Raw genomic sequence first — 56,722 nt, 5'->3', positions numbered from 1 at the left:
CTGCGCCGCAGAAGAACTCGAGCTGCGCGGGCCGGTCTGCGCGGTGCTCTCCGGTGGCAATATCGATCCCCTGCTGCTGACCCGGATCGTCAATCACGGCCTCAGCGCCGCGGGGCGTTATCTCGCTGTGCGCGTGACGATTTCGGATCGTCCCGGCGGGTTGTCCGCGTTGCTCACCGTGGTCGGCGGGACAGGGGCGAGCGTGGTGGACGTGGTGCACTCGCGGACCGGGACCTGGCTTGCCGTCGACGAAGTCGAAGTCGCGCTCACTCTGGAGACTCGCGGACCCGACCACCGGGACGACGTACTCACCGCGCTCACCGAGGCGGGTTACACAGTGCGCGTGCAGGATTGAACCAGTGGTTGTCCCGCGCGGGTGTGGGCAGCCATCGGGGAGAGTCCCACGCTGCGCAGAGGTTGTACCCGCTGCGGAGCGTGCCGAACCTCTGTGAGCGCGACCGGGATAGGAAGGTGACTTGTCGCCCGCGTTCGCTGATCGAGCGGGTGGAGTGGCTGGGCCAACTGTTGATCGCCGAATCCGCCGTCAGCGAGCGGAGTCCGTGCGGATGGGTCAGTGCGAACCGCCGAGTTCGAGGGCGAGGACGCCGAGGATGACCATGGCGATGCCGCCGACTTGGACCACGCTGAGCCGTTCGTTCAGGAAGAGGACACCGATGATGGCGATGGCGGCGACACCGACCGCGGACCAGATGCCGTAGGCGACACCGATGGGCATGCCGCGCTTCAGCGCCTGGGAGAGGAAGAAGAACGCCGCGCCGTAACCGATGACGACCACGATGGAGGGGACGAGCTTGGTGAACCCCTCGGAGAACTTCAGCGAAACGGTCGCGGTCACCTCGGAGGCGATCGCCAGCGCGAGCAGCAGCAAGGTCATGGCGGCAGCCTAGTGAGTCGGCGGACAATGGGGAGATCCGTCGACCGAGGGATGTGATGACCTGTGGTGGAAGCGTTCCGGATCGGTCTGATCGTGTTCGTGGCCGTGCTGTTGACGGCGGGTTTCGGGGTGTTGCTTCCGTTGCGTGTCCGCAGGAGGAGGGCCGCTGGTCAGACGTTCAGCGAGTGGGCTGCGCGCCACGGTTGGCAGTTCGACATGGCGCCGCTCGCGCCGTGGACCGCGCGGCTGCCCGGACGCAACCCCGCCGGGCTCGGTGCGACGCTGACCGGCGAGCTCGGTGGACACCAGGTCACCGTGGCGGATTACTGCTACCCGACCAGCACTTGGAACGGCGAGATCGTCCACACCACTACCCACCGGTGCGTTGTGGTGGTTGTGCTGTTGGAGCGGCCCTACCCGCCGGTGGCCGTGGTCGACGTCGCGGCGCTCTCCCAGCCCGGCAGCGGTATGTTCAGCGACTCCCCCGTCACCACCGGCCACCGCGATTTCGACCGCCGTTTCCGCGTCACCGCCGTGGACACGAACTACGCCCGCCTGCTCGTCGGCCCCCAACTGATCGCCGCCCATCTGGAGGGCGTTGTCCCCCGCTGGAGCCTCGCGGGCCACGAACTCCTCACGTACCAAACCGGCCGCCTCGGCGACCCCGACGCCATCCCCGACCTGGTCGCCCCCGTCCTCCACCTGGCCTCGTTGATCGAGCGCCGCGCGCACTGAGCCCGTAGGCCGCCGGGCACTGGGTGACGCTTGCCCATGGCAGCAGCACGCCCGCGTGCCGGGTAAGCAGGCAATCCACAGGGCCCGCACCGCGGCGATCGAACCGCGCGAAGCGCACCCACCGGCTTTCGCCCACCTCGGGCTCGGTCACCAGGTCATCCCCAGGGCCGCACCGAGCCTGGCCAGCCGCGAGAAGTGCCCGCTACCGGCTCTCGGCGATACGGGATTCAGTGGGGCGTCTGTTAGAAAAGTCCGGTGGTGGGAGAAGCCTGGTTCGAGCAGCGGTCCTTCGGCGTTCGCTTCGAGTGGGGTGTAGCGGGGGCGCTCGCGCTGGCGCCGGGCAGCGCGTGCGTGGTGGTCGTCGACGTGCTGTCCTTCACGACGTCTGTCAGCGTCGCGGTCGACTCCGGTACTCGCGTGTATCCGTTTCCCTGGCGCGACGACCGCGCGGCCGACTTCGCCGCGGACGAGGACGCGGTACTCGCGGTCGGCCGTCGCGCCGTCACGGAGCAGCGGCCCTGGTCGCTGTCGCCCGCGGCGTTGCGCCGCGCCCCGGCGGTACCGCGGCTCGTTCTTCCGTCCCCCAACGGTTCGGCCATTTCCGCTGCCGTCATGGGGATTCCGGTGCTCGCCGCGTCGCTGCGCAACGCGGCCGCGGTCGCCCGATGGATCCGCCGACAGGGATGGGGCACGGCGGATCGGCCGGTTGCCGTGATCGCTGCGGGCGAGCAGTGGCCCGGTCGCGAGGCTTTGCGTCCGAGCGTCGAAGATCTGCTGGGCGCCGGAGCGGTCATCTCCGCGTTGGCCGGTGCGGGTGCGGGACCGTTGTCGCCCGAATCTGTAATCGCCAGAACGGCTTTCGAATCGACCGGCGACATCGCGGCCACCTTGGCGGACTGCTCGTCCGGCCGCGAACTCCGCGATGGGGGCTTCGCCGAAGACGTCGCCATCGCAGGCGAGGTGGACGTCAGTAAGGCCGTCCCGCTCCGCGCCGATGGCGCCTTCGCTCCAGCCGACTGAACCGCTGGGACACGAACCGCCGAGCGGCAGACGGTGTGCCGCCCCGGATATACACGAGCGTCGTCGCCGGACCGCCCACGACGCCAAGGGACCTGACCACCCTGGGGCACTGTGCTGACGCGACCTCTTCGTGGGAACACGCCGAGCGGCGCGCAAGCGGCGGGAACCAACCGACGCCTCTCGCCGTCCGACTCAGGACGAGACCATCGCTATCGAGAGGAGCCCCCATGCCGATCATCGCCGGGCACGAGTCGCGCTCCGACCGCCCTCCACCCCATTACCCTGGGCGCATGGGTATCCAGGACGCCGACGTGAGCCTCGCGGAGTTCGAGGTGCTGGAGCGCGCATCGTCGGAGGAGGTATCGGTCGAACTGATCAACGGAAGGATCTACGTAGCACCCGTTCCCGACGGCGAGCACGACGAGTTCGCCGCGACGATTCGCAACCAGATCGTCGGTTCTACCGGACTCGAGTTCTTTCACGAGCGTGGCCTGCGTATTCCCGCATACCGCGAGGGCCGCGCGCGAGTCGACGGAGCGGTCGCACCACGGGGCTATTTCCGTACCGAGCCGTCCTGGGCGAATCCGTCCGGCGTCCTGCTGATCGTCGAGATCACGTCCGGCCGCGACCGCGACGCCGAGGTCGATCGCGTCGAGAAGCGCGACGCCTACGCACAGGCGGCAATTCCGATGTATCTCCTCGTCGACCGCCACCATGGCGAGATGACCGTCTTCTGGGCACCCGCTCGAGGCCAGTACACCCAGCAGGCCGCCGCCAAATTCGGTGCGCCACTGCACCTTCCGGCGCCGTTCGATTTCGAGCTCGATACGGCCGAATTCGTTTGAGCTGCGGCGGCGGAACGCTCGAGGCGCCCGCCGCCTTGTTCGGTGCCCGGAATCGGGGCCGGGCGGTCAGTGCAACCAGGTGCGGGCGGCGGCGGCTGAGGCGCGGACCTCGTCGAGTTGGCGGGCGACCTGGGTGCCCGCGGTGCCGCCGCGGGCGTTGCGGGAGGCGATGGAGCCCTGGACGGTGAGGACCTCGCGTACCTGGGGGGTGAGGGCGGGGTCGATGGCGGCGAATTCCTCGTCGGTGAGTTCGTCGAGGCCGACGCCGCGGTTCTCGGCGGCGCGGACACACGCGCCCGCGGCTTCGTGCGCGACACGGAACGGGACACCTTGGCGCACAAGCCATTCGGCGATGTCGGTGGCGAGAGTGAACCCGGCGGGGGCGAGTTCGGCCATCCGGTCGGTGTGGAAGGTGAGGGTGGAGACCAAGCCTGCGATGGCGGGCAGCAGCAGCTCGAGCTGGGCGACCGAATCGAACAGCGGTTCCTTGTCCTCTTGCAGGTCACGGTTGTATGCCAGCGGCTGCGCCTTGAGGGTGGCGAGCAGACCGGTGAGATTGCCGATCAGCCGACCCGCTTTACCCCTGGTGAGCTCGGAGACGTCCGGGTTCTTCTTCTGCGGCATGATCGAGGAACCGGTGGACCAGGCGTCGGCGAGGGTGATGTAGCCGAATTCCGGTGTGCTCCAAATGATCACCTCCTCGGCCATCCGGCTCAGGTCGACGCCGATCATGGCGAGCACGAACGCCGCCTCGGCGGCGAAATCGCGCGCGGAGGTGGCGTCGATCGAATTGGCCGCTGCCGCGGTGAAATCCAGCTCGGCGGCGATCGCCTCGGGATCCAAGCCGAGCGAGGAACCGGCCAGTGCGCCGGAACCGTACGGCGACACCGCGGCCCTGCGGTCGAAATCGCGGAGCCGGTCGATGTCGCGCAGCAGCGGGTGCGCGTGCGCGAGCAGGTGGTGGGCGAGCAGCACGGGCTGGGCGGCCTGCAAGTGGGTCTTGCCCGGCATCACGGCGTCGGGGTGGGCGGCGGCCTGGGCGACCAGCGCGTCGACCACGTCCAGCATGCCCGCCGCGATCCGGCGCACGCCGTCGCGCAGCCACATCCGGAACAGGGTCGCCACTTGGTCGTTGCGCGAGCGGCCCGCGCGCAGCCGTCCGCCGAGTTCGGCGCCGACGCGCTCGATGAGCCCGCGCTCCAGCGCACCGTGCACGTCCTCGTCCGATTCCGCGGGGCCGAAGGCGCCGGATGCGACGTCGGCGGCCAGCTGGTCCAGCCCGGTCAGCATCCCGGCGAGATCGGCCTCCGACAGCAGCCCCGCCTTGTGCAGCACGCGGGCGTGCGCCTTGGACGCGCGGATGTCGTAGGGAGCCAGCGCCCAGTCGAAGTGGGTCGACTTGCTCAGCGCCGCCATCGCCTCAGCGGGTCCGGACGCGAAACGTCCGCCCCAGAGGGCACCGGTGTTCGTGCTCCCGGCCTGTGTCATCGTGCTGTCTCCTCGGGTCGAACGTGCGTGGGTGTGCTCGAGCCGCGCAGCATGCGGAACGCGCGCGGCGGGATCCGGTCCGCCGATGACCACCGTAGCCAGGCCCAGCGGGGCGATCGGCACGGGCACACGCCGAATCCCGGGTCGGCGCACCGACCCGGGACCGGGCGTCGGATTCCTACTTCTGGTTCAGGTCGCGACGCGCGGCGACCTTCGAGGACAGGCCGTGGATCTGCACGAAGCCCTTGGCCAGCGACTGGTCGAAGGTGTCGCCCTCGTCGTAGGTGGCCAGGTTGAAGTCGTAGAGCGACTGCTCGGAGCGGCGGCCGTTGACCACCGCGTTGCCGCCGTGCAGGACCATCCGGATCTCGCCGGAGACGTGCTGCTGGGTGTCCTGGACGAAGGCGTCCAGCGCGCGCTTGAGCGGGGAGAACCACAGGCCGTCGTAGGCCAGCTCGCCCCAGCGCTGCTCGACCTGGCGCTTGTAGCGGCCCAGCTCGCGCTCGATGGTCACGTTCTCCAGAGCCTGGTGCGCGGTGATCAGCGCGAGGGCGCCGGGGGCCTCGTAGATCTCGCGGCTCTTGATGCCGACGAGACGGTCCTCGACCATGTCCAGGCGGCCGACACCCTGACGGCCCGCGCGGTGGTTCAGCTCGACGATCGCCTGGAGCACGCTGACCGGGCGGCCGTCGATCGCGACCGGCACACCCTTGTCGAAGGTGACGATCAGTTCGTCCGGCGCCTCGAAGTTGACGGTCGGGTCGGCGGTGTAGTCGTAGACGTCCTTGGTCGGCGCGTTCCACAGGTCCTCGAGGAAGCCGGTCTCGACGGCGCGGCCCCACACGTTCTGGTCGATGGAGAACGGCGACTTCTTGGTGACGTTGATCGGGAGGCTGTTCTCCTCGGCGAAGGCGATGGCCTTCTCGCGGGTCCACGCGTAGTCGCGGACCGGGGCGATCACGTTCAGGTCGGGCGCGAGGGCGCCGATGCCGACCTCGAAGCGCACCTGGTCGTTGCCCTTGCCGGTGCAGCCGTGCGCGACGGTGGTGGCGCCGTGGAACTTGGCGGCCTCCACCAGGTGCTTGACGATGAGCGGGCGGCTGATCGCGGAGACGAGCGGGTACTGGCCCATGTACAGGGCGTTGGCCTGGATGGTGGGCAGGCAGTACTCGTCGGCGAACTCGTCGCGGGCGTCGACCACGATCGCCTCGACGGCGCCGCAGTCCAGCGCGCGCTGGCGCACCACGTTCATGTCCTCGCCGCCCTGGCCCAGATCGATGGCGACGGCCACGACCTCGGCGCCGGTCTCCTTGCCGATCCAGCTGATCGCGACGGAGGTGTCAAGCCCACCGGAGTAGGCGAGTACGACGCGCTCGGACATGTCTGTGTGCTCCTCGGTTTCGTGCGGGTGTGTCTCGGGGCGCCGCGTTCGGCGGCCCCGGCCGGTCGCGCCGGCGCGCAGGTCAGGCGGCCCGCGCCCTTCTACAAATGATTATGCATGACGATGCAATCCCATTCAGAACCGGGGTGCCCGCGCCTTCGTCGCGCGCATTCCCCGCCGTCGCGGGCGCATTCCGTGTCACTCTGGAGGACGGTACCCAGCCGACCGGGCCGAAGGACAGACGACATGCTCCAGCTCATCGCGCAGGAATTCTCCACCCTCGGCAACGACGTGCTCGACATCGGTCGCGCCGTCGTCGACCTCGTCCAGGACATCATCGACATCACCACGCCGAACCAGAGTCCCGGCGGTGGCGGCGGGCAGTATCCCTTCGCCTGACGCGCTCAGCCGAGCTCGACCGGACGCAGGCGGTCGAGCAGGGCGTCCTTGATCGGTTCGCGGGTGGTGCAGACGAGGGCGAAGCTCGCCTGGCGCATCCGGCGCTCGGCCGTCGTATGACTCAATGTCGCTCGGCTGCCGGTCGCGACGATGCCCGCGGCCGCCGCACGCACCGCGGCTTCGGCGATGTCGGCGCGCAGCGCGTAGGTCGCCTCGGCATCGCCCATCGCCGCGGCGAATCGGGTCCGCAGCGCCGCGTACTGCGCGTCGTACGCGTCGATGCCCTGGCCCTTCAGCTCGCGCACGCAGCGCGATAGCACGCCGAGGGAGAGCGCGCCGTTGATCCAGTCGGTGAGGCTGCCGCGGCCGGATTGGAACTCGTCGAGGGGCTTCACTGCGATGACGTGCTCGTCGGACACGAACGTTCGGTCGAGGGTGAGCCGGACCGTGGCGCTGGCGTCGGCGGCGATCAGCGGGATCCGCTCGACCGTCACACCGCTCGCGTCCTGTGTCGGGACCAACAGTGTGGCAACGGATTCCGCCGCGCCGTCGGTGACACGCACCGACATCACCACGGCGTCGACATACTCCCACCCGGTGACGAAGGGCGCGGTGCCGCTGATCGCCATGCCGTCGTCGACGGCTTCGACGAACAAGGTCGGCGCCGAACGAGCGCCCGCGTAAGACACGCCGCACCGGTACGTCCCGGCCGTCATCCGGGCCAGATAGCGCTCACGCAGCGCGGCGTTGTCGGCGAATGCGACCGCCCGTAGCGCTCCGAGGTGCTGTGCCCAGACGAAACCCGTTGCCAAACAGCCACCGATGAGCGTGGAGGCGGTGTCGATCATCGTGTCGGGCGTCATTCCCTCCGAAAGCGGGAATCCGTAGAACCCGCGCTCGGCCAACGCGTCGAAATGCCCAGGGGGGACAACTCCACTGCGATCCACTTCCGCCGCCTCCCGATCGAGCACTTCCTCGACCAACAACTCTGCTTCGCGCACCCAGTCCTTGGCCATCCCGAGCCCTCCTGTCACGCCATCTAGCAAGGCGCTCAATGATTTTCGCGAACGGACCGATGCTACGTGCCGACTCCGGACGCAGCGCGGCGAGATCAGCGTGGTGGGTGGTCGCCCGCGCGGACTTCTTGGACTGTGCGGCCGATCATCTCCTGCACCGTCGCCGTCATGCGTTCGCGGGTGGTGGGTTTGGCGACGACCATGCGGGAGCCGAAGGTGACGTAGCGGCCGTCGCCGTCGAAGTCCGTGATCTGGAAGTCCTTGCGGCCCTTGATGTGCCGGTTGTCGGCGCTGCCCCACGGGTAGACGCCGACGTGCACGCTCGCGCGGACGGTCCGGTTGAAGAACTTCTCGAACTCATCACGCGGTGTCGGCCGCCACGCGTCGCGCACCACGGGAGGCGGACCCTCCAGTTCTTCGACGGGGATCGTCATCGGTTCGCGCTGTCCCGCAGGGTAATCCGGCAGCACGTCGACGACCGCGCGGGCGACCCGGGCGGCGGGCAGGAACGTCAGGGTGACGTCGCCGTGCCCGTCGTCGCTGTGTTCCTGCACCGCCACCGCGCCGTGCTCATCGTGCACGCCGGCGTGGGCTCGCAGCTCACGGTCCCGCCGGACGCCGAGATACCCCGCCAGCTCGATGCGCGCTTCGGGCGCGAACAGCACGTGCACCGCCCGCACCAGGTCGTCGTCGAGCTGCGGCCGCACCGCTAGCGCGGCCGCCTGCCGCAACCGCAGGCTGTCCGAGCGGTACTGGGTGGTGAACTGGTGGCGCAACGGATAAGGCAGCACGTCGCGGCCCGTGGATTCCCACAGTGTCCGGAATTCGAGCGCGGTGAACCGCCACTGGCGCACGGTGATCATGATCTCGCACCATTCGGCCGCGTCGTCCGTGACTGCGCGTCCTGTCGAAAAGCCTTCGGGCACAAGTCAATTACGAGTCCGTTCACTCCCCGATCACCGGCGGCACCACTTTCGGCAGGTCCTTCAGCCCGGTCAGTTCCTCACCGTGTTCCTGGCTGATCAGGTAGTCGGGTATGCCCTTGCTCGACTCGTCCTCGGATCGCCCGCCGCGCGCGCCGGGAGCTCCGAGACCGCCCAAGCCGCTCATCGCCGCGCGAGTCGCCGGACTCGCCGCCGAGGCCGGAGCGCCGGTGGTGGCCGTGACCGGCACGCCGCGGATGGAGCCGCCGGGCGAGGGCACACCGGGCGTCCCGCCTGGACCTGGCGGACCCGGGGTTCCCGGGCCCGGCCCAGGGCGATCGGGCAAGCCGGTCGGATTCGTCGTGGGCGTGGACGCCGGAGTGGTCGATGCCGGATTCGTTGACGCCGGATCGGTCGAGGTCGGATCGGTTTCGCTCGGGTTCGTCTGATTCGAGTCGTCCGGGTCCTCGGTGGGGGTGTCCGGTCCGGGTTCCGGTGATGTGCCGCCCGGGCCGGGACCACCGGGGCCTGGGCCAGGGCCGCCCGGTCCAGGGCCGGGACCGGTTACCGGCGGCTTATCACCGGACTGCACCGGGTTGTACGGCTGCGGAAGGACCGGCACATTCGTGTCCGATTCCCGGATGACCGGAGCGAACACAGTTCTCAGCACCCGAAGCGCCTCGGCTTTCGCGGTGTCCTGCGCTTCCGAGTTGCTGCGCCAGCCGCGACCCGCGATCCACGAACGCGCGTTGTCGGTAAAGGACCGATCCTCCGGTGCGTGCGGAACCAGCAGCTTCGTCGGCTCCAATCCTGTTTTGAGTTCGGCGAGTTTGTTGCTGGTGAGGACTGCCGCGTTGGGCAGCTGCGCACCGTGCGAGGTGTAATCGCGCACACCCGCGACGGCGGCGTCGCTCGACGCGCCTCGCCACACTCCGTCCTCGGTCAGCCGGGTGATAGCGGCGGTGAAGGTGTCGAGCGATGCGCGAGCGCGATCGCCGACTGCCTGCCAGGCGGTGATCAGGTTGCCGACGGCTGTCAGATCGATCGCGTCGACCTTGGTGCGCAGTGTGGCGACATCGTCTTTCTCGAACTCGTCCTGTTTCAGCACTTCCTGCGGATGGAACGCGCCCTCGAAGCCGGCATCATCGGCTTTGCCGCGGACATCCTCTCGCTGCCGGTTGAATTGCCCCTGAATATCTCCCGGCCTGATGCCCGGTTCCCGCTCTTCCCCGGCGATCCAATCGGTCAGGCTTTCCAGCATGGCGGAGCCCATATCCCCTGCGCTCCAACTGAACATGCCGCCGTTCACGCCCGTCACTGTGGTTCCCCCACGGAATCGATGATCGCGGTGATCGCCGCCGAATTCGTGTAGTCCTGGCCGCGGAGGCGTGCGATGGAGATGGCCATGATGTCGCGCATGTCCTTCACGACTTCGATGTCTTTGGCGATGATCGAGTCGATCGAGTTTTCGGTGCCAGTCGCCTGCTTGAGGAACTTGCCAGCCAGTACGTCAGCCATATTGAAATCGCCGAAGCCAGAGACATTCTGGGCGTTCTGTGCAAGGCGGGCCAGATCCTGCAACTCGCTGATTCGACGGTTGCAGGCTGCCACAACCTGATGAGCCGCCACCTCGTCGTCGAGGTAGAGCTCCCCCGCCCTTGCTTGCTCGGCGAAACGCTGCCACTGCGACAGATTATCCTGACTCATCGGTTCCCCCTCTCTCCTCGTCAGCGCGGAAGGATCGGGACGATCGACTCTCCCACCCGATACAGAACCGAACACGGTTCTTCAAGATTATCGAGTCCGATCCTGTTCGATATCCGCAGCTGAACGACGCCTTGCGTCGATACCGGGAAAAGAACGTCACACAAAACGTCCTTCGACGCACCTTCTACCTTGAACTGTCGCCCCTTGCGTCCGGCAACCGTGACATCCCGGAAATCAGTATTGCCCGGTTTCTTCTCGAACTCCGCCACCGTCCGTCCCGTGGAGAACACTGTCATCGAGAATTGCTTGTTGCTCCAGCTACAGATCTCCCACCCATGCTGATGCACCCCCGCGATCCCACTCTCTTCCGTCGCAGGATCAACCCCCGCCGAACGCAACACATCATCGGGAATCCCGGTGCACGGGTTGAACAACGGCGCCTCCGCCGCGCTGGTACTGGTCGACGGCGACCCCTCGGTCGTCCCACCACAACCAGCCACAACAGAGACGATCGCCGCCGCGACAACGACTCCCGCGATCCTGCGCGCCATGCCCTCCCCTTCGACCGCCGACTCCGACACCCGACTCTAGCAGCCGACCAGCCCAACCTTGACGGCCCGAACCTCGCCTCCGCGGATTCCGCGGCAAGGCGAGCGGCCCGAAACACGGGCTGGTCGCGACAGTTGTTCCAGTACGTCGAAAGGAATCCGACCTGGTCGGCGAACCGCTCGACGTAGGCGGCGATCTCGCCCCGCAATGCGGCTTCTCCCTCCCGGTCATCCGCCGGCTCTGATCATTTCTCCCGCGTATCGCCGATCGAGTAATGGCTGGTACCGGCTTGTTGCGTACCATCGTTGCGGGCCGTCCTGAGCTGGGCGCCTCGACGCACAGACCGAGGGAGAACTCACCGATGTCGTGGAGGAACACCACACCCCAGCCGATCCAAGACGACATGGATGATCTGCTCGACCATGCATTGAACCTTGCTGAAGAGCGGCTGGCCCAGCGAGGAGAGTTCTACCCGTTCGGCATGGCAATCGGCGCCTCCGGCGAGAGGAAACTGATCGGGGCAGGAACCGGGGACGCACAACAAGCCAAAGCGATGAATTTCGAAGCGCTCAGGTCGATGCGGACCGACATCCGAGCTGCTGCAGTCGTCGTCGACATGGTGTTGCCCGAGACCGGTTCGAATGGGATCGAGGTGCACATCGAACACTCCAGCGGACTCGCGATCGGCGTGCTCGAGCCCTACACCATCTCACGCGGCGAGGTACATCCCGAGCCGTTGGAGGGCTTCACCGCACAGCGCCTGATCTGGTGAACCGGCGGGTCGAGCAAGGTCAGCTTTGGTCGTAGCGGATGATCCGTTCCGCATTGCGTCGGTACCAGGGGTACTTCGAGTCCAGGAACGGCTCGACCTGCGCACGTAGCCCTTGGGCCCGCAGCTTCGACAGCGCGTCGAGCGCGTGACCTTGCACGGTCTCGTCGTCGAGTTGGGCGGCCGCGACCGCGGCGGCCTCGGGGTGACGGGATTTGCCGAGCCAGTTCACCACCATCTGACGGTCGGCACCGAATCCTCTGTCGGCGGCGATGGCGGCGAGTTGCTCGAAGTATTCTTTGCCGGCGGGAATGGTGTAGAGGGCATTGCCTGCCGCCCATCGCACGTGTGGCTTGATGGGCTTGGTGTGATCGAATTGGCTGATCAGGGCCGGGATCGCTGTGGTTTTGCGTGATTCCTTGCGGTTGAGCGCATTCGTCAAGCTCAGCCGCGCCATGTCGCGCCCCTCAGTTTCAGGACCGGGCCACCGATCTTCGAGCTCGGTGAGCCATTGGGCCAGCAACGCGATGACTTCTGGCGAGTTCTGTGCGCGGCTGCCGATGTCGGGGATCGTGTCGGCGTACCCGCCTGCTCGGCGGTACTCCTCGAGCAGATGGGTTGCTGCGGCGTCGTCGCTGGGAGTCAACTTCGGAAGTCCATCGTGACATGTTTGATCTTGCCTTGATTCACGAGATCTTGTAGCTCCTGAGTGAGGCGGGTGTTGTGGTCGGTGATCAGGACGAACTCGTACCCTCGGGCCTGGCAATACGCCATGTCATCTTTGAGCTGGTCAGTGTAGCCCTGGTACTGGACGTTCTTGACCTCGGTGAGGCGTTTGGTGGTGTGGTCGAGGTCGTCGGGGATGGAGTTGCGTCGGCCCGTGACCGACGGGATCGATTCCTTGGGCTTGTTGACGTCGATGCCGGCTCGTGCTTCGCCCTTTGCGCCCTCGAGCTTGTTTCGGCGTGTGGTCTTGGGATCTGTTGGGGGAGGAGGGTTCTTCAGCTGTTTGTCGAGGATCGGTGTGAACTTGGTATTGATCGCACTGACCGTTGTCGCTGACACCGCGGTGAACGTCGCTCCCGATACGCGCTGCGCATCGGCGAGGCCACTCAGCATTCCCTGGATCTTGTCGCGGGAGTGCTCGATCTGGCTATTGGCGACATCCAAGATCTCCTTCTTGATGGGTCGGCCGATCGTGGCAGCGTTGACGGTGTTGATGGCCTGGACCACGGTCTGCAGCTGCATCTCCCACTCAGCGCCTTCCTGAGCTGCACGCAGAACGACAGCGTAGCCATCGACTGCACCGGCCTGCTGACGCAGCGCATCTCCGAGGATCTCCAGCCCGTCCACCACGGATGTGTGAGCTTCATTGATGTCAGGGATCTCATCGCTGGTGGAGCCGGCGAGGTACTTCATTTTCGTGCGCAGCTCGGTATCGAGTGTGCTGAACACCGAGGCGACTGTCTGCCAGCTTGTGGCAACGGACTGCATCAGGTCCGCATTGCCGTCGATCCACTTGGTGGTGCCCATGACGATCTCCCACCCGACGGGTTTGGGCCTGGTGCCGCCGGATGGCGACTTCAGCGGTTTGAAGACATAAATTGTCGCGCCTGGATCGGATGCGGGCAGCTGTTTGCCGGTGTTGTAGTCGTCGACGTTCTCCGACTGATCGTGATTGATTCCGCTTTGGCGGATCAGCAACGCCATCTTCGCCAAGACGTCGGTGGCCTTGCCCGCGGTGACGACGGCCTCGATACCCGAGGTCCAGTAGCCCTGCGCCCACAGCACGCCGCTGTCGTCGTTGCCACTCATCTTGACCGCGCCACGCAGTTCTTGATCCATCTTCGTCAACGAGTTCGTGGCAGACCGGCTTGCGCGACTGTATGCCCCGGAGAGCTCGTAGAACGCCTCCGGATCGACATCGAGTTCTGTCACGACCGGTCAGCTCCGCCACATCGCCACGTTGGCCGCAATCGCCTGGGTGTAGTTGCTGTGTGCCGCCTGCGCGGCCAGCCTCATGTCCTCGATTCCGTCACGAATTTCCTTGGCAGCAGCCATCAGTCGGCTATGGGCCGCTTGCTGGGCCGAGGCGGCGTCGCCCTCCCACCCGGTCTGCAGCTTGCCGATCGCGGTATCGAAGGCTGCGATCTGCTCGTCGAAGAAACCCTCGAACCCCTTCATTCTTGCCACGATCGAGTCCAAGAGCGCGAGGTCGACTCTATGAGACATCGGGCAGATCCAAGGATGAGGCAACGGACTCGATCGCGGCCGCGTTGACGTTTTCCTGGCCGAGGTAGGCCTCTGAGCTGGCGTCCAACGCGACGGTGGTGTCGCGGATTGCATCGAGTAGTTCCGACAACCCCTCTCGGACTTCGGCGAACCCTGCAGCGAACTGCTCGCCCTGTCGACCCTTCCAAGTGTTGGTGAGCTGAGTGACGTCCCGGTCGAGAGATCCGAATCCGTCGGACAGACCGTTGAGCAAGCTTCGAATGGCCTTGGCAGCGGCGACAAGCTCGGCAGGCGTGGCCGTGAAAGTGTCTGGCGTGGTGATCGCCTACCCCCTTCGATGACGGTGCCAAGTCTAACTCATGGCGCGCATGCCCGTCTGATCCGCCCACGGCGCCAATCAGACATGTATTGTTGCCGCAGAAGGAGTTTGGTGTCGAGAGGCGTCGTCGGCGGCCCGGTTCCGCAGATCTACATGCTCTCGAGACGGCCCTGGATCTCGCCGCCTCCGCTCTACCGAAAATCCACGGGCACGGTCCGATCGAGCTGAGCAAACCGCGGCGCACGGAAGTGCGGCGGGGCGCTGCTACGTCATCGGCCGGTGCTAGATTCGGCGAATGTGCTTCAGGACAAGGCTAATCGAGGGTATCGGCCTTGTAGCCCGTCGCCGACACGATCACGGTTACGGACGATCCGCAGGGCATCGCCATCATCCCTGGGACTCGCACGACCTACGTGACCGATCTGGGGGCGCACTCCGTCACGCTCATCGACACCGAAGAGCGTTCCCTCTCAGGGACTGTCTCGCTGGGGCGTGACGTATCCGCGGCGATTGCGGTCGATCCGGCGGAGCACACCGTCTACGTCACCAATATGACGGACAGTGACACCATGATCGACACCGAGAGCCGCCAGGTCACCGAGTCGCGACGCGTGCGCCAGTCCGGAGGTTCCTCCATGGGCGGTATCGCCGTCGACCCGACGACCCATCATGTGTACATCCCGTTCGCCGAGCCCGGCCCCGACCATCGAAGTCCTCGCGCCCGAGTGAGCAAAGAACCGCGACGTCTCAGGCGAGTTGTTCGATGCGGGTGGCGAGTTCGGCGCCGGTCAAGGGTTCGCGGGCGATGACGGCGATGGTGTCGTCGCCCGCGATGGTGCCGACGATGTAGGGGAGGGCGGCGCGGTCCAAGGCGCTGGCGAGGTAGTGGGCGGCGCCGGGGGGTGTGCGCAGGACGGCGATGTTGCCGCTGGCGTCGGTGGAGACGAGCAGGTCGCCGAGGAGTTTGGAGAGGCGGTCGGTGCCGCCGGTCACGCCGCGGACGGGGCTGCCGTCCTCCGGGACGACGTAGACGCCCGCGCCGCCGTCGGCCGCGCGCAGTTTCACCGCGCCCAGTTCGTCCAGGTCGCGCGACAGGGTCGCCTGGGTGGCCTCGATGCCTTCGGCGGCCAGCAGCGCGGCCAGTTCGGTCTGGCTGCGCACCGCGTGCGCGGAGAGCAGTTCGATGATGCGCGATTGCCGACCGGCGCGGGTGCGGGCGATCGCGGGGCCCTTGCCGGGCACTGTCGCGTCGACGCTCACGCCCCACCGCCGCGTCTGGCCAGCAACCACACCAGCAGCGCCTTCTGCGCGTGCAACCGGTTCTCCGCCTCGTCCCAGACCACGCTGTGCGGTCCGTCGAGCACCTCGTCGGTGATCTCCTCGCCGCGATGCGCCGGAAGGCAGTGCAGCACAACGGCATCGGGTTCGGCGTTGGCCAGCAGCGCGGCGTCGAGCCGGAACGGGCGGAACGGACCGACCCGATCGAGCCCGTCGTTCTCCTGACCCATGGAGGTCCAGGTGTCGGTGACCAGCGCGTCGGCGCCCGCGGCAGCGGCCACCGGGTCGTCGGTCACGGTGATCGTCGCGCCGGTCTCGGCGGCCCGCTTGCGCGCGGCCTCCAGGATCCACGGCAGCGGCTCGAATCCCGTTGGGGCGGCGATGGTCACGTTCAACCCGGCGGTGACGCCGCCGAGCAGCAGCGAGTGCGACATGTTGTTCGCGCCGTCGCCGAAATAGGTGAGGTTACGCCCGGTCAGGTCGCCCTTGCGCTCGCGAAGGGTGAGCAGGTCGGCCAGCACCTGGCAGGGGTGGAACTCGTTGGACAGCGCATTCACCACCGGAACCGTTGCGGCCGAAGCCATTTCGTCCAAGCGGACCTGCTCGAAGGTGCGCCAGACGATGGCGTCCACATAGCGCGAGAGCACCCGCCCGGTGTCGGCGAGGGTTTCCTCGCGCCCCAGCTGGGTGTCGCGGCCGTCGACGACCACCGCGTGCCCGCCGAGCTGGGCGATGCCCATCTCGAAGGAGAACCGGGTGCGGGTGGAGTTCTTCTCGAAGATCACCCCGACCCCGCGCGGGCCCTCCAGGGGGCGCTGCGCGAAGGGGTTCTTCTTCAGTGCCGCTGCCAGCGTGAGGATTTCGGCCTGTTCGGCGGGCGAGACGTCGTCGTCGCGCAGGAAGTGCCGCAGTTCGGTCATTACGGGGTCTCCTTCGCGTCCGCCGCCGCGCCGTCCAGGATCGACGGCAGGTCGGCGACGAAATTGTCGGACTGGGTCTCGGTGAGTACCAGCGGCGGCGCCAGCCGGATGACATTCGGCTTCGGCGCGTTCACCAAGTACCCCGCCTCCCGGGCCCGTGTCTCGACTTGCGCCGAAACATCTTGGGTCAGCACGATTCCCAGCAGCAGACCCGCGCCGCGCACGTGGTCGACCAGCGGGTGCTGGAGCAGCTCGATGCCGTCGCTGAGCCGCTTGCCGACCGATTCGACGTGGGCGAGCAGATCGGTCTCGTCGATGGTGCGCAACACCGCGAGCGCGGCCGCGGCGCACACCGGGTTGCCGCCGAAGGTGGTGCCGTGCAGGCCCGGCGTGAGCAGCTCGGCCGCCCTGCCGTTGGCCAGCACCGCGCCGATCGGCATACCGCCGCCGAGGCCCTTGGCCAGGGTGATCACGTCGGGCACGATGCCGACGGCCTGGTGCGCGTAGAACTTCCCGGTGCGGCCGATGCCGGTCTGCACCTCGTCGAGCACCAGCAGCGCGCCGTGCCGCGCGGTGATCTCCCGCGCCTTGACCAGGTAGTCGATCGGCGGGACCACCACGCCGCTCTCCCCCATCATGGGTTCGAGGAACACCGCCGCGGTCTCGTCGTCGACCGCCGCCGCGAGCGCGGCCGCGTCGCCGTAGGGCACGTGCACCACGCCGGGCGGCATGGGTTCGAACGGCGCCCGCTTGGACGGCTGGCCGGTGAGCGCCAGTGCGCCCATGGTGCGGCCGTGGAACGCCTCCTCGCAGGCGACGATCTTGGTCCGTCCGGTCAGCCGCGCGATCTTGAACGCGGCCTCGTTGGCCTCGGTGCCGGAGTTGCAGAAGAACGCCTTGCCCTCGCCGTCACCGAAATGCGCGAGCAGCCGCTCGGCCAGTTCGATGACCGGTTCGCTGGCGTACAGGTTCGAGACGTGACCGAGGGTGCCCAGCTGCTCGGTGACCGCGGCGAGGATCGCCGGGTGGGCGTGGCCGAGGCTGTTGACCGCGATACCGCCGAGGAAATCGACGTAGCGCTTGCCGTCCGCGTCGTAGACCACCGCGCCCGCGCCGCGCACCAGCGCGACCTTCGGCGTGCCGTAGTTGTTCATCAACGCGGCGGACCACCGCTGCTGCAATTCGTCGACAGTACTCATGATTTCGTTCCGTTCGGTGCGCCGGTCCCGGCCGGGGCGGGCGTCACCATCGTTCCGATTCCTTCTCCGGTGAACAGCTCGAGCAGGACCGAGTGCGGGACCCGTCCGTCGATGACGTGCGCGGTCGGCACGCCGCCGAGCACGGCGCGCAGGCAGGCTTCCATCTTGGGCACCATGCCCGCGTCGAGGCTCGGCAGCAAGGCGGCCAGCTCGACGGCGTCGATGCGGCTGGTCAGCGAGGAGCGGTCGGGCCAGTCGGTGTACAGGCCCTCCACGTCGGTCAGCACGACCAGTTTCTCCGCGCCGATGCCCTCGGCGAGCGCGGCGGCGGCGGTGTCGGCGTTGATGTTGTGCACCACGCCGTCGGCGTCCGGCGCGATGGTGGAGACCACCGGGATGCGCCCGGCGCCGATCAGATCGAGCACCGCGTCCGGGTTGACCTCGGTGACATCGCCGACCAGGCCGATGTCGGTGGCCTCGCCGTCCACGTCGACGGTGCGCCGCGTCGCGGTGAAGAGTTTGGCGTCCTCGCCGGAGATGCCGACCGCGTAGGGCCCGTGCGCGTTGATCAGCCCGACCAGCTCGCGCCCGACCTGACCGAACAGCACCATCCGCACCACGTCCATCACCTCGGGCGTGGTGACGCGGAAGCCACCGCGGAATTCCCCTTGCAGGCCGAGCTTTTTCAGCATGGCGCTGATCTGCGGGCCACCGCCGTGCACCACCACGGGGTGCACGCCGACGGTGCGCAGGAACGCCATGTCGGCGGCGAAGGCCCGCTTGAGCTCGTCGTCGATCATGGCGTTGCCGCCGTACTTCACCACGACGATCTTGTCGCGGAACTTCTGCAACCAGGGCAGTGCGTCGGCGAGGACGTGCGCCTTGTCCAGCGCCGAGAGTTCGTGGATCGCGGAACTGCTCATGAGCTGTAGGCCGAGTTCTCTTCGACGTATCCGTGCGACAGGTCGGTGGTGCGGACCGAGGCGGTGCCGTCGCCGACGTTGAGCTCGATCAGCACGGCGATGTCCGCGCCGGACAGGTCGACCTGGCGGGCGCCCGGCGCGCCGACGCTGTCGACGCAGACCGGATTGCCGTTGAACGACACGGAGATCCGGTTCGGGTCCAAGGTGATCGGCGCGATGCCGACGGCGGCGAGCACCCGGCCCCAGTTCGGGTCGGAGCCGAACAGCGCCGTCTTGACCAGGCTGTCGCGGGCCACCGCGCGGGCCGCGATCAGCGCCTGTTCCTCGTCGGCCGCGCCGGTGACGGTGATCGTCACCCGCTTGGTGACGCCCTCGGCGTCGGCCATGAGCTGGGCGGCCAGGTCGTCGCAGACCGCGAGCACCGCGGCGTCGAGCTCGTCCTGCGACGGGCTGACCTCGCTGGCGCCGTTGGCGAGCAGCAGCACGGTGTCGTTGGTGGAGCAGGAACCGTCGACGTCGAGCCGGTCGAAGGTGAGCCGGGTGGCGTTGCGCAGCGCCTTGTCGAGCTGTTCGGCGCTCACCGCGGCATCGGTGGTCAGAACGACGAGCATGGTCGCCAGCGACGGGGCGAGCATGCCCGCGCCCTTGGCCATGCCGCCGACGTTCCACTTGTCGCGGTGGTGGAAGGCGGCTTCCTTGGGCACGGTGTCGGTGGTCATGATGGCGTAGGCCGCGTCCGCGCCGCCGGACATGCCGCCGCCCATCTCGTGCACGATCTCGGTGACCCCGGGAAGCAGCTTGTCCATCGGCAGCCGGTCGCCGATCAAACCGGTCGAGCAGACGGCGATCTCACCGGCGCCGGTCTCGGTGCCCCAGTTGCTCAGCGCCTCGGCGAGCTTCTCGGCGGTCTGGTGGGTGTCCTGGAAGCCGCCGGGGCCGGTGCAGGCGTTGGCGCCGCCGGAATTGAGGATCACGGCCCGCAACCGGCCGGACTTCAGCACCTGCTGCGACCACAGCACCGGCGCGGCTTTGACCTGGTTGCGGGTGAACACACCGGCGGCGGCGTATTCCGGGCCCTCGTTGAACACCAGCGCCAGGTCCGGTTTGCCGCTGGCCTTGATGCCCGCCGCGATGCCCGCGGCGCGGAAGCCGAGCGGCGCCGTCACGCCCTGGGTGCGGACCAGCTTGCCGTTCGCGCTGTCGATCGGAGTCCCAGCGGTTGTCGTCACGGTGCCACTCCTACGGTGGTGAGGCCCTCGGTCTCGTCGAATCCGACGGCCAGGTTCATGGATTGGACCGCGGCGCCCGCGGTGCCCTTGGTCAGGTTGTCGATCGCGCCGATCACCACGAGCAGTCCGGCGTCGGCGTCCACCGCGACCTGCAGGGTGACGGCGTTGGAGCCGAGCACCGAACCGGTCTGCGGCAACACGCCTTCCGGCAACAGGTGCACGAAAGGCTCGTCGGCGTAGGCCTTTTCGTAGACGGCGCGGGCCTGCGCGGCGTCCACCGCGGTCGGCGCGGTGCAGGTGGCCAGGATGCCGCGCGGCATCGGGGCGAGGACGGGTGTGAACGACACCGCGACGTCGACGCCGCCCGCGGCCTTCAGGTTCTGCGCGATCTCCGGGGTGTGCCGGTGCGCGCCCGCGATGTTGTAGGCGCGGGCGGAGCCCATCACCTCCGAACCGAGCAGGCCGACGTCGGGTTTGCGGCCCGCGCCCGAGGTGCCGCTCACCGCGACCACCGTCACCTGCGGCTCGATGATTCCCGCGGCGACGGCGGGCGCGAGGGCCAGGCTGGCGACCGTCGGGTAGCAGCCGGGGACCGCGATCCGGGTCGCGCCGCGGAGTGCGTCCCGCCCGCCGGGCAGCTCCGGCAGACCGTAGGGCCAGCTGCCCGCGTGCGCGCTGCGGTAGTACTTCTCCCACGCGGCGGCGTCGCGCAGCCGGTAGTCCGCGCCGCAGTCGATGATCACGGTGGACTCGGGCAACGCCTGCGCGATGGCGGCGGACTGACCGTGCGGCAGGCCGAGGAAGACCACGTCGTGGCCCGCGAGCTCCTCGGCGGTGGTCGGTGCGAGCACCCGGTCGGCCAGCGGCAGCAGATGCGGCTGGTGCTCGCCGAGGGTGGTTCCGGCGTTCGAACCCGCGGTCAGCGCCCCGACCTCGAGGCGCCCGGCTCGGTAACGTGGATGGCCGAGCAGCAGGCGCAGCACCTCGCCGCCCGCGTACCCGCTCGCACCGGCAACAGCAACCCGCAACGGGGGCGCATCCGAATCAGCCATGAAATGATTATGCACGATTATGCAATCCCATTCATGGACGGGGTGCGACGAGCGTTCGAACCCGCGGTGGCGAGCTGCTCGTGCAGGGGTTCGGCGGCGGTCAGACCCACACTCTCGCCACCGCGATGGACAGCATCGACGACACCCACAGCACTGGGGTTACCCAGCGCGGCCGAAATATCGATCCGATTCCGGAAATCCGACGACGAGGTGCGCCCGAGAAGCGTCGACGCCGGCCGCCCGGGGCGCCGGCGTCGACGGGTTCGGGCCGGGCGTCAGTGACTCGCGCGGCTGCGCATGACGTCGATGGCCGCGATGATGCCCTTCTTGTCGTAGCTGTTGACGGGCAGGGTGGCGCCGTGGGCGTGGCGGATGATGCCATCGGGGTCGACGAGGACGGTGCCGGACTGCTGCATCGAGCCGAAGACTCTGCGGGTCAGGCCGACCGATTCGTGCGCGGTTCCGGCCGAGCCGACGAGGACGGGGAACGGGATGCCGCGGTCGGTCTTCCACGCCAGTCCGACGTCACGGGCCTCGGGCACCACGATCAGGACGCGGACGTCGTCGGCCGCGAACCGGTCCCGTTGCGCGACGAGATCTCGCACATGCCGGTTACAGATCGGGCAGGACGTGGACCGCATGAAATAGAGCAGTGCGCTGTGCGCGCCGCGGAGGTCGGACAGACGCCAGGCCTGTCCGGCGGTGTCTTCGAGTTCCAATTCCGGCGCGGGGGATCCGGAGGTGAGCATGGCGGGACTTCCCTTCTATCGGGGAGAGCGGTACTGGTTCGTTCGAGTCGCCGCCTCGGGCGGCGGCCGAGGCTACGGGTGGTGGCCGAGGCTGTCCCGGATCGCGGTCCGGGCGCGATGCAGCTGCGATTTCATCGCCGCGACGCTCAGGCCGAGCGAGTCTGCTGTCGTGCGTCCCGGGTAGCCGAGCACGTCGCGCATGATGAGGACCCGGCGCTGGAGGTCGGGCAACGCGGCGATAGCCTGGGCGAGTTCGTCTGCGTCGAGCCTGCGCAGGACTTCCTCCTCGGCGGAGGAGACGGTGTCCGGGGCGTCAGTGGTCCGCGGTCCGAGGTCGACCAGGTACCGGGCGCGGCGCAGGCATTCGTTGCGGACGATGCGGAACATCCACGAGGCGAGGGCCGTCGTGGCGCGCAGCGTCCCGATCTTGCGATACAGGATGATCAGTGCCTCTTGGGCGGCCTCTTCGGCGTCGGCGGAGGACGCGCACAGGTGGTGGGCGAAGCGCCGCACGTGTGGATGGGCCCCGTCCACGATCGCGGCGATCGCCTCCCGGTCGCCACGCTGGGCCGCCGCCACGAGCTGCTCACCGGCCCACCCGCGTTCCACTCCGGCCACCTCCCCGGCCGTCCGGCTCGGTGGCCGGGCATTGCGCTGTTCTTCGTCTCGGTTCGATCGTCACAACCATAAGAGCGTCCGCGCCCGAGAAAGGATTCGAACGGCCGGCCCGCCGTTGGAGGGATAACGTCGGCGACATGGACAAGGTGACGGCATTCCACGATCTGCACCACCGCGCGATTCCGCTGGTGCTGCCGAACGCCTGGGACTTCGGTTCGGCCGCCGTCCTGGCCGCCGAAGGGTTCCCGGCGATCGGCACGACCAGCCTCGGCGTCGCGGCCGCCGCGGGCGTACCCGACGGGACGGGCGTCACCGGCGCGGAGACGCTGGCGCTGGCGCGGCGGCTCGCGCGGCTCGCCGTGCCGGTGACCGTCGACATCGAGGGCGGCTTCAGCGACGACCCGGGCGAGGTCGCGGAGTTCGTCGGCGAGCTCGACGCGCTCGGCATCGCGGGCGTCAACATCGAGGACGGGCGGGCGGACACCGAGCTGGCCGACCCCGAGCATCAAGCCGCGCTGATCACCGCGATCAAGGAGCGCACGCCCACGGTGTTCGTCAACGCGCGGGTCGACACGCACTGGCTCGGCATCGACCCGGAATCCACCCTGGCGCGCGCCGACCGCTACGCGCGGGCGGGCGCCGACGGGGTCTTCGTCCCCGGGCTCACCGAGCCGGACGCGATCCGGCGAGTGGTCGACTCCGTGCCGCTGCCGGTCAACGTCCTCTACTCCGTCGGCGGGCCCACGGTCGCCGAGCTGGCGGAGCTCGGCGTGCGGCGGATCAGCACCGGCTCGCTGCTCTACCGGGCGGCGCTGGCGGCGGCCGTCGACGTGGCGGACGCGGTGCGCGCGGGACGACCGGTCGCCGCGGGCATACCCAGCTATCGCGATATTCAGGCGAACTCGTTGCCGTGAGGTGCCGATCCGGCCCGGTCCGCCGCCGGGCCGCGTCCACCGAGAATGCTTGCGCCGCACCGAGCGCGGGCCGTATCAGATCCAGTCCGCGATCAGCGCCGTGCACGCCGACGTGCGCGACGCCGCGAACACCCGACTGGCCGCGGAGCCCCGCGTCGAACTACCGATCTCCCTTCGTGGCGACGAGCGTGGTCGCGTCGTAATCCACGGTCCCGCAGCGATACTCGCCGACGCGGACGCACTGCCGGTCACGAAATACCGTCTGTTACACGCGATTCGGCGGACCAGCTCCGCCGAATCACCGGGATCACGGACACCGTGTTCACCTATTACGCGTAGATCACACCGGCCACGCAATGATGACGAGCGAGATTTTCTGATGCGCCGATGAACCGAATTGTGACCCACCGCTCTTTCGGAAAATTCGAGGCCCGAGAAACGGTGCGTCCGGCGTCACATAGGTATCTACCTGGGCTTTTCCAGCGCGCAAGCCATGCGAGTCGCGACCCGCAACCACGCCGAAACCTCGCAAATCGTTCCGCTGAACGAGACCGTTACCACATTTATTCAGTGATCCGAACCACATTTTCGTTTAGGAATCACATCGTCGCGATTACCCATTTCACGGGCCCCAACTGCGCGAATGCCGAGATGAACGACCGAGCGTTCTGACAACTCCGGCGTTATTGCCACGTGATCTGCCGAGATTGATTCGTTATCGTCGGTGACGGCCCGATCGAACGCGACGGGCTCGAGCTCGAACCGCCGAACACCGGCAACCCTGTCCCGCGGTTCGAGAACCCCCGACATCCACTGGGGACAGGGACTCGACCGAAGTTTGGTCGAGCCGGCGGGCGCAGCAAGGAATACCACATGTCTCAGACCCGTAAGTTCAGCACCCGTGCCGCCGCCACCGTTGCCACCCTCGGCGCCCTCGTTGCCGTCCCGTTCGGTCTGGCCACGGCCACCGCTTCCGCCTCCGGCCACAACTGGGACGCTGTCGCCCAGTGCGAGAGCGGCGGCAACTGGTCCACCGACACCGGTAACGGCTTCTCCGGTGGCCTGCAGTTCACGGACAGCACCTGGGCCGCCAACGGTGGCTCCGGCGATCCGTCGAACGCGAGCCGCGAGGAGCAGATCCGCGTCGCCGAGAACGTGCTGGCCACGCAGGGCCCCGGCGCCTGGCCGGTGTGCGGCTCCTACCTCTGAGGGTAACGCCGCTCGCTGAGTGACCTCCCGACGACCCTGTCACCCCCTGGTGACAGGGTCGTCGCGTTATTTGCGCACGACGCGCTCACCCTCGCCCGGTTTCCAGATCGTGATGGCGAGCTGGTCGTCGGCGATCTCCACGCAGGAGGCGCCCGTGAGGTCGGCCACATAGAAGTGGTCGAACTCCTGGCCGCGGATGTCGAAGCCGCTTTCCTCGAACAGATCCTGCGCGAACCGCGCGTGCAGGTCGCGATCCGGCAGATCGGTGACGACGCCGAACAGTTTCGCGTCGCCGTCGCCGACCATCGTGTCGACGGTCGCGGTATGCAGGCAGAACCGCGGGTCGCGGCCGAGGTCCTTGAACTTGGTCGTGCCCGGCATGCCGACGATGACCAGCATGCCCTCGAAGAACCTGGGCTCCACCGGACTGATCCGCGGCGAACCGTCGGCGCGGAGCGTGGCCAGCATGCACAGGTTGCCGGTCGCTTTGTGGCGGCGGCGGAAGACGGTCGAGATCTTCGGCGCTTCTTCGGTGAACTCCGTCCAGAAAGTCATGGCGGAGACGCTACGCGCGAAACTTGACAGAACGCGTCAAGGTTTTGGGGATAATCTTCGGGGCATGCGAGCGAGTCGACTGGTGCAGCTGCTGTTGCTGCTGCAGACCAGGGGGCGGATCTCCGCGCCCGAGCTGGCGGCCGAGCTGGAAGTGTCCGTCCGCACGGTGTACCGCGACGTCGAGGCGCTCTCCGCGGCGGGCGTTCCCGTCTACAGCGAGCCGGGCCGCGGCGGCGGTGTCCGGCTGGTCGACGGCTATCGGACCCGGCTGACCGGCCTCACCTCGGAGGAAGCCGACGCGGTGCTGCTGGCCGGTCTGCCCGACGCTGCGGCCGACCTCGGGCTCGGCACCGTGCTGGCCACCGCTCAGCTGAAAGTGCTCGCGGCGCTGCCGCCGGAACTGCGCGGCCGGGCGACCCGGATCGCCGAACGGGTGCACATCGACGCGCCCGGCTGGTTCCACCGCCCCGAGGAGACGCCGACCCTGGCCGTCATCGCCGACGCACTCTGGCACGACCGCAGGCTCGACGTCCGCTACGGACGCAAGGACCGCGAGGTGCGGCGGCTGCTCGACCCGCTCGGGCTGGTGTCCAAGGCGGGCACCTGGTACCTCGTGGCGCGCCACGGCGCCGACATCCGCTCCTATCGGGTGAGCCGGATCCTCGATGCCGTGCCGACCGGCGATTTCTTCGTCAGGCCGGACGATTTCGAGCTGGCCGCGCACTGGGCGTCGGCGCAGCACGAGTTCGCGCGGTCGATGCTGCGGGTGCGGGCGCGCTGCCGGATCGACGCGCGGCACGTGCGCCTGCTGCGGCTCGGCCTCGAACCCGCCGCGGTCGCCGAGGCGATGGCCTCGATGGGCGAACCGGACGCGGCCGGCTGGGTGGTCGTCACCCTGGCGGCGGAATCGTATCCGGTGCTGGCGCACGGGATTCTGCCGCTCGGCGAGTACGCCGAGATCCTCGATCCGCCGGAGCTGCGCGCGCAGCTGGCGCGGACGGCGGCGGCGATGGCGCAGAGATATTCCAGGTGATCGAGCGCCGACCGACGTGGGCACGACCTGACGTGAGCGTTGCCGCGAACCTGGAATCCGCGGCGGCGTTCCCGCAGACCTCGAAGGACTGCGGGAACGCGGCGTCGGGTCAGCGCAAGGTGCGGAAGAAGGCGCGAACGTCCTCGGTCAGCAGGTCCGGCGCTTCCATGGCGGCGAAGTGGCCGCCGCGGTCGAATTCGGTCCAGCGGACGATGTTGTGCTGCTCCTCGGCAATCTTGCGGATGGACAGGTCGCCCGGGAAGATCGCCGCGGCGGTCGGGACGCCGGAGTTCTTCGCCGCGCCGCCCCACGCCTCGCCCTCGCCGTAGAGCCGGATCGAGGAGGCGAACGTCCCGGTGAACCAGTACAGGCTGACGTTGGTGAGCAGCGCGTCGCGGTCCACCGCGTCCTCGGGCAGCTCGATGGCCGGGTTGGTCCAGCGCTGGAACATGTCCACGATCCAGGCCAGCATGCCAGCGGGCGAATCGTGCATGCCGATGGCCAGGGTCTGCGGGCGGCCCGCCTGCACCATGGCGTAGCCGAAGCGGGTGAAGCTTTCCTCGCCGGTCAGCTTCTCCAGCTTCGCCTGATCCTCGGGGCTGTACCCGGACTGCCCGCCGCTCTCCGCACCGCCCCACGACTGGTCGCCGCTCTCGGCGGCCCCCGAGGATTCCGCGCTCACGTCACGCCCCGCACCACCGTCGCCGCCCCACGACTGGTCGCCGCCCTCTCCCCCGGACTGCGCGCTCCCTCGGCCGCCCGCATCACCAGCGCTGCCCGCGCGCGTCCCATCGGCCGGCAACTGGTCGCCGACCGCAGCCGCACCTCGGGATTGTGTGCCCACGCCACCGCTCGCGCCACTAGCGCTGCCCACGCCTTCTGTACCGCTCCACGACTCGGCGCCGCCCTCGGCCCCACTCGTGGACTGCGCGCCGCCCGCCGCTGCGGACTCGCCGCCCTCGGCCGGACCCCAGGACTGCGCGCCGCCCTCCGAGGACTCTCCACCTTCGCCGCCCCACGACTCGGCGTCCCACGACGGGATCGTGATCGGGCCGTTGACGTGGATGCCGACGACGTGGTCGGTCGCGATGCGTCCCAGTTCGGTCGAGACGAAGTACCCGGCGTCGCCGCCCTGCGCGCCGTAGCGGTCGTAGCCGAGGCGCGCCATCAGCTTCGCGACCACCTGCGCGTAGTGCTCGGTGGATCCCTCGCCCACCTTCGATCCGACGCCGGAGAAGGCGAAACCGGGCAGCGACGGGACGACCAGGTGGAACGCGTCCGCGGGGTCGCCGCCGTGCGCGCGCGGATCGCTGAGCGGACCCAGGACGTCGAGGAACTCGACGAAGGTGGCGGGCCAGCCGTGGCTCAGCACCAGCGGCAGCGCGTCCGGCTCGGGCGAGCGCACGTGCAGGAAGTGCACCTGTTCGCCGTCGATCTCGGTGACGAACTGCGGCAGCTCGTTGAGCCTCGCCTCCGCGGCGCGCCAGTCGTAACCGGTGCGCCAGTACTCGGCCAGCGGCTTCAGGTAGGAGACCGGCATGCCCTTGTCCCAGCCGACGCCCGGGAGTTCGTCGGGCCAGAGAGTGTCGGCGAGGCGGGCGTGCAGCCGGTCGATCCGCGCCTGCGGGATCTCGATGCGGAAGGGGCGAATGTCCTGTTCGGTCGTCATGCGAACGACGGTAGGAACGGCTTAGGACAGTTCCATTCCTAAGCATCTGGCATTCTCGAAATCATGTTGGAGACCTCGGCGCGCCTGCTGAAACTGCTCGCGCTGCTCCAGACGCACCGCGACTGGACCGGCGCGGAACTCGCCGAGCGCCTCGCCGTCACGGGCCGGACGATCCGCCGCGACGTGGATCGACTGCGCGAACTCGGCTATCCGGTGCACGCCACCCGCGGCACGGCGGGCTACCGGCTGGGCGCGGGCGCCTCGCTGCCGCCGCTACTGCTCGACGACGAAGAGGCCATCGCCGTCGCGGTCGGGTTGCGCGGCGCGTCCGACGGCACAGTCGCGGGCATCGAGGAGGCCGCGTTGCGGGCGCTGTCCAAGCTGGAGCAGGTGCTGCCGCCACGCCTGCGCCACCGCGTGCGCACCTTGCGCGCGGCCACCGTTCGAGTCGGCGCGCCCGCGGCGACGGTGGAGCCGGACACCCTGATGGCCATCGCCGACGCCTGCCAGCGCCGGGAGCGCCTGCGCTTCGACTACCGGGCGCACGACGGCGCGACGGCGGTACGGGACGTGGAGCCGCACGGTCTCGTGCACTTCAGCCGCCACTGGTATCTGGTCGCCTGGGATGTGGCGCGCGCCGACTGGCGCACCTTCCGGGTGGATCGGCTGACCCCGCGCGTCCCCCCCGGCCCGCGCTTCACACCGCGCGAACTGCCGGAAGGCGATGCGGCGGCCTATCTTTCGATGCGGTTGTCGTCGCGCGCCTGGCCCTGTCGCGCGACCGTGCTGCTGCACGCTTCGGCCGAGGTCGCCGGTCCACAGGTCTGGCCTGGCATGGGTGTCGTCGAGGCCGTGGACGAGCACAGCTGCCGTCTGCACATCGGCGCGGACACCCCGGAGGCGCTGACCTGGATGATCACCTCCGTCGACCTCGACTTCAGGCTGCTCGATGGCCCGCCCGAGTTGGTCACCGCCCTGCGCGCCCAGGCGGCGCGATGCACGGCAGCCCTACGCGACTTTCCCGTCTGATCATCCGCGGCAGGTCGACGGGTCCAGTCCCCAATCGGCGCCGGACTCACCGCGACGACGCGCATCAGTGGGCAAGCCCCGCAGTCTATTTCGACCTCGAACACGCGCTGCGCCGCCTGCTGCGGGCGCTGTCGTCTCGACGTGGGGCAGTCAGAAGAAGGTGTGCACCAGGTCGACCACGCGCGGACGCGCGGCGTCGGCGTCGGCGACGACCGGGATCAGCCGCCATTTGTCGAAGGCCGTGCACGGGTGGGAGAGGCCGAGCCGCACCACCGAGCCGACGGGCAGGTCGTCGGCCGCGGCGGCGGGTACACGCACGAAGGCGTGCTGATCGTTGAGCGCGCCGACCGTCGCGCCAGGCGGCAGCGGAGACCCCGAAACGAGTTGCGGGACAGGAAGTCCCAGATCGTATGGCAGGTCGCGCTTGCCGGCGTCGAGCAACGCGAGCTCCGGCTCCGGCCGGGAGAGGGTGCGGGCCCAGCCGTGCATCGCAGCGCGCAACGGCCGGTCCGCGCGGTCGGCCGCGAGCGGGGAGATGCCCGCGTAGAAGCCGTCGTCGTGGATCAGGTAGGCGCCTGAACGCAGCACCACCGTGGTCGGAACACCTTGCGCGCCTTGCTCCTCCGCGAGTCCGGCCAGATGCTCGACGACCAGGTCCGGATAGGCGCTGCCGCCCGCGGTGACGATCGCGCGGCCGGGATAGCGCCCGCCGTGCGCGAATTCGCGGTGCAGCCGGGCGAGCTCGTCCAGGTAGCGGTTGACAGCGGCGAGGCCGTCCGCGCCGCGGTCGTGGGCCAGCGCGGCCTCGTAGCCGCCGACACCGGCCAGCGTCAGGCGGCGCGAACGCCGGACCGCGTCGGCGATCGCGTGCGCGTCCTCGACCCGGCGCACTCCCGTGCGTCCGCCCGGACCACCCAGCTCGACGACGACAGCGATGCGAACATCGGGCGCGTCCGCCAGCGCCTCGTCCATCAGCGCGACGGCGGCGACGTCGTCCACCCAGCAGTAGAACTCGAAATCGGCGTCGCGGGCCAATTCCGTTGCCACCCAGCGCAACCCGACCGGATCGAGCAGGGCGTTGGCCAGCACGACGCGCGACACACCGAAGGCGCGGGCCAGCTGCACCTGCCAGACGGTGGCCAGCGTGATGGCCCAGCAACCGGCGGCCAGCTGCTCGGACCACAGCTGCGGCGCCATGGTCGTCTTGCCGTGCGGGGCCAGGCGCACACCCGCCGCGTCCGACCAGTCGGCCATCACCGACAGGTTGGCCGTCATCGCAGCTCGGTCCAGGGTCAGCAGCGGCGTCTGGAACTCGTCCAGGAACGGCTCGGTCGCCAGGAACTCGTGCACGGTGCGCCCCCACGCCGCGGGCGGCAGCCCTTTGTGTTCCGGACCCAGCACACGATCATGCAGGGCGGCAACGGCTTTCCCGTCGATCGCCACGACGCTCCTTCCCGCGGACCCGCACCTCGGAATCCGCATCATCCCGGCCTGCGCCGGACCGTCGGTGTCCGCGCGAAGCGGGTGACGTCGGCGCGCCCACCTCGCCACGAAACGGCCGGGGGGCGTTCGGCCGAGGCCATCGTGTCTACCCCGAATTGCGCAGCGCGGTCGCCAGGCCGTTCATCGTCAGCAGGATGCCGCGTTTCACCAGCTCGGAGTCGTCGCCCGCGCGCAGCCTGCGCAAGAGCTCGACCTGCATCTGGTTGAGCGGCTCCAAGTACGGGAAGCGGTTGTGGATGGATTCCGCCAGCGACGGGTTGTCGGCGAGCAGTTGCTCGTGGCCGGTGATGGCGGCGTGCATGCGCAGGGTCCTGGCGTGCTCCTCGCGGATCATCCCGAAGATCTGCTCGCGCAACGCGGCGTCGTCGACCAATTCCGCGTAGCGCGCGGCGATGTCGAGATCGCTCTTGGCCATCACCTGCGCCAGGTTGGACAGCACCGTACGAAAGAACGGCCAGCGCCGGTACAGATCCGACAGCGTCGCGAGCCGTTCCGGATCGCCGCCGACCCACTCCTCGAGCGCGGCCCCGGTGCCGTACCAGCCGGGCAGCATCACCCTGGCCTGGCTCCAGGACATCACCCAGGGGATGGCGCGCAGGTCGGCCACCGAATTGGTGGGTTTGCGGGAGGCGGGCCTGCTGCCGATGTTCAGATCGCCGACCTCCGAGACCGGCGTCGATTGCCGGAAATACTCGACGAAACCGGGTGTCTCGTGCACCAGCCGCGAGTACGCGGCGCGGGCTCGCGCCGCGAGATCGTCCATCAGCTCGTAGGACGGCTCGGCGTCGGCTCCGAGTCCCTCGACGTCCAGCAGCGTCGACTCCAGGGTTCCCGCGATGAGCGACTCCAGATTGCGATGCGCCGCACCGGGTTCGGCGTACTTCGCGGCGATCACCTCGCCCTGCTCGGTGAGCCGCAGCGAACCGTGCACCGCGCCCGCGGGCTGGGCGAGGATGGCGTCGTAGCTGCGGCCGCCGCCGCGACCCACGGTGCCGCCGCGACCGTGGAAGAGCCGCAACCGAATTCCCGCCTTGCGTGCGACGTCGACCAGGTCCAGCTCCGCGCGATACAGCGCCCAGTTCGCGGCCAGATACCCGCCGTCCTTGTTGGAATCGGAGTAACCGAGCATGACCTCCTGCCGCATTCCCTTGGCGGCCACCAGTTCTCGGTACACCGGCACCTCGAGCGCCGCGGCGAGCGTGTCCGCGCCCGCCCGCAGATCCTCGATCGTCTCGAACAGCGGGACGATGTTCACCGAGCAGTGCGGCGGGCCGTCCGGCTCGCCGGGATCGAGCAGGCCGCCCTCCTTTAGCAGCAGCGCCGCCTCCAGCATGTCGCTGACCGAGGTGCACATGCTGATGATGTAGTTCGGCACGGCCTCCGCGCCGAAGGTGTCGACGACGTCCTTGGCGGCACGCATGATGGCGACCTCGCCCGCGGCCAGGTCGCTCAATCGGGCGTGCGGGCCCAGCAGCGGTCGCCGGGTGCGCAGTTCGGCGGCGAGCAGGTCGACCCGCTCGTGCTCCGGCAAGCTCTGGTAGTCGGCGTGCACGCCCGCCCAGGCGAGCAGTTCGGCGACGACCTGCTCGTGCACCTCCGAGTTCTGCCGCATGTCCAGGCCTTGCAGGTGGAAGCCGAAGGTCTCGACGGCGTGGCGCAGGGCCGCGAGCCGGTCGTCGGCGAGCAGGCCGTCGCCGGTGGCCCGCATCGAGGCGTCGATGGCGTCCAGGTCGTCGAGCAGGGCGCGCGGTGTGGGATACGGCGAGGCGTCGGAGTCCGCGATCCCGTCGGCGGGCGGCGCACCGAGCGCGGCGGTCGCCGTGGCCGTCAGGCGGGCCCGAATGGCATGCAGCGCACGGCGATACGGTTCGTCGGCGTGCGGGGCCGGATCCGGATAGCCCGCTGCGGCGAGCGCTGCCACCTCCGGGGTCACCTGGACCAGGCGCGCGGATTGCGCCAGCGTCTTCTCGAGCTCGACCAGGTCGCGCAGGTAGCGGCCGAACGCCACCGCCGAGGCCTGCGTGGCCGCGTGCCGGACGACGTCCGCGGTGACGTAGGGGTTGCCGTCCCGGTCGCCGCCGATCCAGGAGCCGGGCCGCAGGATCGGGCGGGTCAGCAGGTCGGCGCCGGGCCAGCGGGAGCGCAGCGCGGCGCGCACCTCGGCGTTGATCGCGGGGATCACGTCGAGCAGGGTCAGCTCGTAGTAGCGCAGACCGACGGCGATCTCGTCCTGAATCCGCAAGCGCGCCAGACGGATCAGGGCCGTGCGCCACAGCGAGAGCACCTGGCGGCGGATGCGCAGCTCGAGGTCGGCGCGCTCCGGTTCGGTCTCGGCGTAGCGCTGGCGGCGGCGCATCAGCTCGGTGATCTTGGTCTGCCCGTCGAACACGGTGCGGCGGCGGGTCTCGGTGGGGTGCGCGGTGATCACCGGCGAGACCAGCGCGTCGGTGAGCAGGTCGGCGACCTCCGCGCCGTCCAGCGCGGCGGCGTCCAGCTTGCGGTAGGTGGCGGCCAGCGAGGAGTCCTGCGGCGGTTCCCCGGCGCCGGTGTGCACGGCGCGGCGGCGATCGCGCTGGATGTCCTCGGCAAGGTTGGCCAGCAGCACGAAATAGGTGAAGGCGCGGATCAGCGGCAGCGCCACCGCGATGTCGACGCCGTGCAGCATCTCCGCGACGGCGCTGCGCCCGACCTCCTCGCGCCGCACCCGGAACGCCTCGATGCGGACCCGCTCGATCAGGTCGAAGACCTCGGGGCCCTCGTGATCACGGATGGTGTCGCCGAGCACGCCACCCAGGAACCGGATGTCGTCGCGCAGCGGCCGGGTCGCGTCCTGTTCGGTCTCGATCCGCGGTTCGGTCATGGCATCGACCCTACTGCCGGTTTCCACCGAACGACGCGTCGGACGTGCCAGGATCACACTCCCGCGCACCCTCCGCGCCGGCGCCGAGACACCAAGGAATCGCGCCGGTAACCTGAGCGGCACAACGGCGCCGAACCCGAGGATTCCCATGGCCGAACGATCCGACGGCGGACCCGCCGGGCTCAGCCGCACCGGCCGGTTCGCCCACTTCGGTTCCACCAGGTTGACCACGATCAGCAAGTGGCATGGCCGCCTGCACAGTCGGCTCTACGCCCGCTTCGGCGGCACCAGGTTCGGCAAGTGGCTGGGGCGGCCGGTCTTCCAGCTGACCGTGCCGGGGCGCAAGACCGGCCGGCCGCGTTCGGTGGTTCTGATGTACATCCCGGACGGCGACGATCTGCTGGTCAGCGGCTCGTTCGGCGGACATCCCAAGCCGCCCAACTGGTGGGGCAATCTCCTCGCGGCGGGCGGCGGGCAGGCGCGCGTCGGTCACGAGTCCTGGCCGGTGACCGCGCGGGTCGTGACCGACGACGACGAATACGCGGCGCGCTGGAGGGTGATGGTCGCCCACTATCCGGATTTCGTCACCTATCAGGCGCTCAGCCCTAGGCGACTGCCGATCGCGGTGCTCAGCCGCGCCGCGGAGTGATCGGCCGCTACCGATCTCCGGCCGTTGCCGGGCCTCAGCGACTTGCAGCGGCGGCAGCGGTGGTCAGCTGCCGATCGCGAGGTGCAGCAGCAGCGGATGTCGGCGACGTAGGCGGTGGATAACCGCAGCTTCGGGCAGCAGCAGCGACGGCTCGGGTGGCGGCGGACGGCCCGGCCATGTCGGCGGCGAGCACCGGCGGCTTCGGCGGGTAGGGACAGCGGGCTCTAGAGCGTGCGAATCACCCGTGCCGGGTTGCCCGCCGCGAACACTCCGTCGGGCAAGTCGCGCGTCACGACGCTGCCCGCCCCCACCACCGTGTTGGCGCCCACCGTGACGCCGGGGCACACGATGACGCCGCCGCCGAACCACACGTTGTCGCCGATCGTGATCGGGGCCGCGGACTCCCAGCGCTGCCGCCGCGCCTCGTGGTCGGTCATCGGATGAAGGGCGGTGAGCAGCTGACAGCGCGGGCCGATGGAGACGTCGTCGCCGATGGTGATGGGCGCGCAGTCGAGCAGGATGGCGTCGTAGTTGAGGAAGCTGTTGGCGCCGATCTCGATGAGATAGCCGTAGTCGCACTGGAACCGGGGCATGATCCAGGACCCCTCCCCCAGCTTGCCGAGCAACTCGCGCAGCACCTGCTCGCGCCGCGCGGTCTCGTCCGGGGCGGTCCTGTTGAACTCGTCGCACAGCGACTGCGCGCGCCGCCGCTCCGCGACCAGCTCCGGATCACTGTCCTTGTACAACTCCCCGCGCAGCATCCGCTGCTTGTGCTCGCCCACGCGGACAACGCTAGCCGAGCGGCGCGCCCGGCCGCCTCAGCCGACCTCGCGCGCCGCCAGGTGCGGCGCCGACAGGCGGTGCAACAGCACCTGCTCCAGCAGTCCGACGAGCACCTCCTTGACCGAATCACGCTGGCGCGCATCGCATTCCAGGATCGGAATCCAGTCGTCGAGCCCCAGCGCCTCGCGCACCTCGTCGAGCTCGAAGCGCGGGCCGTGCTCGAAACGGTTCACCACGACGACGAACGGGGTGTGGTGCTCCTCGAAGTAGTCCAGCACCGGATAGCAGTCCTCGACGCGATCGGTGTCCACCACGATCACCGCGCCGAGAGCGCCGTCCACCAGGTCGTCCCAGAGGAAGACGAACCGGTCCTGGCCCGGCGTGCCGAACAGGTACAGGATGAGCGAGCTGTCCAGCGTGATGCGGCCGAAATCGAGCGCCACGGTGGTCTGCGTCTTGTCCGCGTGGTGGCCGGGATCGTCGACGCCGACCGCCACCTCGGTCATGGCGGCCTCGGTGACCAACGGCTCGATCTCGGAGATGGCCCCGATGAACGTGGTCTTCCCGACGCCGAAACCGCCGCTGACGACGATCTTCACCGACGAGGGCATGGCCGGTTGGGCGGGCGGAACCCGCAAGTCAGAGTGCCCGTACAAGATCCCTGATCCTCTCGATGGCTGCGGTGGAGAGTTCCGGGGCGTCGCGGACGGTGACCTGGCCTGCGGTGACGAGATCGCTGACGATCACCTTCGCGACGCCCACCGGCACCCGCAGCGCGGTGCCGATCTCGGCGATGGAATGCGGATGCTGACACAGCACCACCACGGTGCGCTGTTCGAAGCGCAGCGGGGCCGAGAGCGCGGCGGGCGGCGCCTGCACCAGGGTTTCGATACGCAAACCGTCCAGCAACGGGGTGGTGCGCCCCGCGGTGACGACGAACGGACGCACGAAAGCGTCCGCGTCGGAGGTCGGTTCGGCCGGACGGGTCGGTGCGGGACGGTTCGGATCGAACCACCCGAAGGACTGGGTCACCGGGATCATCCGCGGGTCCGGCAGCCGCGGCCGGTCTGGATCTCTCATCTGCGCAACGTCTCTCGCAGCTGGGAGATCAACGCCGGATCGAGCAGCGCGCCCGCGCGTTCGGCGAGCACCGCCATCTCGTAGCCGACCAGTCCGACGTCGCAGCCGCCCTCGGCGATCACGCCGAGGCAGCTGCCGTCGCCGAGCGCGGAGACCAGCAGAAAACCGCGCTTCATCTCGATCATGATCAATTTCAGGCCGTCGAATTCGTAACTGCGCGAGGCGCTCTTGGCCAGGCTGGCCAGACCCGACACCATGGCGGCCAGCCGGTCCGCCCCGGTGCGGTCGAGTCCCTCCGACATCGCGATGAGCAGGCCGTCGGAGGAGACCGCGACAGTGTCGCGGACACCGTCGGTGTTGCGGACGAAATTGCCGAGCAGCCAGTTGAAAGTGTGCGGGTCGGCGGTCGGTTGCAGGTGTGTGGTCACGGGCTCCCCTTTACGGTGGTCATTGCTCTACGGTGCTCTGGGCCAGATTTGCTGTGCGCGTGGTGTTGTCGGCCGGGTTCGCGGCGGGAACGGCGCATTGATGTCCGGTGCGGAACGCCGACAACATGCCGCGCACCTCTTCCGGCGATCGCTCGACAGCTGGTGCGGCGGGCGGGCGGGGCGCGGAGGGACGCTGCGCCGGGACAGCTTCGGCGGAGCGAGTGCGCTTGGTGCGCTTGACGAGTCCATTGCGGGTGCGCTGCACCGCGGGCAGCGCGTCGCCGGGTGCGGCGTGGAACCACGGGGACTCGCCGACGTGCGCGGGCCTGGCCGCAGTACCGGATTCGCGGCCGTTCCTAGGGGACGTGCCGCGGGCATGGTGATCGCCGCTCGACCCCGGCCCACGTCCCACGGCCGCATCGAGCCGTGCGTGCGACCCGGCGGACAGTGCCCGACCCGAGCGGAATTCGTCTGCCGCGCCGATAGTTTCGATCGGCGGCAACTGTGTGTGCGATGCGGGCGTCGGTGTGTGCGATGCGGGCGTCACAGCTCGGCGTCCGTCGTCGGTCCCGCCGACGCCGTGCGCGCGGAATTCCAGTGTCGTACGCGACGACTCGGTGAGTGAGCCGGACGCGGACTGTCGCGGGCCGGAAGGCGGCTGAACACCCGATGCCGCGCGCTCGTCGGCTGAACCGAATCCACCAGTGGTGCCGTCGGGTTCGACAGTGGAGCCGACCGCATCCCGTTCCGGGCTGCCGCCGTCCGGCATCGCGTGCTGATTCCGCTGTCCGCCGAGAAGTTCCGTGGGCAACAGCAGCCGGGCCACGATGCCGCTGACGGGAGCGACCGTCAGTTCGACGTCGATGCCGAGCCTTCGGGCCAGCCTGCCCACCACGTAGTGCCCGAGGTAGCGCGTCGGGGCGACCAGGAAGTCGCGGTCGCCGCGCAGGCGGGCATTCGCCTCGGCCAGCTGGTCGGGGGGCAGGCCGACGCCGTGGTCGACGACCGCGAGCAGGTAGCCGCCGGGCAGCTTCCTGCCGTAGATCTCGACCTCCAGATCCGGTGGGGAGAAGGCGAGTCCGTTCTCGATCAGCTCGGCGAGCATGTGCGCCAGCTCACTGACGATCGCGCCCGTGATGGAGACGTCGTCGATGCGGCGCAGCACGACCCGGCGGTAGTCGTCGACCTCGGACAGGCCCGCGCGGATCACATCGGTGAGCGCGATCGGTTCGGCCCAGCGCCGCGGGCTGCCCTCGCCGACCAGCACCAGCAGACTCTCCGCGTTGCGGCGCATCCGGGTGGCGAGATGATCGAGTTCGAACAGATTCGACAGCGCCTTCGGATCCAGTTCCTCGCGCTCGAATTCGCTGATCAACCCGAGCTGACGGCGCACCAGATTCTGGTTGCGGCGGGCCAGGTTCGCCATCGACTCCGTGCTGTTGCGGCGTAGCAGCGCCTGTTCCGAGGAGAGGTCGTAGGCCGTGGCCTGCACCCGGTCCAAAGCGGCTGCGACGGCGGCGATCTCGGCCGCGGCGCCAGGCGGCGTCCGTACCGGCTGCGGACGCGGCGGCTGGGTATCCCCGCCGGCGTGCCATGCGGCGACCACCTCGGGCAGCCGCCGCCCCGCCACGTCGTCGGCCTCGGCGGCGAGCGCGGCCAGCGGACGGACGATGGCGCGCACGCCCGCCACCACCAAGGCGATCTCGATCGCGATCGCGAGCAGCGCAGCGATCAGGAACCCGGCCAAGGTCAGCGCTGCTCCCTGACGCAGGTCGTTCGCGCGCTGGCGCACCGCGTCGCCGACCGCTTGCTGCACGGCGCGCTGCTCATCGATGACGGCCGTCATCTGCGCCCACCAGCCGCTCGGATCCACCGGACGGACCAGCGGGCCCGCACTGGAATCGATGGCGACGCGCTCGGATTCGGCTGCCCGCGTCGCGTCCTCGCCCCGCATCGCGGTGTCGAGCAGATCCCGCTGCGCGACGGTGGCGTCGCGCGCGAACGCGGCGAGACCTGCCGACTTGGCGGCCCGGATGTCGAGGAACTGGACGTACTCGCCGGCCTCGAAACCGTCGGCGGCGAACACCCCGTTGAGGAAGCCGCGCTCGCGCGCCGTCTGCTCCTTCGCCTCGCCGAGCGAGTACAGCGCGAGCAGACCGTGCCGTACCTCGGCGTCACGGGCCTGGTCGAGGCCGAGTCGCGGACGGTTCAGCGCGTCGATGGCGTCGGTGTAGAACTGGAACGCGGCCGCCCGGCCGATACGGCCCGCGTCGACTTGGGCGCGGACCGCGGGCAACCCGGCGAGCTGGCCGATCGCGGCCCGTATCTCACCCGAACCCGCTGGCGCGCCCGATAATTCGGCTTCGAGCGCGCGCAGCGCGCGGTCGGTCGCCGCGCGCTGGTCCGCGACGGCCTGCCGCAACCGGACGTCGCCGCCGAGCAGGCCGTTGCTCAGACCGCGCTCGCGCTGCGCCTCGTGCAGCAGATCCTGCACCACCAGGGTGAGCGAGACGGCGGCCACCGTGTCGCCGCTGCGCTGGTACGACCGGACCTCCCTGGCGAGGGTTATGCCGAGCAGCGCGAGCACCAGGGTCAGTGAGACGGCCAGGATTCTCGCCAATCGGCCCCGAATGGTGCGTGGCCGAACTATTCTTCCGACACCGACCGGTTCCGGAGTGGCGGCCGAAGCCGTCACCGCGCCGCTTGCCTGCGGCCTCGAACGCACACGCACCACCCCGCTCCTCGCGAACTGCGACCGCGACAGTTCGAGATCGAACGCGCGGAATCAGGAGCAAGCTGTCACAGGCCGCAGGCGGTGTCAACGCGAAAATCAGGCAAATCGGACGCGAGCAGCCATTCTAAACACGCTGGTAATCCAGTATTTTCGCGGTTTCGATCCGCTCACACCGGGCCGCACGCGACGGTGACCGCGTTGCGGGTGAAGCGCACCACAATCAGCGGCTTCGAGAACCGTACCGACGACGTCGAATACCGAGCCCTCGCCTTCGAATACCCGCGACGGCACCTTCGAAACCGCGTCGGCATGATCGAAAACCGCACCGCCACTGCCGAACACCGCTTCAGCGGCTCGGAAACGCCGGCCGAGTCCTCAGCCGCGCGCGTCGGCGAGAATCCCCAGCACCGCGTCCGAGGTGTAGAACGGCTCGAGCCGCTCGCGGATCAGCTTGGCCAGCAGGCCGTTTCGCTTCGCGCCCTCGATCACCGCGGGACCGTAGCGCAGGATCTCGGTGGCGATGTCGTCGCCGGAAAGGCCCAGTTCCGGCAGCATGGCCGCGAGGGTGTAGTCGCCGTACTTGGCGTAGAACACCTCGACGCACTCCTCGACGAGCAGGCCGAAGTACTCCTTCTCGCGGGTGGTCACGGCGATCTCGTAGCAGAGCAGCACGATTTCGTTGAGATCCTTCTGGGTCAGGTACTCACGCAGGCCGCTGACCGGCTCGTCGGCGTGCAGGTCCCAGAACTCCATGGCGGCCGAGTGCACGGGCGCGTCGCGCAGCATCTCGCGGATGGCGTTGTTGGTGCGCTTCAGCGCGAACATCGCGCCCTTGCCCGCCAGGTCACCGACGAAGGTGCCGTCGGCGGCCTTCTTGGCGCGGTTGGCGGCCGACTGACCCAGCGACATCAGCGAGGAGACGCCGGGGATCTTCTCGGCGCGCTCCCGGTTGGCCTGCATGAAGTCGTTGATCAGCTTGTCGACGAACTTCGAGGCCACGGTGGCGACCAGCGGGCTCTCGGTGAGCCGGTCCAGGATCCGCTCCTGGGCTTGATGCATGCCGAGAATCTTCTCCAGCAGCGCCTCCACCGGTTCCCGCTCGACCACCTCGCCGAGGGTGTAGTCGTGATTGGCGGCGATGTTGTCGTAGATCGAGTCCGCGAACACCCCGACCATGTCGGCCAGCACGGGACTGCCGCCGATCAGATCGACGACCGTCGCGACCGTCTGCTTCGCTTGGTCGAGCTCCACGACTTCACGGAACAGGAGCGTGTCGGCGACGCCCAGCACCGCCTCGACATCGCGGGCGACGACCTCGGCGAAACGGTCGCCGGTCACCTCGGCAAGCAGGAAATCCACCTGGGCATCCAGCAGCCGTTCGGCGATCTCACGCGGCTCGCTCATCGAAATTCCACCCATTCGTTCTCGGTCCGGCACGGTCGGACCAGCGCGGGTCAGCCCGCGTCGTTGCCGCGCAGCGATTTCCGTATCTGGTCCAGACGTTCCCGCGCGGCCTTCTCGCGCGCGGCGAAGCGTTCGTCGGCGCTGCGGCCCGCCGGGGTCTGCCGGTCGAGCTCACCCATCCCCTGCGCAGTGCCGAAGCGCTGCTCGACCTTATCGCGAACCGACTCGAAAGTAGGCACCCCGGATGGCGAATATCCGCCGGTCTCGGGCGGTGTGGTGATACCGGTCGGTTGAACCGGTACCGCCGGTACCGGGAAACCGCCTCCGACCTGCCCGGATGCCGACGCTTCCGCGACGCCGTCATAGACGGAAGCTCTGGAGGTGTCAGGACTCACATCTGGCCCGGAAACGGCATCAGTCGCTCCGATCAGCTCGTCCAGCGCCGCGCGGACGGCCCAGAACGTCGAGCGCCCCTCCACCGCGGCGCGCAACGTCGCCGCCAGTTCCGCGTCCGGCAGCGCGGCGAGCCGCGCGAGTATTTCTCTCGTATCACTCATAACGCCAGGCTACGCACCGGAACAGACCGCTCACTCGGTTCTATTCGGCGAGCACCTCCGTCGCCCAGGCCCGCAAGGTGGCGGGCCATTCGGCGCCGAGCAGCGCGATGAGATCGTTGTGCCCGCCGCCCGGCACCACCACGAGCCGCTTCGGTTCGCGCGCGGCGGCGTACAACCGTTCGGCATTGCGCAGCGGCAGCAGTTCGTCGCGGTCGCCGTGCATGATCAGCACCGGCGCGGTGAGGCCGGCGATCCGCCGCAGGTTCGGGTATGCGTCGGGGATCAGCGGGCGCGGCAGGAACGGGTAGATCGACCCGGCCGCGTCGCGGATGCCGGTGAAGGTCGACATCAGCACCAACCCGGCGGGCGGGTGCGCCTCGGCCAGCTCGAGCAGCACGCCGCCGCCCAGCGACTTGCCCAGGTACAGCACCCGATTCGGGTCCACCTCCGGCCGGGCGAGCAACGCGGTGCGCGCCGCACGCGCGTCGAGGTAGGTGCCGTGTTCGCTGGGTCGTCCGGTGCTGCGGCCGTAGCCGCGGTAGTCGAAGGCGAGCACGTCGAAGCCCGCGGCGACCAGCAGCGCGAAGATCGCGACCCGGTCGCCGAGGTTGCCCGCGTTGCCGTGCGCGAAGAGGACGTGCCCGATCGAGCGCGGCGCGGGCAGCCACCAGGCGTGCAGGGTCTCGCCGTCGTCGGTGCGCGGGGAGAGATCGGTGTAGTCGAGGCCGACCGCGGCGGGCGTCTGCAGGATCTGCCGCTCCGGCAGGTAGGTCAGCGCGTTGAGGATCCGAGCCGCGGGGTGTCGCATGTGGACGTTCTTACCCCGCCCGGCCCGGGTGAGTCGGCCCGACCCGCCCCGACGGCGACGCGACCGTCCAGGCGGCCGCATCAGTATCCGGCGACAGCGACCTCCCGCCCACCCCGGCGGCCGCATCAGTATCCGGCGACAGCGACCTCGCGCCGACCCCGGCGGCCGCATCTGTCATTCGGCGACCTCGCGCCGACCCGGGCGGCCCATCGATCATCCGGCGACAGCGACCTCGCACCGACTCGGCGGCCGGGTTCAGTCGACGACCACGTCGACGCCGCGCCAGAACGCGACCCGGTCGCGCACCATCTCGGCGTCCGGCTTGGGGGTCGGGTAGTACCAGGCGGCGTCGGGGTTGCGCTCGCCGTCGACGGTCACCGTGTAGTAGGACGCGGTGCCCTTCCACGGGCAGATCGTGTGGTGCTCGCTGGGCTCGAAGTATTCGCGGCGCACGGCGTCCGCGGGGAAATAGTGATTGCCCTCCACCACCACGGTGTCGTCGCTCTCGGCGAGCACAGTCTCGCGCCATACCGCTCGTACGGTCATCGGACCTCCCGGTCGTCGGGGGAAAGCTGCCAACCGCCACGCTACTCCTGAACGTCCAGCGGTCCGCCGCGAGACGAACCCCGAACAGCCGCGGCGGAATCCGACCGGAACGGCCCGCCGACGAGGTCAGCGATCAGCTGGTACGGCGCGCATCGAGAAATACGGGCAGTGAACGAACGAGACCCGTACGGCATTGCGGCCGTACGGGTCTCGCCAATGGACCGTGCCGAATAGGCGCAGCCGGACGAAGTCCGCCCACAGCCCGCGCACGGCCGGAGCGAAGGCGGAGGTACGCCTAACCGCGCAGGACCGCGCCCACCGCCTCGGCGGCCGACGCGACCGCGGCGTCGCGGGCGGCGCTCGCCTCGTCCTCGGTCAGCGTGCGATCCGCGGCACGGAAACGCAGGGCGTAGGTGAGGGACTTGCGACCCTCGCCCGCCTGCGCGCCCTCGTACACGTCGAACAGGGCGATGTCCTCGAGCAGCTCGCCGCCGCCGGTGCGCAGCGCGGCCTCGACAGAGCCCGCGGGCACCGACTTCTCGACGCTGACCGACACGTCCTGCAGCACGGCCGGGAACGGCGACACCACCGGAACCGGACGGGACTCGCGCAACGGCAGCGCGTCCAGATTCAGCTCGAGCGCGCAGGTCCGCGGCGGCAGCCCGGAACGCTCGAGCACGGCCGGATGCAGCTCACCGGCGTGACCGACGACCTCGCCGTCCACCACCAGCTCGGCGCAGCGGCCGGGATGCCACGGCAGGTACGCGCCCGCGCGACGCTCGATGGTCACGCCCGCGGCGTCCGCGATGGCGTCGGCCAAGGCGAACGCGTCGGCGGCCTCGGCCTGCCGTCCGGGACCCCACGGTCCGCGCGGTTCGCGGCGGCCGGTCAGCACGGCGCCGACGTGCACGGGCTGGGCGGGCAGCGATTCGACCAGCTCGGCGATCTGCTCGTCGGTCGGACGACGATCCACCGCGAGCGCCTCGACGGGCCTGGTGTTCGGACCCGGCAGCACCACCTGGGCGATGCCGTAGATCGTCAGGTCGCGCGCGCCGCGAGAGATGTTGCGCGCGGCCACCTCGAACAGACCGGGCAGCAGCGTGGTGGCCAGTTCGGCGCGCTCCACGTCGAGCGGATTGAGCACCCTGGTGGTGGTGCGGCGCGGCTCGTCGGCGTCCAGACCCCAGGTGTCGAACACGCCCGAGGGCAGGAACACCGGCGGCGGCACCTCGACGCCCCCGGCGAAGGCCAGCGCCCGGCTGACCGCGCGGCGACGGCGCTGCGCGGCGGTGAGCCCGCGCCCGGCCGGTGCGGTCGGCAGCACCGACGGGATCTTCTCCAGACCCTCGAGCCGGAGCACCTCCTCCACCAGGTCGGCGGGCTGGGTCAGGTCGGGCCGCCAGCTCGGCGGGGTGACCACCAGCTGACCGTGCCCGGTCTCCTCGTTCACCGACACCTCGACGGTGCAGCCGATCTGGGCGAGGCGGCGCGCGGACGTGCCGGTCGGGTAGGTGACGCCCGCGACGCGGTCGGCCAGGTCGATGTCGATGCGGATCGGCTCCGCGGGCGGCGTCGGCACCCGCACATCGGTGAGCGCAGGCTCGATTGTGCCGCCCGCGATCTCGGCGAGCAGGACGGCGGCCCGGTCCAGCGCGGCGACGTTGATCTCGGGATCGACCACGCGCTCGTAGCGCTTGCCCGCCTCGGACACCAGCTTGTGCCTGCGCGCGGTGCGGTAGACGAGCAGCGGGTTCCAGGTGGCCGCTTCGAGCACCACGTCGGTGGTCTGCGGACCGACCTCGGTGCTCGCGCCACCCATCACGCCCGCCAACGAGACCACACCGGACTCGTCGGCGATCACCACGTCCTCGGCGTCGAGCACGCGCTCCACCTCGTCGAGGGTGCGCAGCGTCTCGCCCTTGTGCGCGGTGCGCACCACCAGGCCACCGGTGAGCTTGTCGGCGTCGAACGCGTGCAGCGGCTGACCCAGCTCGAGCATGACGTAGTTGGTCACGTCGACCGCCGGGGAGATCGGGCGCACGCCCGACAGCAGCAGCCGCCGCTGCAGCCACCACGGGCTGACCGCGTTCGGGTCGATGCCGGTGACCCGGCGCACCGCGAAGCGGGTGCACTTCGAGGACGGCTCCAGCTTCACCGGCCAGGCGTCGGCCTCGTCGTCGGGCAGGGCGCGCACCGCCGGGTCGGCGTATTCGAGATCGAAGCCGCAGGCCAGCTCGCGAGCCAGGCCGCGCACCGAGAAGCAGTAGCCGCGGTCGGGGGTGATGTTCAGCTCGATGACGGTGTCGTTCAGGCCGAGCAGCTCGTTGGCGTCCGCGCCCGGCTCGGCGGTGCCCGGCTCCAGCACCAGGATGCCGGAGTGGTCCTTGCCGATGCCGAGCTCGGCGACCGAGCAGATCATGCCGTTGGAGACGTGGCCGTAGGTCTTGCGCGAGGAGATCTTGAAGCCGCCGGGCAGCTCACCGCCGGGCAGCACGACCACGACGAGATCGCCGACGGCGAAATTCCGTGCACCGCAGACGATCTCCTGCAACTCCGGGTTGCCGACGTCGACCTTGCAGAAGCGGATCGGCTTCTTGAACTCGGTCAGCTCGGTGATCTCGGCGACGCGGCCGACGACCAGCGGCTTGTCGATGTCACCGGTCACCCGCTGGAGCTTGTCGACCTCTTCGACTTCCAGACCCACGCGGACGAACCCGGCATCCAGTTCCTCCGGCGTCACCGACCACTCGGGCGTGGTGCGCTGGATGATCTCGGTCAGCCAGGACTGCGCTACTCGCACTTGAGGTTTCGCTCTCTCGATCGAAGGGAGTTCGGGAATCGGGCCGGTTCAGGACCGGATGCCGAAGGGCAGGGTGAACCGCACGTCGCCCTCGACGATGTCGCGCATGTCCGGGATGCCGTTGCGGAACTGCAGGGTGCGCTCCAGGCCCATGCCGAACGCGAACCCGCTGTACACGTCGGGATCGATGCCGCTGGCGATCAGCACCTTCGGGTTCACCATGCCGCAGCCGCCCCACTCGACCCAGCCGGCGCCGCCCTTCTTGTCCGGGAACCAGACGTCCACCTCGGCGGAGGGCTCGGTGAACGGGAAGTAGTTCGGGCGCATGCGGGTGCGCGTCTCCGGGCCGAACAGGGCACGGGCGAACGCGTCCAAGGTGCCGCGCAGGTGCGCCATGGTCAGGCCCTTGTCCACCGCGAGGCCTTCGACCTGGGAGAACACCGGCGTGTGGGTGGCGTCCAGCTCGTCGGTGCGGAAGGTGCGGCCCGGGCACACCACGTAGATCGGCAGGTCGCGCTCGAGCATCGAACGCACCTGCACCGGCGAGGTGTGGGTGCGCAACACCTGGCGCGAGCCCTCCGGCGCGATGTGGAAGGTGTCCTGCATGGTGCGGGCCGGGTGGTCGGGCAGGAAGTTGAGCGCGTCGAAGTTGAAGTGCTCGGTCTCCACCTCGGGACCCTCGGCGACCTCCCAGCCCATCGCGACGAACACGTCGGCGATCTGCTCGGAGATGACCGTGATCGGATGGCGCGCGCCGTCCGGGAGACGGCGGGCGGGCAGGGTGACGTCGATGGTCTCGGCCACCAGCACGGCCGCGTCGCGCTCGGCGAGCAGCACCGCGCGGCGCGACTCGAACGCCTCGGAGACCCGCGCCCGCGCCACGTTCACCCGCTTGCCCGCGTCGGCCTTCTCCGACTTCGGCAGGCCGCCGAGCGCGCGCTGCGCGAGGGCTAGCGGCGCCTTGCCGCCGAGATGCTCGGTCTTGGCCACCGCGAGAGCGTCCAGATCGGCGGCCGCCGCGAACGCCTTCTCGGCCTCGGCCGCCGCCGCGGCCAGCGCCTCCTCGGTCAGCGCGGTGACTTGCCCCTCGGCGTTCTGCTCGACTCCCGTGTTGTCGTCGGCCACGATCGTTCGTCTCTCCCCTGGGGATCGGTTCGCGGGTCCGGCTTATTGCCTACCCACATTGCTGCTGGTGGAATCCTATTGGATCGGCTATGTCCGAATCACGCGGATTACCCGCTACCGGCCCGGCGACTGTGCCAGAGCCACCGATCGAGTCCATGAAACCGGGCATCCGCGCAGGTATCCGCCTCGCCCGGCGCGAGCGGTCGCATCGGCGGCGTGCTCACCCCGGCGGCTCGGCATGGCCCGCTCGGACCTTCCATCCGACTCGTCACCAGAGCGGTTCGTACACCGCCTCGCCGTCCAGATCGGGAGCGACCGGCAGGAAATCCGGGACCGTCCGCGCGGCACTGGCCCGCATCTTGGCGACCGCCTCCTCCACGCCGGGCGCGGCGATGCCGAGCCGGTCGAGCAGTTCCGCGCGCACCTCGAGGAACTCCGGCCGGTCGACGGCGAACTCCTCCTCCAGCTCGGCGACCGGACGGCCCGCGCCGAGATCGCGCCAGTATGGGTAGGTAGCGATCAAGGTGACCGCCTCGACCAGATCGGCGGCGAGCAGGACCGCGCCGCCCTCGGAGTCGGCGTACAGCACCGGGCGCTCCGTGCCCGGCGCGCCGCACAGGAAGAACGTGCCGCCCGAACCGTCACCGGCGATCGGCGTGAGCGGCGTTCCGTTCGGCAGACGCAGGTCCTCGACCGGCTCGCGGCGCGTGATGTCGAAATCACTCGGCCAGGCCAGCAGCCCGGCCAGTTCGGGATCGCCCTCGATCCGGCGCAGCAGTTCGTCCCCGGCGCTCATGATCGAACCCTAGAACGCCTCGGCGTGTCGCACACGAGAACCGGCCAACCGACGGCCGCGTCGGCGACCACGAACGAGCCGCCGCGTCTCGCGGCTCGCTGTTCTTCGCCAAGGAGCGTCCGCTACCGGTAGCGGACCCGCGAATTCGCGTACAGGCAGATGGCGGCGGCGGTCGCGAGGTTGAGGCTCTCGGCGCGGCCGCGGATTGGGATGCGGATACGGTGGTCGGCGCGGGCGGCGACGGCGGGCTCGAGGCCGTGCGCCTCGTTGCCGAACAGCCAGGCGACACGGCCGGTGAACAGGTCGTCGGCGTCGTCGAGATCGACCTCGCCGTCGGCGGCGGTGGCCAGAATGGTGATCCCGGCGGCGGTCAGCGCGTCCAGCGTTTCGCCGACGTCGCGGTGCCGGGCGATCGGGACGTGGAACAGACTTCCCGCGCTGGCGCGCACGCACTTGCCGTTGTGCGGATCGACGGTGTCACCGGCCAGCACGACCGCGTCGGCGCCGACCGAATCCACCACCCGGATGAGCGTGCCCGCGTTGCCCGGCTCGGCGATCTCGACCGGCACCGCCAGCATGCGTGGCTCGGCCGCGAGCACCTCGTCGAGCGCGACGTCGACCAGATCGCACACGGCGACCAGGCCGGGCGCTGTCACGGTCTCCCCCAGATGCTCGGCCGCGCGCTCGCTCACGAGCGTCGCCCGCACCCCGGCGGCGACCGCGTCCGCGATCAGCGCGTGGTCGCGTTCCGCCGCCGTCGCCGAATAGAACAGCTCGCGCACCCGGCCGGTCTCCAGAGCCGCGGTGACCGAGTTCGCACCCTCGGCGAGGAACTGCCCGGTCTTGCGGCGCTGCGGCGCGCGGTGCAGCTTGACAGCCGAAACGACCCGCGGATTGCGCTCGGAGAGCGCGTCCGCGGGTCGTTCCGAAAGGTGTCCCTTGGTCAACAGGGTCGGCCGGATCAGGCGGCCGGGGCGTTGACGTCCTGCGGGAGGGCGGCCTTGGCGACAGCGACCAGACCGGCGAAGGCCTCGGCGTCGGAGACGGCGAGCTCGGCCAGGATCTTGCGGTCCACCTCGACACCGGCGGCCTTCAGGCCCTGGATGAACCGGTTGTAGGTGATGTCATTGATGCGCGCCGCGGCGTTGATGCGGGCGATCCACAGCTTGCGGAAGTCACCCTTGCGCGCCCGGCGGTCCCGGTAGGCGTAGGTGAGCGAGTGCAGCTGCTGTTCCTTGGCCTTGCGGTAAAGCCGCGAGCGCTGGCCCCGGTAGCCCTTGGAGGCCTCGAGGATGGAACGGCGCTTCTTCTGAGCGTTGACGGCCCTCTTGACGCGTGCCACTGGTCAGTCCTTGATCGAATAGGGGGCGCGTGCGGCGCCCGGGAGGTTGGTCGAAGGTGGCGTCCGGAATCTCCGGTCGCGGTGCTGCCTCAGGGGATCAGATACCCAGCAGCTTCTTCACGCGACGGACGTCGGCAGCCGCGACGACCTCCGTGCCGTCCAGACGACGAGTCCGGCGGGTGGGCTTGTGCTCGAACAGGTGGCGACGGTTCGCCTGCTGGCGCAGCAGCTTGCCTTTACCGGACACCTTGAATCGCTTCGAGGCGCCGCTGTGGCTCTTCATCTTCGGCATGGATTCCTCTATCTGGTCGTCCCGGCGGTCGTCGCCGACCGCCGGTGTCTGTTCGTATAACTGCGGGCGTGGCCTACTCGGCCTGCTCCGCGGCCGGGGTCTCACCGGCGGGCGCGGCGCTCGCGGCAGGCCGTCCGGCCGATTCCTGCTGCGCCTTCACGCGGGTCTTCGCTCCCTTGTGGGGTGCGAGGACCATGGTCATGTTCCGGCCGTCCTGCTTGGCCGAGGTCTCCACGAAACCCAGGTCCGCGACGTCGGAGGCCAACCGCTGCAGCAGCCGGAACCCGAGTTCGGGCCGGGACTGCTCGCGACCCCGGAACATGATCGTCACTTTGACCTTGGACCCGGCTTCGAGGAAGCGAACGACATTGCGCTTCTTGGTCTCGTAGTCATGGTCGTCGATCTTGGGCCGGAGCTTCTGCTCCTTGATCACGGTCTGCTGCTGGTTCTTCCGAGACTCGCGCGCCTTCTGCGCCGTCTCGTACTTGAACTTGCCGTAGTCCATGATCTTGCAAACCGGCGGACGGGCATCCGGAGCCACCTCGACCAGGTCGAGGTCGGCCTCGAGGGCGACGCGTAGCGCATCTTCAACACGCACGATCCCAACCTGCTCGCCGCCAGGTCCGATGAGTCGAACCTCGGGAACTCGGATGCGATCGTTGATGCGGGTCTCAGTGCTGATGGGGCCTCCTAGGTCAAGCGGTGTCGTCTGACGACCGCAGGCAATAACTGCAACCCCTTGTTCAACACAAAGGCCCCGGTGCGGTATTTCTCCGCGACGGGGCCCGAGTCGACCGATCGCCGATGACAAGCATCGACTCTTGCGCGCGAGAAGGCTCGCCACGCAAGAAACCCACCACATCGGGCGGGTGACCGGACCGTTTGACCAGTACGATCGCTCGTCGGCAACGGTGGGAGTCGGGCTCCACTTATCAGCCCCGGGTCGTGCGCACGTGGCAACACGGTTCGGGGCGGTCGTCAGCGGAAAGTCTAGCATTGCCGTCCGCTATCGCCGAATCGGCTCGAAAACGCGTTGCGCGGCGCGCCGCGGCGGTGCCACGCTCCCCCGGTGCCCGTCTCCTCCACCGACTCGCTGCGCTGGCAATTCGACCTGACTTGGTCGCTGGCGAGCTACCACTTCGACGCCCTCGCACCCGAAGACTTGCGGTGGGAGCCCGGCCCGCTCGTCTGGACCGTACACCAGGGCACGGACGGCAATTGGCGACCGGACTGGGCCGATACCGAACCCGACCCGATCCCCGTGCCCACCATCGCCTGGCTCACCTGGCACATCGACTGGTGGTGGAGCACCGCGCTTGCCCACCTCGAGGGCCGCACCCCGCCGCCGCGCGAGCAGGTGTACTGGGCGGGCGACGCGGTGCGGGCGCGGCTCGACGAACTCCGCGCCGCATGGTCCGCGGCGTTGGACGCCGCGGATCCGGACGCGCCCGCGGCGTATCCGTGGCCCGCCGACGCCGGGCTCACTGTGACGCACCTCGCCGCCTGGGTGAACGCCGAGCTGATGAAGAACGTCGCGGAGATCGGCCAGCTCCGACTGCTCCGGGCGGCCTCGCTAGCCTGAGGGGCATGACTGACGAGCTCGACTCCTCCGTGCGCGACCTGGCCGACATCCCCGCCGTCGAGGTGATCAGCCGCGCCGCCGTGATGCTGATGAGTTCGGCCGCGGAGAAGCTCGGACTCGCCGACCCGGACCCGGAAAGCAGCCCGCGCCGCGACCTGGACGAGGCACGCCGCGTCATCACCGCGCTCGCGGGCCTGGTCACCGCCTCGGTCGAATACCTCGGACCGCACGCCGGACCCATCCGCGAGGGCCTGCAGTCCCTGCAGCGGGCGTTCCGCGAGGCCTCCGCCCACCCGGACGAGCCGGGCAAGGGCCCGGGCGAGAAGTACACCGGCCCCGTCTACTGAGCCGGTTTCCCGCCCCGTCCGCCGCGACCGCCCACGCGGGCGCGGGTCGATGCGGCATGCTGGCACTATGTCGACACCGATCTTGCTCGTTCCCGGATTCTGGCTCGGCGCGTGGGCGTGGGACGAGGTGGCCGAGGACTTGCGCGGGCGCGGTTTCGATGTGCGGGCGCTGACGCTGCCCGGACTCGATCCCGACGACGACGACCGGCTCGCGGCCACCATCGAGGAGCAGGCGGGAGCCATCCTCGCGGCCATCGACCCCGCGGAATCCGCTGTGCTGGTATCGCATTCGGGCGGCGCCGCGCCGGGTTACCTGGCCACCGACGTCGCGCCGGAGCGCTTCCAGCACGCGGTGTACGTCGACTGCGCGCCGGTGCCGGACGGGTTCGTGCTCAACGATTCGCTCGGCACGGCGCAGGAGTACCCGCTGCCGAGCTGGGAGCAGTTGGCGGAAGAGGGTGACAGCCTCGTCGGGCTGGACGAGGCGCAACTGGCACGCTTCCGCGAGCGCGCGGTGTCGGAACCGGCGAGCATCGCGGGCGCGCCGCTGCGGCTGAGCGATTCGCCCGCGCGCCTCGCGGTGCCGACGACCGTGGTGTGCACCAGCATCACCGCGGAGCTGGTGCGGCAGCTGAGCACGAGCGGCGAGGCGCCGGTGTTCAGCGAGATCGCCCGGTTCGACGCGACGCTCATCGACCTGCCGACCGGGCATTGGCCGATGTGGTCGAAGCCGATGGAACTGGCGGAGATCATCGCCACGGCCGCGTCGGAGTCGGCGAAGAACTGAGGGCGGCACGGCCGAGACGGGGCGGGCCGGCGCGACCGGCCGGCCCCGCCCGGCGCGCTCACTGCCCGGGGGTGACCGAGATCGACGAGCCGGTGGCGATCATATTGGCGAGGGCCTGGAAAAGGCTGGTCAGACCGGCGCTTCCGCTGTCCATGGGAGTTCCTTTCGGTGTGCGGCGCGCTCAGGCGCCCGGGTTGTAGTTGATGGACGATCCACTGCTCAGAAACGTGAGAATCTGCGCGACGAGCGCGGCGATGTCGACGCCTTCCATGGGCGTGTTCCTTTCTCTCCCACCGTTTTTCGGGCGCTCGAGCGCCGCGGAACGGTGCACTCACCGTTACTGTCCGGGACGCGCCCGGACACGGTGAGCCGATCTTACACACGGCTGTTTCACTTTTGCCCGAGTTTCCGGGACCCAATGCGTGGGCACCGCCTGTGGCCACTGCCCCGGCCAACCAACTCACCGAAACGAGGAGTGGCCGCGTCCTCGGGACGCGGCCACTCGATCGGTTACCGGGTCGGCTCAGCTTCAGCTTTTGGAAGTCGACTGAGCCCACTGAAATCAGCGCAGCGCGGCGGCCTTCCTGGCGAGCCGCTTCGCCGCCGCCGTCTCCGACGGCGCCTTCTTGGCCGCCGCCTTCTCGGCCGGAGCCTTCTTCGTCGGCTTCGCAGCCGTCGGCTCCGCCGGAACCGCCTTGACCGGCGCCTTCTTCACCGCCTTCTTCGCCGGGGCCCGCTTGGCCGGTGCCGTCGCGGCGGGCTGGGCGAGCACCTCCTTCAGGAACTGGCCGGTGTAACTGTTCGGCACGGTCGCGACGTCTTCGGGGACGCCCTCGGCCACCACGGTGCCGCCGCCGGAGCCGCCCTCGGGACCCATGTCGACCACCCAGTCGGAGGTCTTGATGACGTCCAGGTTGTGCTCGATGACGATGACGGTGTTGCCCTTGTCGACCAGACCGTTGATGACGGCGAGCAGCTTGCGGATGTCCTCGAAGTGCAGACCGGTGGTCGGCTCGTCGAGGATGTAGACCGTGCGGCCGGTGGAGCGCTTCTGCAACTCCGCCGCCAGCTTCACGCGCTGCGCCTCGCCGCCGGACAGCGTCGGTGCGCTCTGGCCGAGCCGCACGTAGCCGAGGCCGACGTCGACCAGGGTCTTGAGGTAGCGATGGATCGAGGTGACCGGCTCGAAGAACTCGGCGGCCTCCTCGATGGACATGTCCAGCACCTCGGCGATGGTCTTGCCCTTGTAGTGCACCTCGAGGGTTTCCCGGTTGTAGCGCGCGCCGTGGCAGACCTCGCACGGCACGTACACGTCCGGCAGGAAGTTCATCTCGATCTTCAGCGTGCCGTCGCCGGAGCACGCCTCGCAGCGGCCGCCCTTGACGTTGAACGAGAACCGGCCCGGCTGGTAGCCGCGGACCTTCGCCTCGGTGGTCGCCGCGAACAGCGTTCTGATCTTGTCGAACACGCCGGTGTAGGTGGCCGGGTTGGACCGCGGGGTCCGGCCGATCGGGGACTGATCGACCTGCACCAGCTTGTCCAGGTGATCCAGGCCGTTGACCCTGGTGTGCCTGCCCGGCACCTGGCGTGCGCCGTTGAGCTTGTTCGCCAGCACGGTGGCCAGGATGTCGTTGACCAGCGTCGACTTGCCCGAGCCCGAGACGCCGGTCACCGAGGTGAGCACGCCGAGCGGGAAGGAGACGTCGATGCCCTTCAGGTTGTGCTCGGTCGCGCCGACCACGGTGAGCTTGCGCTTCTTGTCCACCGGGCGGCGCACCATCGGCACCTCGATGCGCTCGCGGCCCGAAAGGTACGCGCCGGTCAGCGAATCGGGGTCGGTGAGCAACTCCTGGTACGGGCCGCTGTGCACCACCCGGCCGCCGTGCTCGCCCGCCAGCGGGCCGATGTCGACGACCCAGTCCGAGGCGCGGATGGTGTCCTCGTCGTGCTCGACGACGATCAGCGTGTTGCCCAGATTCTTGAGGCGCGTGAGGGTTTCGATGAGTCGCCGGTTGTCGCGCTGGTGCAGACCGATGGACGGCTCGTCCAGCACGTACAGCACGCCGACCAGGCCGGAGCCGATCTGGGTGGCCAGCCGGATGCGCTGCGCCTCACCGCCGGACAGGGTCGCGGCGGCACGGGACAGCGTCAGGTACTCCAGGCCGACGTCGAGCAGGAAGCCCAGGCGCGCCTGCACCTCCTTGAGCACCTGCCCGGCGATCGCGGCCTCGCGCTCCCCGAGGGTCAGCGAGTTCAGGAACTTCGAGCAATCGCCGATCGACAGGTCGCTGACATCGGCGATGGACTTGCGTTCCGCGCCCGCCGCGATGGTGACGGCGAGGATCTCCGGGCGCAGTCGCGCGCCGTTGCAGACGGGGCACGGGATATCGCGCATGTATCCCTCGTAGTGCTCCTTCATCTGCTCGGAGTCGGTGTTCTCCATGCGCCGCTGCAGGAACGGCATGACGCCCTCGAAGTCGGCGTAGTAGGAGCGCTTGCGCCCGTAGCGGTTGGTGTAGGAGACGTGCACCTGGTCGGCGCTGCCCTCTAGCACGGCCTTGCGCGCCTTGACCGGCAGCTCCCGCCACGGGGTGTCCATGGAGAAGCCGATGGCTTCGGCCAGGCCCGACAGCAGGCGGGTGAAGTACTCCGCGGTCTGCCCGCGCGACCACGGCGCGATGGCGCCCTGGGCGAGGCTGAGCTCGGGATCGGGGACCACCAGATCCGGATCGACCTCCTTGCGGATGCCGAGGCCGGTGCAGTCGGGGCAGGCGCCGTAGGGCGAGTTGAACGAGAACGACCGGGGCTCGAGATCCTCGATGTCGAGCGGGTGGCCGTTGGGGCAGGCGAGGCGCTCGGAGAAGCGGCGCTCCCGGTCGTGCGCGTGCTCGTCGCGATCGACGAAGTCCAGCACCACGATGCCGTCGGCCAGGCGCAGCGCGGTCTCGATGGAATCGGTCAGGCGCTGCTTGGAGGTCGGCTTGACGGTGAGCCGGTCCACCACGACCTCGACGTCGTGCTTCTCCTGCTTCTTCAGCTTCGGCGGATCGGTGAGCGGATACACCACGCCGTCGACCCGCACCCTGGAATAGCCCTGGGAGTTGAGCTGGTCGAACAGGTCGACGAACTCGCCCTTGCGTGTCCGCACCACCGGCGCGAGCACCTGGAACTTGGTGCCCTCCTCCATGGCCAGCACCTGGTCGACGATCTGCTGCGGGGTCTGCTTGGCGATCAGTTCGCCGCAGACCGGGCAGTGCGGGGTGCCCGCGCGCGCGTAGAGCAGACGCAGGTAGTCGTAGACCTCGGTGATGGTGCCCACGGTGGAGCGCGGGTTGCGGTTGGTGGACTTCTGATCGATGGACACCGCGGGCGAGAGACCCTCGATGAAGTCGACGTCGGGCTTGTCCATCTGCCCGAGGAACTGCCTGGCGTATGCCGACAGCGATTCCACGTACCGGCGCTGGCCCTCGGCGAAGATGGTGTCGAAGGCGAGGCTGGACTTGCCGGAGCCGGACAGTCCGGTGAACACGATCAGGCTGTCACGGGGCAGATCGAGGTCGACCCCCTTCAGGTTGTGCTCCCGGGCTCCGCGCACGGTGAGGCGTTCCGCCACCAGGTGTGTCCCTTCTCGATCGTGTGTTGACGTGCAGACATACCCCCGTTGGCCACTCTAGGCCGGGGCACCGACAAGTTTCGTCCGAGCGGCCGCCCAGCTGCCCGGACACCGCACGCGGGGGCCGTCAGCCCGCCCGTCGCGTGCCCTCCGACCGCCCGATGACCTGCCATCCGTGCGCGTCCACCGTGACGGTCAACACCTCCGAACCGACCCGGAGCCCGCTGATCCGCAGCGGCAGATACCGCTCGGGCACCGCGGGCGACACCTCCGCCGCGCCCGCGCCCGGCTCCAGCCGGACCAGGCTGCGCAGGAACAGCAGCGGCGCGGCCGCCGCCCAGGCCTGCGGCGAGCAGGAGGTCGGGTACGGCACCGGCGCGTCGAACTCGGCGCGGTCGAAACCGCAGAACAGTTCGGGCAGCCGGTAGCCGAACCGGACCGAGGCGTCGAGCACCGCGTCGATCACCCGGGTCGCGTGCTCGGTGAGTCCGTAGCGCATCAGCCCGGCCGCGCAGACCGCGTTGTCGTGCGGCCACACGGAGCCGTTGTGATAACTGACGGGGTTGTAGGCGCCCATGTCGCTGGACAGGGTTCGGATGCCCCAGCCGGTGAACATGTCGGGGGCGAGCAACCGGTCCGCGACCAGCGCCGCCTTGTCCTCGTCCACGATACCGGTCCACAGACAGTGGCCGATGTTCGAGGTCAGCGCGTCGATCGGCCGTTTGTCCCGGTCCAGGCCGACGGCGTACCAGCCGCGCTCGGGCAGCCAGAACTTCGTGTTGAACTCGGCCTTGAGCCGGGCGGCCGCGGCGCGCAGCCGGTCGGCGGTGTCCCGGTCGCCGAGGTCGGCGGCCAGCTCGGCCCGCGCCAGGTACGCGGCGTAGACGTAGCCCTGGACTTCGGCGAGCGCGATGGGCGGCTCCGGCAGCGTGCCGTCGGCGAAGTTGATCCCGTCCCAGGAGTCCTTCCAGCCCTGGTTCTCCAGGCCGTGCTCGGCTTCCCGCCGGTATTCGACGAACCCGTCGCCGTCGGCGTCGCCGTAGCGCTGGATCCACTCGATGGCGCGGTCGGCGTGCGGCAGCAGTTCGTCGCGGGTGGCGGCGTCGAGCCCCCAGCGGTGCAGCTCGCCGAGCACCATGACGAAAAGCGGTGTGGCGTCGACTGTTCCGTAGTACACCGTGTCGCCGCCGAGCAGTTTCGTCGCGGCCCGGCCGAAGCGGATCTCGTGCGGGATGCGGCCGGGTTGCTCTTCGGTGGCGATGTGCTCGCGGACGCCTTGGAGCCCGGCCAGGCTCTGCAACGTGCCGATCGCCAGCCTGCGATCCACCGGAAGCACCATCCACGAGGTGAGCAGCGAGTCTCGCCCGAACAGCGCCATGAACCACGGCGCGCCCGCCGCGACCACCGCGCGCTCGGGACTCGCCGGATCGAAGATGCGCAGGGCGCCGAGATCGGCGACGGCGCGTCGCAGCACGGCGGCCAGCGTCGGGTCGCCGGTCCGCACCCGCGGCGAGTTCTCGTACCAGGCGCGCAGCCGCCGGGCGGGCGCGCTGTGCGCGATCGAGCTGCCGCACATGTGCCGCGGCGTGACCTCGACCGAGCCGAGCAGCGGGTGGTACTGGACGCACGTCGACCAGGACCCGCGCGCGGGCAGCCGGACGGACCAGCGCAGGCGCCGGCCGTCGAACGTCGCGTCCGCGGCCCGCACCGCCACCGCGATACCGAGCGCGGGCGCCGCGATCTCGAGACTGCCGTCGTCCACCCGGTTCTCGGTCTCGGGGCCCGCGCCGACGCGACCTTCCTTGACCTCGAACAGATCCGCGAAATCGGCGTCCACCTCGAGCGCGATCGCGCAGTCGATGGGTTCGCCGGAAAGGTTGCGCACGGTGATGTCTTCGCGCATGCCGTCGCCGACATGCCGTCCGACGATCACCAGCGCCGTGCTGTCGGCGCGGCCCGGTGGCGGCGTGGTGCGCGCGAGCAGCGTGGCGCTGTAGGGATCGGCGTACTGCACGCTCAACGGTTGCGGCG

The 56,722-nt window shown here is 69.4% G+C and carries 56 protein-coding genes (2 of these 56 cut by a window edge); 14 read left to right on the top strand and 42 right to left on the bottom strand.

The window, feature by feature from the left end; translation table 11 throughout:
- Positions 1-355 carry the 3' end of a threonine ammonia-lyase gene (gene ilvA, locus FB390_RS31485; protein ID WP_141812808.1) on the top strand. Its footprint begins 866 nt before the window's first position, so 355 of the gene's 1,221 nt are visible here — the last part of the coding sequence; its start codon lies off the left edge, out of view; it ends in the stop codon at positions 353-355.
- Between the two features lie 216 nt (positions 356-571).
- On the opposite strand, the gene FB390_RS31480 is transcribed toward ilvA, so the two are convergent.
- Entirely contained in the window at positions 572-895 is a 324-nt protein-coding gene (locus FB390_RS31480; RefSeq protein ID WP_141812807.1) for a DMT family transporter, read from the bottom strand.
- 63 nt (positions 896-958) lie between these two features.
- Between FB390_RS31480 and FB390_RS31475 the strand changes: the two genes are divergently transcribed.
- The 3 genes from FB390_RS31475 to FB390_RS31460 all read left to right on the top strand — a co-directional run bounded on the left by FB390_RS31475 (position 959) and on the right by FB390_RS31460 (position 3,495).
- Positions 959-1,630 carry a hypothetical protein gene (locus tag FB390_RS31475; protein ID WP_141812806.1) on the top strand — a complete coding sequence of 224 codons (672 nt, stop codon included), beginning with the start codon at positions 959-961 and terminating at the stop codon, positions 1,628-1,630.
- Positions 1,631-1,888: 258 nt separating this feature from the next.
- The gene (locus FB390_RS31465; RefSeq protein WP_141812804.1) at positions 1,889-2,650 is read left to right on the top strand and encodes a 2-phosphosulfolactate phosphatase; all 762 of its coding nucleotides are present in this window, start codon (positions 1,889-1,891) and stop codon (positions 2,648-2,650) included.
- A 290-nt stretch (positions 2,651-2,940) separates the two neighbouring features.
- Positions 2,941-3,495 (top strand): Uma2 family endonuclease, encoded by a 555-nt coding sequence (locus FB390_RS31460; RefSeq protein ID WP_141812803.1) that lies wholly within the window; start codon positions 2,941-2,943, stop codon positions 3,493-3,495.
- Positions 3,496-3,561: 66 nt separating this feature from the next.
- On the opposite strand, the gene argH is transcribed toward FB390_RS31460, so the two are convergent.
- Both argH and FB390_RS31450 read right to left on the bottom strand, forming a co-directional pair.
- Complete coding sequence (gene argH / locus FB390_RS31455) at positions 3,562-4,983, bottom strand: argininosuccinate lyase (RefSeq protein WP_141812802.1); 1,422 nt, start codon at positions 4,981-4,983, stop codon at positions 3,562-3,564.
- A gap of 178 nt (positions 4,984-5,161) precedes the next feature.
- The gene (locus FB390_RS31450) at positions 5,162-6,364 is read right to left on the bottom strand and encodes an argininosuccinate synthase (protein ID WP_141812801.1); all 1,203 of its coding nucleotides are present in this window, start codon (positions 6,362-6,364) and stop codon (positions 5,162-5,164) included.
- Between the two features lie 246 nt (positions 6,365-6,610).
- Between FB390_RS31450 and FB390_RS33820 the strand changes: the two genes are divergently transcribed.
- Positions 6,611-6,763, top strand: coding sequence for a hypothetical protein (locus tag FB390_RS33820; protein WP_185757356.1), 153 nt, complete (start codon positions 6,611-6,613; stop codon positions 6,761-6,763).
- A 5-nt stretch (positions 6,764-6,768) separates the two neighbouring features.
- On the opposite strand, the gene FB390_RS31445 is transcribed toward FB390_RS33820, so the two are convergent.
- From FB390_RS31445 to FB390_RS31415, 5 genes are all read right to left on the bottom strand, one after another.
- Complete coding sequence (locus tag FB390_RS31445; RefSeq protein ID WP_141812800.1) at positions 6,769-7,797, bottom strand: acyl-CoA dehydrogenase family protein; 1,029 nt, start codon at positions 7,795-7,797, stop codon at positions 6,769-6,771.
- A gap of 77 nt (positions 7,798-7,874) precedes the next feature.
- A complete protein-coding gene (locus FB390_RS31440; protein ID WP_141812799.1) occupies positions 7,875-8,642 on the bottom strand; it encodes an ESX secretion-associated protein EspG in 768 nt (255 codons plus the stop codon).
- 82 nt (positions 8,643-8,724) lie between these two features.
- Positions 8,725-10,020 carry a hypothetical protein gene (locus FB390_RS33815; protein ID WP_185757354.1) on the bottom strand — a complete coding sequence of 432 codons (1,296 nt, stop codon included), beginning with the start codon at positions 10,018-10,020 and terminating at the stop codon, positions 8,725-8,727.
- Positions 10,017-10,409, bottom strand: coding sequence for a hypothetical protein (locus tag FB390_RS31420; protein WP_141812795.1), 393 nt, complete (start codon positions 10,407-10,409; stop codon positions 10,017-10,019). The genes FB390_RS33815 and FB390_RS31420 overlap by 4 nt, the downstream gene beginning before the upstream one ends.
- 20 nt (positions 10,410-10,429) lie before the next feature.
- On the bottom strand, positions 10,430-10,960 hold the full coding sequence (locus tag FB390_RS31415; RefSeq protein WP_141812794.1) for a DUF3558 domain-containing protein: 531 nt from the start codon (positions 10,958-10,960) through the stop codon (positions 10,430-10,432).
- Positions 10,961-11,361: 401 nt separating this feature from the next.
- On the opposite strand from FB390_RS31415, the gene FB390_RS31410 reads away from it, so the two are divergent.
- The gene (locus FB390_RS31410; protein ID WP_141812793.1) at positions 11,362-11,730 is read left to right on the top strand and encodes a hypothetical protein; all 369 of its coding nucleotides are present in this window, start codon (positions 11,362-11,364) and stop codon (positions 11,728-11,730) included.
- A gap of 19 nt (positions 11,731-11,749) precedes the next feature.
- On the opposite strand, the gene FB390_RS31405 is transcribed toward FB390_RS31410, so the two are convergent.
- The 12 genes from FB390_RS31405 to FB390_RS31350 form a co-directional block, all read right to left on the bottom strand.
- Complete coding sequence (locus FB390_RS31405; RefSeq protein ID WP_141812792.1) at positions 11,750-12,373, bottom strand: HEAT repeat domain-containing protein; 624 nt, start codon at positions 12,371-12,373, stop codon at positions 11,750-11,752.
- Positions 12,370-13,665, bottom strand: a complete 1,296-nt coding sequence (locus FB390_RS31400; RefSeq protein WP_141812791.1) for a putative toxin — start codon at positions 13,663-13,665, stop codon at positions 12,370-12,372. Before FB390_RS31400 ends, FB390_RS31405 begins: the two co-directional genes overlap by 4 nt.
- Positions 13,666-13,671: 6 nt before the next feature.
- On the bottom strand, positions 13,672-13,959 hold the full coding sequence (locus FB390_RS31395) for a WXG100 family type VII secretion target (protein ID WP_141812790.1): 288 nt from the start codon (positions 13,957-13,959) through the stop codon (positions 13,672-13,674).
- On the bottom strand, positions 13,949-14,281 hold the full coding sequence (locus FB390_RS31390; RefSeq protein WP_141812789.1) for a WXG100 family type VII secretion target: 333 nt from the start codon (positions 14,279-14,281) through the stop codon (positions 13,949-13,951). Before FB390_RS31390 ends, FB390_RS31395 begins: the two co-directional genes overlap by 11 nt.
- Positions 14,282-15,025: 744 nt before the next feature.
- Positions 15,026-15,538, bottom strand: coding sequence for an arginine repressor (locus tag FB390_RS31385; protein ID WP_246124495.1), 513 nt, complete (start codon positions 15,536-15,538; stop codon positions 15,026-15,028).
- Entirely contained in the window at positions 15,535-16,476 is a 942-nt protein-coding gene (argF, locus tag FB390_RS31380) for an ornithine carbamoyltransferase (RefSeq protein ID WP_141812788.1), read from the bottom strand. The genes FB390_RS31385 and argF overlap by 4 nt, the downstream gene beginning before the upstream one ends.
- Entirely contained in the window at positions 16,476-17,675 is a 1,200-nt protein-coding gene (locus FB390_RS31375; RefSeq protein WP_141812787.1) for an acetylornithine transaminase, read from the bottom strand. Before FB390_RS31375 ends, argF begins: the two co-directional genes overlap by 1 nt.
- A complete protein-coding gene (gene argB, locus FB390_RS31370; RefSeq protein WP_141812786.1) occupies positions 17,672-18,598 on the bottom strand; it encodes an acetylglutamate kinase in 927 nt (308 codons plus the stop codon). Before argB ends, FB390_RS31375 begins: the two co-directional genes overlap by 4 nt.
- Positions 18,595-19,827: a bifunctional glutamate N-acetyltransferase/amino-acid acetyltransferase ArgJ gene (gene argJ / locus FB390_RS31365; protein ID WP_141812785.1), complete on the bottom strand. Its 1,233-nt coding sequence runs from the start codon at positions 19,825-19,827 to the stop codon at positions 18,595-18,597. Before argJ ends, argB begins: the two co-directional genes overlap by 4 nt.
- Positions 19,824-20,879, bottom strand: coding sequence for an N-acetyl-gamma-glutamyl-phosphate reductase (gene argC, locus FB390_RS31360; protein WP_141812784.1), 1,056 nt, complete (start codon positions 20,877-20,879; stop codon positions 19,824-19,826). Before argC ends, argJ begins: the two co-directional genes overlap by 4 nt.
- 275 nt (positions 20,880-21,154) lie before the next feature.
- Positions 21,155-21,628 carry a peroxiredoxin family protein gene (locus tag FB390_RS31355; protein ID WP_141812783.1) on the bottom strand — a complete coding sequence of 158 codons (474 nt, stop codon included), beginning with the start codon at positions 21,626-21,628 and terminating at the stop codon, positions 21,155-21,157.
- 72 nt (positions 21,629-21,700) lie between these two features.
- Positions 21,701-22,237, bottom strand: a complete 537-nt coding sequence (locus tag FB390_RS31350; RefSeq protein ID WP_141812782.1) for an RNA polymerase sigma factor — start codon at positions 22,235-22,237, stop codon at positions 21,701-21,703.
- Between the two features lie 146 nt (positions 22,238-22,383).
- Between FB390_RS31350 and FB390_RS31345 the strand changes: the two genes are divergently transcribed.
- Both FB390_RS31345 and FB390_RS31340 read left to right on the top strand, forming a co-directional pair.
- Positions 22,384-23,160: an isocitrate lyase/PEP mutase family protein gene (locus FB390_RS31345; RefSeq protein ID WP_141812781.1), complete on the top strand. Its 777-nt coding sequence runs from the start codon at positions 22,384-22,386 to the stop codon at positions 23,158-23,160.
- Between the two features lie 873 nt (positions 23,161-24,033).
- The gene (locus FB390_RS31340; RefSeq protein ID WP_141812780.1) at positions 24,034-24,369 is read left to right on the top strand and encodes a transglycosylase family protein; all 336 of its coding nucleotides are present in this window, start codon (positions 24,034-24,036) and stop codon (positions 24,367-24,369) included.
- A 66-nt stretch (positions 24,370-24,435) separates the two neighbouring features.
- On the opposite strand, the gene FB390_RS31335 is transcribed toward FB390_RS31340, so the two are convergent.
- Positions 24,436-24,924: a pyridoxamine 5'-phosphate oxidase family protein gene (locus tag FB390_RS31335; protein ID WP_141812779.1), complete on the bottom strand. Its 489-nt coding sequence runs from the start codon at positions 24,922-24,924 to the stop codon at positions 24,436-24,438.
- A gap of 64 nt (positions 24,925-24,988) precedes the next feature.
- On the opposite strand from FB390_RS31335, the gene FB390_RS31330 reads away from it, so the two are divergent.
- Entirely contained in the window at positions 24,989-25,957 is a 969-nt protein-coding gene (locus FB390_RS31330; protein ID WP_141812778.1) for a helix-turn-helix transcriptional regulator, read from the top strand.
- A gap of 109 nt (positions 25,958-26,066) precedes the next feature.
- Here FB390_RS31330 and FB390_RS34795 read toward each other — a convergent pair whose 3' ends face one another.
- Positions 26,067-27,626, bottom strand: coding sequence for an epoxide hydrolase family protein (locus FB390_RS34795; RefSeq protein WP_342780461.1), 1,560 nt, complete (start codon positions 27,624-27,626; stop codon positions 26,067-26,069).
- A 63-nt stretch (positions 27,627-27,689) separates the two neighbouring features.
- Between FB390_RS34795 and FB390_RS33810 the strand changes: the two genes are divergently transcribed.
- Positions 27,690-28,655, top strand: coding sequence for a helix-turn-helix transcriptional regulator (locus FB390_RS33810; protein WP_185757352.1), 966 nt, complete (start codon positions 27,690-27,692; stop codon positions 28,653-28,655).
- A 150-nt stretch (positions 28,656-28,805) separates the two neighbouring features.
- On the opposite strand, the gene FB390_RS31310 is transcribed toward FB390_RS33810, so the two are convergent.
- Both FB390_RS31310 and ppc read right to left on the bottom strand, forming a co-directional pair.
- Positions 28,806-30,137, bottom strand: a complete 1,332-nt coding sequence (locus tag FB390_RS31310) for a type III PLP-dependent enzyme domain-containing protein (protein WP_141812776.1) — start codon at positions 30,135-30,137, stop codon at positions 28,806-28,808.
- A 106-nt stretch (positions 30,138-30,243) separates the two neighbouring features.
- The gene (gene ppc, locus FB390_RS31305; protein WP_141812775.1) at positions 30,244-33,018 is read right to left on the bottom strand and encodes a phosphoenolpyruvate carboxylase; all 2,775 of its coding nucleotides are present in this window, start codon (positions 33,016-33,018) and stop codon (positions 30,244-30,246) included.
- A 148-nt stretch (positions 33,019-33,166) separates the two neighbouring features.
- On the opposite strand from ppc, the gene FB390_RS31300 reads away from it, so the two are divergent.
- Complete coding sequence (locus FB390_RS31300; protein WP_185757350.1) at positions 33,167-33,667, top strand: nitroreductase/quinone reductase family protein; 501 nt, start codon at positions 33,167-33,169, stop codon at positions 33,665-33,667.
- A gap of 224 nt (positions 33,668-33,891) precedes the next feature.
- Here FB390_RS31300 and FB390_RS31295 read toward each other — a convergent pair whose 3' ends face one another.
- The 16 genes from FB390_RS31295 to infC all read right to left on the bottom strand — a co-directional run bounded on the left by FB390_RS31295 (position 33,892) and on the right by infC (position 49,089).
- Complete coding sequence (locus tag FB390_RS31295; RefSeq protein WP_221639466.1) at positions 33,892-34,428, bottom strand: sugar O-acetyltransferase; 537 nt, start codon at positions 34,426-34,428, stop codon at positions 33,892-33,894.
- Positions 34,429-34,485: 57 nt separating this feature from the next.
- Positions 34,486-35,061 carry a GTP-binding protein gene (locus FB390_RS31290; protein ID WP_141813208.1) on the bottom strand — a complete coding sequence of 192 codons (576 nt, stop codon included), beginning with the start codon at positions 35,059-35,061 and terminating at the stop codon, positions 34,486-34,488.
- A gap of 28 nt (positions 35,062-35,089) precedes the next feature.
- Positions 35,090-35,530: a DUF742 domain-containing protein gene (locus FB390_RS31285; protein WP_141812772.1), complete on the bottom strand. Its 441-nt coding sequence runs from the start codon at positions 35,528-35,530 to the stop codon at positions 35,090-35,092.
- Entirely contained in the window at positions 35,527-35,958 is a 432-nt protein-coding gene (locus tag FB390_RS31280) for a roadblock/LC7 domain-containing protein (RefSeq protein WP_141812771.1), read from the bottom strand. Before FB390_RS31280 ends, FB390_RS31285 begins: the two co-directional genes overlap by 4 nt.
- A gap of 19 nt (positions 35,959-35,977) precedes the next feature.
- On the bottom strand, positions 35,978-38,578 hold the full coding sequence (locus FB390_RS31275; protein ID WP_246124493.1) for a sensor histidine kinase: 2,601 nt from the start codon (positions 38,576-38,578) through the stop codon (positions 35,978-35,980).
- Positions 38,579-39,067: 489 nt separating this feature from the next.
- Positions 39,068-40,096 (bottom strand): hypothetical protein, encoded by a 1,029-nt coding sequence (locus FB390_RS31270; RefSeq protein ID WP_141812770.1) that lies wholly within the window; start codon positions 40,094-40,096, stop codon positions 39,068-39,070.
- Between the two features lie 50 nt (positions 40,097-40,146).
- On the bottom strand, positions 40,147-40,653 hold the full coding sequence (locus tag FB390_RS33805; protein ID WP_185757348.1) for a PspA/IM30 family protein: 507 nt from the start codon (positions 40,651-40,653) through the stop codon (positions 40,147-40,149).
- Positions 40,654-40,693: 40 nt separating this feature from the next.
- Positions 40,694-41,461 (bottom strand): alpha/beta hydrolase, encoded by a 768-nt coding sequence (locus FB390_RS31260; RefSeq protein WP_141812769.1) that lies wholly within the window; start codon positions 41,459-41,461, stop codon positions 40,694-40,696.
- A gap of 255 nt (positions 41,462-41,716) precedes the next feature.
- Positions 41,717-42,007 carry a DUF427 domain-containing protein gene (locus tag FB390_RS31255; RefSeq protein ID WP_067793124.1) on the bottom strand — a complete coding sequence of 97 codons (291 nt, stop codon included), beginning with the start codon at positions 42,005-42,007 and terminating at the stop codon, positions 41,717-41,719.
- A 295-nt stretch (positions 42,008-42,302) separates the two neighbouring features.
- Positions 42,303-44,807 (bottom strand): phenylalanine--tRNA ligase subunit beta, encoded by a 2,505-nt coding sequence (pheT, locus tag FB390_RS31250; RefSeq protein ID WP_141812768.1) that lies wholly within the window; start codon positions 44,805-44,807, stop codon positions 42,303-42,305.
- Positions 44,808-44,855: 48 nt separating this feature from the next.
- Positions 44,856-45,932, bottom strand: coding sequence for a phenylalanine--tRNA ligase subunit alpha (gene pheS, locus FB390_RS31245; protein ID WP_141812767.1), 1,077 nt, complete (start codon positions 45,930-45,932; stop codon positions 44,856-44,858).
- A gap of 268 nt (positions 45,933-46,200) precedes the next feature.
- A complete protein-coding gene (locus FB390_RS31240) occupies positions 46,201-46,728 on the bottom strand; it encodes a hypothetical protein (protein ID WP_141812766.1) in 528 nt (175 codons plus the stop codon).
- 122 nt (positions 46,729-46,850) lie between these two features.
- A complete protein-coding gene (locus tag FB390_RS31235) occupies positions 46,851-47,675 on the bottom strand; it encodes a TrmH family RNA methyltransferase (protein ID WP_141812765.1) in 825 nt (274 codons plus the stop codon).
- Positions 47,676-47,689: 14 nt separating this feature from the next.
- Entirely contained in the window at positions 47,690-48,070 is a 381-nt protein-coding gene (gene rplT, locus FB390_RS31230; protein WP_039797323.1) for a 50S ribosomal protein L20, read from the bottom strand.
- Positions 48,071-48,167: 97 nt separating this feature from the next.
- Positions 48,168-48,362 (bottom strand): 50S ribosomal protein L35, encoded by a 195-nt coding sequence (rpmI, locus tag FB390_RS31225; protein ID WP_040706116.1) that lies wholly within the window; start codon positions 48,360-48,362, stop codon positions 48,168-48,170.
- 73 nt (positions 48,363-48,435) lie between these two features.
- Positions 48,436-49,089 carry a translation initiation factor IF-3 gene (gene infC, locus FB390_RS31220; RefSeq protein WP_084483526.1) on the bottom strand — a complete coding sequence of 218 codons (654 nt, stop codon included), beginning with the start codon at positions 49,087-49,089 and terminating at the stop codon, positions 48,436-48,438.
- A 342-nt stretch (positions 49,090-49,431) separates the two neighbouring features.
- Here infC and FB390_RS31215 point away from each other — a divergent pair, with 342 nt between their 5' ends.
- The 3 genes from FB390_RS31215 to FB390_RS31205 all read left to right on the top strand — a co-directional run bounded on the left by FB390_RS31215 (position 49,432) and on the right by FB390_RS31205 (position 51,078).
- On the top strand, positions 49,432-49,944 hold the full coding sequence (locus tag FB390_RS31215) for a DinB family protein (RefSeq protein WP_246124491.1): 513 nt from the start codon (positions 49,432-49,434) through the stop codon (positions 49,942-49,944).
- Between the two features lie 5 nt (positions 49,945-49,949).
- On the top strand, positions 49,950-50,291 hold the full coding sequence (locus FB390_RS31210; RefSeq protein WP_141812764.1) for a DUF1844 domain-containing protein: 342 nt from the start codon (positions 49,950-49,952) through the stop codon (positions 50,289-50,291).
- Positions 50,292-50,358: 67 nt separating this feature from the next.
- Positions 50,359-51,078 (top strand): alpha/beta fold hydrolase, encoded by a 720-nt coding sequence (locus FB390_RS31205; protein WP_141812763.1) that lies wholly within the window; start codon positions 50,359-50,361, stop codon positions 51,076-51,078.
- A gap of 562 nt (positions 51,079-51,640) precedes the next feature.
- On the opposite strand, the gene uvrA is transcribed toward FB390_RS31205, so the two are convergent.
- Both uvrA and FB390_RS31195 read right to left on the bottom strand, forming a co-directional pair.
- Positions 51,641-54,691 carry an excinuclease ABC subunit UvrA gene (gene uvrA, locus FB390_RS31200; RefSeq protein WP_141812762.1) on the bottom strand — a complete coding sequence of 1,017 codons (3,051 nt, stop codon included), beginning with the start codon at positions 54,689-54,691 and terminating at the stop codon, positions 51,641-51,643.
- 127 nt (positions 54,692-54,818) lie between these two features.
- On the bottom strand, positions 54,819-56,722 hold the 3' portion of the coding sequence (locus FB390_RS31195) for an amylo-alpha-1,6-glucosidase (protein ID WP_141812761.1). It continues 181 nt past the right edge of the window; 1,904 of the gene's 2,085 nt are visible here — the last part of the coding sequence; its start codon lies off the right edge, out of view; the stop codon is at positions 54,819-54,821.

Source organism: Nocardia bhagyanarayanae, from assembly GCF_006716565.1.
In the GTDB taxonomy this organism is placed as follows: Bacteria; Actinomycetota; Actinomycetes; order Mycobacteriales; family Mycobacteriaceae; genus Nocardia; species Nocardia bhagyanarayanae.
The sequence above is the reverse complement of the archived record's forward strand: the minus strand, read 5'-3'. Positions and strand labels throughout refer to the sequence as shown.

Bases quoted from the DNA above. Each gene is read 5' to 3' on its own strand.
- FB390_RS33820 (WP_185757356.1), top strand. From the start codon at position 6,611: ATGCTCCAGCTCATCGCGCAGGAATTCTCCACCCTCGGCAACGACGTG.
- FB390_RS31440 (WP_141812799.1), bottom strand. From the start codon at position 8,642: ATGATCACCGTGCGCCAGTGGCGGTTCACCGCGCTCGAATTCCGGACA.
- FB390_RS31450 (WP_141812801.1), bottom strand. From the start codon at position 6,364: ATGTCCGAGCGCGTCGTACTCGCCTACTCCGGTGGGCTTGACACCTCC.
- FB390_RS31460 (WP_141812803.1), top strand. From the start codon at position 2,941: ATGGGTATCCAGGACGCCGACGTGAGCCTCGCGGAGTTCGAGGTGCTG.
- FB390_RS31395 (WP_141812790.1), bottom strand. From the start codon at position 13,959: ATGTCTCATAGAGTCGACCTCGCGCTCTTGGACTCGATCGTGGCAAGA.
- argB (WP_141812786.1), bottom strand. From the start codon at position 18,598: ATGAGCAGTTCCGCGATCCACGAACTCTCGGCGCTGGACAAGGCGCAC.
- FB390_RS31355 (WP_141812783.1), bottom strand. From the start codon at position 21,628: ATGCTCACCTCCGGATCCCCCGCGCCGGAATTGGAACTCGAAGACACC.
- FB390_RS31340 (WP_141812780.1), top strand. From the start codon at position 24,034: ATGTCTCAGACCCGTAAGTTCAGCACCCGTGCCGCCGCCACCGTTGCC.
- FB390_RS33810 (WP_185757352.1), top strand. From the start codon at position 27,690: ATGTTGGAGACCTCGGCGCGCCTGCTGAAACTGCTCGCGCTGCTCCAG.
- FB390_RS31410 (WP_141812793.1), top strand. From the start codon at position 11,362: ATGGATGATCTGCTCGACCATGCATTGAACCTTGCTGAAGAGCGGCTG.
- FB390_RS31240 (WP_141812766.1), bottom strand. From the start codon at position 46,728: ATGAGCGCCGGGGACGAACTGCTGCGCCGGATCGAGGGCGATCCCGAA.
- rpmI (WP_040706116.1), bottom strand. From the start codon at position 48,362: ATGCCGAAGATGAAGAGCCACAGCGGCGCCTCGAAGCGATTCAAGGTG.
- FB390_RS33805 (WP_185757348.1), bottom strand. From the start codon at position 40,653: ATGAGTGATACGAGAGAAATACTCGCGCGGCTCGCCGCGCTGCCGGAC.
- FB390_RS31270 (WP_141812770.1), bottom strand. From the start codon at position 40,096: ATGAGCGAGCCGCGTGAGATCGCCGAACGGCTGCTGGATGCCCAGGTG.
- FB390_RS31205 (WP_141812763.1), top strand. From the start codon at position 50,359: ATGTCGACACCGATCTTGCTCGTTCCCGGATTCTGGCTCGGCGCGTGG.
- FB390_RS31300 (WP_185757350.1), top strand. From the start codon at position 33,167: ATGGCCGAACGATCCGACGGCGGACCCGCCGGGCTCAGCCGCACCGGC.
- argC (WP_141812784.1), bottom strand. From the start codon at position 20,879: ATGGCTGATTCGGATGCGCCCCCGTTGCGGGTTGCTGTTGCCGGTGCG.
- argF (WP_141812788.1), bottom strand. From the start codon at position 16,476: ATGACCGAACTGCGGCACTTCCTGCGCGACGACGACGTCTCGCCCGCC.
- FB390_RS31310 (WP_141812776.1), bottom strand. From the start codon at position 30,137: ATGCGGATTCCGAGGTGCGGGTCCGCGGGAAGGAGCGTCGTGGCGATC.
- FB390_RS31480 (WP_141812807.1), bottom strand. From the start codon at position 895: ATGACCTTGCTGCTGCTCGCGCTGGCGATCGCCTCCGAGGTGACCGCG.
- argH (WP_141812802.1), bottom strand. From the start codon at position 4,983: ATGACACAGGCCGGGAGCACGAACACCGGTGCCCTCTGGGGCGGACGT.
- FB390_RS31210 (WP_141812764.1), top strand. From the start codon at position 49,950: ATGACTGACGAGCTCGACTCCTCCGTGCGCGACCTGGCCGACATCCCC.
- FB390_RS31375 (WP_141812787.1), bottom strand. From the start codon at position 17,675: ATGAGTACTGTCGACGAATTGCAGCAGCGGTGGTCCGCCGCGTTGATG.
- FB390_RS31420 (WP_141812795.1), bottom strand. From the start codon at position 10,409: ATGAGTCAGGATAATCTGTCGCAGTGGCAGCGTTTCGCCGAGCAAGCA.
- FB390_RS31290 (WP_141813208.1), bottom strand. From the start codon at position 35,061: ATGCCCTCGTCGGTGAAGATCGTCGTCAGCGGCGGTTTCGGCGTCGGG.
- ppc (WP_141812775.1), bottom strand. From the start codon at position 33,018: ATGACCGAACCGCGGATCGAGACCGAACAGGACGCGACCCGGCCGCTG.
- FB390_RS31295 (WP_221639466.1), bottom strand. From the start codon at position 34,428: ATGCTGCGCGGGGAGTTGTACAAGGACAGTGATCCGGAGCTGGTCGCG.
- FB390_RS31285 (WP_141812772.1), bottom strand. From the start codon at position 35,530: ATGAGAGATCCAGACCGGCCGCGGCTGCCGGACCCGCGGATGATCCCG.
- FB390_RS31335 (WP_141812779.1), bottom strand. From the start codon at position 24,924: ATGACTTTCTGGACGGAGTTCACCGAAGAAGCGCCGAAGATCTCGACC.
- FB390_RS31330 (WP_141812778.1), top strand. From the start codon at position 24,989: ATGCGAGCGAGTCGACTGGTGCAGCTGCTGTTGCTGCTGCAGACCAGG.
- FB390_RS31260 (WP_141812769.1), bottom strand. From the start codon at position 41,461: ATGCGACACCCCGCGGCTCGGATCCTCAACGCGCTGACCTACCTGCCG.
- FB390_RS31345 (WP_141812781.1), top strand. From the start codon at position 22,384: ATGGACAAGGTGACGGCATTCCACGATCTGCACCACCGCGCGATTCCG.
- FB390_RS34795 (WP_342780461.1), bottom strand. From the start codon at position 27,626: ATGACGACCGAACAGGACATTCGCCCCTTCCGCATCGAGATCCCGCAG.
- FB390_RS31415 (WP_141812794.1), bottom strand. From the start codon at position 10,960: ATGGCGCGCAGGATCGCGGGAGTCGTTGTCGCGGCGGCGATCGTCTCT.
- FB390_RS31255 (WP_067793124.1), bottom strand. From the start codon at position 42,007: ATGACCGTACGAGCGGTATGGCGCGAGACTGTGCTCGCCGAGAGCGAC.